The organism is Pseudodesulfovibrio pelocollis, from assembly GCF_030282845.1.
GTDB classification, from domain to species: domain Bacteria; phylum Desulfobacterota; class Desulfovibrionia; order Desulfovibrionales; family Desulfovibrionaceae; genus Pseudodesulfovibrio; species Pseudodesulfovibrio pelocollis.
On the sequence record NZ_JASTWE010000017.1, the window covers coordinates 1 to 57,671 of the forward strand.

Annotated in this window: 51 protein-coding genes; 37 read left to right on the forward strand and 14 right to left on the reverse strand. The window is 63.4% G+C overall.

Annotated features, from left to right (window positions below; translation table 11 throughout):
• Positions 1–146: 146 nt before the first annotated feature.
• The 4 genes from QQS14_RS07700 (at position 147) to QQS14_RS07715 (ending at position 3,325) form a co-directional block, all read left to right on the forward strand.
• Positions 147–545: a hypothetical protein gene (locus QQS14_RS07700; RefSeq protein ID WP_285906395.1), complete on the forward strand. Its 399-nt coding sequence runs from the start codon at positions 147–149 to the stop codon at positions 543–545.
• Between the two features lie 141 nt (positions 546–686).
• Positions 687–1,958, forward strand: a complete 1,272-nt coding sequence (locus QQS14_RS07705; protein WP_285906396.1) for an adenylosuccinate synthase — start codon at positions 687–689, stop codon at positions 1,956–1,958.
• Between the two features lie 14 nt (positions 1,959–1,972).
• Positions 1,973–2,812, forward strand: coding sequence for a DNA polymerase III subunit delta' (locus QQS14_RS07710; protein WP_285906397.1), 840 nt, complete (start codon positions 1,973–1,975; stop codon positions 2,810–2,812).
• Between the two features lie 156 nt (positions 2,813–2,968).
• Positions 2,969–3,325 carry an SH3 domain-containing protein gene (locus QQS14_RS07715; protein WP_285906398.1) on the forward strand — a complete coding sequence of 119 codons (357 nt, stop codon included), beginning with the start codon at positions 2,969–2,971 and terminating at the stop codon, positions 3,323–3,325.
• Positions 3,326–3,413: 88 nt separating this feature from the next.
• On the opposite strand, the gene QQS14_RS07720 is transcribed toward QQS14_RS07715, so the two are convergent.
• Both QQS14_RS07720 and QQS14_RS07725 read right to left on the reverse strand, forming a co-directional pair.
• Positions 3,414–3,794: a pancreas/duodenum homeobox protein 1 gene (locus QQS14_RS07720; RefSeq protein ID WP_285906399.1), complete on the reverse strand. Its 381-nt coding sequence runs from the start codon at positions 3,792–3,794 to the stop codon at positions 3,414–3,416.
• Positions 3,795–3,880: 86 nt separating this feature from the next.
• Positions 3,881–5,179 (reverse strand): DUF401 family protein, encoded by a 1,299-nt coding sequence (locus QQS14_RS07725; protein ID WP_285906400.1) that lies wholly within the window; start codon positions 5,177–5,179, stop codon positions 3,881–3,883.
• 212 nt (positions 5,180–5,391) lie between these two features.
• Between QQS14_RS07725 and QQS14_RS07730 the strand changes: the two genes are divergently transcribed.
• Positions 5,392–5,871 carry a hypothetical protein gene (locus QQS14_RS07730; protein WP_285906401.1) on the forward strand — a complete coding sequence of 160 codons (480 nt, stop codon included), beginning with the start codon at positions 5,392–5,394 and terminating at the stop codon, positions 5,869–5,871.
• A 91-nt stretch (positions 5,872–5,962) separates the two neighbouring features.
• Here the strand turns inward: QQS14_RS07730 and QQS14_RS07735 are convergent, their stop codons facing one another.
• Both QQS14_RS07735 and typA read right to left on the reverse strand, forming a co-directional pair.
• On the reverse strand, positions 5,963–6,925 hold the full coding sequence (locus QQS14_RS07735) for a 4Fe-4S binding protein (RefSeq protein WP_285906402.1): 963 nt from the start codon (positions 6,923–6,925) through the stop codon (positions 5,963–5,965).
• A 119-nt stretch (positions 6,926–7,044) separates the two neighbouring features.
• On the reverse strand, positions 7,045–8,886 hold the full coding sequence (gene typA / locus QQS14_RS07740; RefSeq protein WP_285906403.1) for a translational GTPase TypA: 1,842 nt from the start codon (positions 8,884–8,886) through the stop codon (positions 7,045–7,047).
• A gap of 177 nt (positions 8,887–9,063) precedes the next feature.
• Here typA and QQS14_RS07745 point away from each other — a divergent pair, with 177 nt between their 5' ends.
• From QQS14_RS07745 to QQS14_RS07755, 3 genes are all read left to right on the forward strand, one after another.
• Positions 9,064–10,293 carry an aromatic amino acid transport family protein gene (locus tag QQS14_RS07745; protein ID WP_285906404.1) on the forward strand — a complete coding sequence of 410 codons (1,230 nt, stop codon included), beginning with the start codon at positions 9,064–9,066 and terminating at the stop codon, positions 10,291–10,293.
• A 7-nt stretch (positions 10,294–10,300) separates the two neighbouring features.
• Positions 10,301–11,710 carry an aspartate ammonia-lyase gene (aspA, locus tag QQS14_RS07750; protein ID WP_285906405.1) on the forward strand — a complete coding sequence of 470 codons (1,410 nt, stop codon included), beginning with the start codon at positions 10,301–10,303 and terminating at the stop codon, positions 11,708–11,710.
• Between the two features lie 141 nt (positions 11,711–11,851).
• Positions 11,852–12,613: a septal ring lytic transglycosylase RlpA family protein gene (locus QQS14_RS07755; protein WP_285906406.1), complete on the forward strand. Its 762-nt coding sequence runs from the start codon at positions 11,852–11,854 to the stop codon at positions 12,611–12,613.
• A 109-nt stretch (positions 12,614–12,722) separates the two neighbouring features.
• Here QQS14_RS07755 and QQS14_RS07760 read toward each other — a convergent pair whose 3' ends face one another.
• Positions 12,723–13,160 (reverse strand): glycine zipper domain-containing protein, encoded by a 438-nt coding sequence (locus QQS14_RS07760; protein WP_285906407.1) that lies wholly within the window; start codon positions 13,158–13,160, stop codon positions 12,723–12,725.
• Positions 13,161–13,378: 218 nt separating this feature from the next.
• On the opposite strand from QQS14_RS07760, the gene QQS14_RS07765 reads away from it, so the two are divergent.
• From QQS14_RS07765 to QQS14_RS07775, 3 genes are all read left to right on the forward strand, one after another.
• Positions 13,379–16,027 carry a hybrid sensor histidine kinase/response regulator gene (locus tag QQS14_RS07765; protein WP_285906408.1) on the forward strand — a complete coding sequence of 883 codons (2,649 nt, stop codon included), beginning with the start codon at positions 13,379–13,381 and terminating at the stop codon, positions 16,025–16,027.
• Positions 16,028–16,049: 22 nt separating this feature from the next.
• Positions 16,050–17,495: a sigma-54-dependent transcriptional regulator gene (locus tag QQS14_RS07770; RefSeq protein WP_285906409.1), complete on the forward strand. Its 1,446-nt coding sequence runs from the start codon at positions 16,050–16,052 to the stop codon at positions 17,493–17,495.
• 191 nt (positions 17,496–17,686) lie between these two features.
• On the forward strand, positions 17,687–17,959 hold the full coding sequence (locus tag QQS14_RS07775) for an HU family DNA-binding protein (RefSeq protein ID WP_155934674.1): 273 nt from the start codon (positions 17,687–17,689) through the stop codon (positions 17,957–17,959).
• Positions 17,960–18,129: 170 nt separating this feature from the next.
• Here QQS14_RS07775 and QQS14_RS07780 read toward each other — a convergent pair whose 3' ends face one another.
• The 7 genes from QQS14_RS07780 to QQS14_RS07810 all read right to left on the reverse strand — a co-directional run bounded on the left by QQS14_RS07780 (position 18,130) and on the right by QQS14_RS07810 (position 23,712).
• Positions 18,130–18,501 (reverse strand): Mor transcription activator family protein, encoded by a 372-nt coding sequence (locus QQS14_RS07780; protein WP_285906410.1) that lies wholly within the window; start codon positions 18,499–18,501, stop codon positions 18,130–18,132.
• 301 nt (positions 18,502–18,802) lie between these two features.
• Positions 18,803–19,198 (reverse strand): hypothetical protein, encoded by a 396-nt coding sequence (locus QQS14_RS07785; RefSeq protein WP_285906411.1) that lies wholly within the window; start codon positions 19,196–19,198, stop codon positions 18,803–18,805.
• Positions 19,199–19,208: 10 nt separating this feature from the next.
• The gene (locus tag QQS14_RS07790; protein ID WP_285906412.1) at positions 19,209–20,156 is read right to left on the reverse strand and encodes an AAA family ATPase; all 948 of its coding nucleotides are present in this window, start codon (positions 20,154–20,156) and stop codon (positions 19,209–19,211) included.
• 20 nt (positions 20,157–20,176) lie between these two features.
• Entirely contained in the window at positions 20,177–22,144 is a 1,968-nt protein-coding gene (locus tag QQS14_RS07795) for a transposase domain-containing protein (protein WP_285906413.1), read from the reverse strand.
• A 7-nt stretch (positions 22,145–22,151) separates the two neighbouring features.
• Positions 22,152–22,784, reverse strand: a complete 633-nt coding sequence (locus QQS14_RS07800) for a hypothetical protein (RefSeq protein ID WP_285906414.1) — start codon at positions 22,782–22,784, stop codon at positions 22,152–22,154.
• Positions 22,785–22,786: 2 nt separating this feature from the next.
• On the reverse strand, positions 22,787–23,281 hold the full coding sequence (locus QQS14_RS07805; protein WP_285906415.1) for a hypothetical protein: 495 nt from the start codon (positions 23,279–23,281) through the stop codon (positions 22,787–22,789).
• A 182-nt stretch (positions 23,282–23,463) separates the two neighbouring features.
• Positions 23,464–23,712, reverse strand: a complete 249-nt coding sequence (locus QQS14_RS07810) for a hypothetical protein (protein ID WP_285906416.1) — start codon at positions 23,710–23,712, stop codon at positions 23,464–23,466.
• 201 nt (positions 23,713–23,913) lie between these two features.
• On the opposite strand from QQS14_RS07810, the gene QQS14_RS07815 reads away from it, so the two are divergent.
• The 25 genes from QQS14_RS07815 to QQS14_RS07935 all read left to right on the forward strand — a co-directional run bounded on the left by QQS14_RS07815 (position 23,914) and on the right by QQS14_RS07935 (position 52,580).
• Positions 23,914–24,390, forward strand: a complete 477-nt coding sequence (locus tag QQS14_RS07815) for a helix-turn-helix domain-containing protein (protein WP_285906417.1) — start codon at positions 23,914–23,916, stop codon at positions 24,388–24,390.
• A 975-nt stretch (positions 24,391–25,365) separates the two neighbouring features.
• Complete coding sequence (gene nifJ, locus QQS14_RS07820) at positions 25,366–28,965, forward strand: pyruvate:ferredoxin (flavodoxin) oxidoreductase (protein WP_285906418.1); 3,600 nt, start codon at positions 25,366–25,368, stop codon at positions 28,963–28,965.
• A 125-nt stretch (positions 28,966–29,090) separates the two neighbouring features.
• The gene (locus QQS14_RS07825; RefSeq protein WP_285906419.1) at positions 29,091–30,764 is read left to right on the forward strand and encodes an L-lactate permease; all 1,674 of its coding nucleotides are present in this window, start codon (positions 29,091–29,093) and stop codon (positions 30,762–30,764) included.
• Between the two features lie 89 nt (positions 30,765–30,853).
• Positions 30,854–32,248, forward strand: coding sequence for an FAD-binding oxidoreductase (locus QQS14_RS07830; protein ID WP_285906420.1), 1,395 nt, complete (start codon positions 30,854–30,856; stop codon positions 32,246–32,248).
• A gap of 8 nt (positions 32,249–32,256) precedes the next feature.
• Positions 32,257–33,537, forward strand: a complete 1,281-nt coding sequence (locus QQS14_RS07835) for a (Fe-S)-binding protein (protein WP_285906421.1) — start codon at positions 32,257–32,259, stop codon at positions 33,535–33,537.
• Positions 33,538–33,643: 106 nt separating this feature from the next.
• Complete coding sequence (gene pta, locus QQS14_RS07840; RefSeq protein WP_285906422.1) at positions 33,644–35,761, forward strand: phosphate acetyltransferase; 2,118 nt, start codon at positions 33,644–33,646, stop codon at positions 35,759–35,761.
• Between the two features lies 1 nt (position 35,762).
• The gene (locus QQS14_RS07845) at positions 35,763–36,968 is read left to right on the forward strand and encodes an acetate/propionate family kinase (RefSeq protein ID WP_285906423.1); all 1,206 of its coding nucleotides are present in this window, start codon (positions 35,763–35,765) and stop codon (positions 36,966–36,968) included.
• A 52-nt stretch (positions 36,969–37,020) separates the two neighbouring features.
• Positions 37,021–37,647 carry a LutC/YkgG family protein gene (locus tag QQS14_RS07850; protein ID WP_285906424.1) on the forward strand — a complete coding sequence of 209 codons (627 nt, stop codon included), beginning with the start codon at positions 37,021–37,023 and terminating at the stop codon, positions 37,645–37,647.
• A 2-nt stretch (positions 37,648–37,649) separates the two neighbouring features.
• Positions 37,650–39,803 (forward strand): L-lactate dehydrogenase (quinone) large subunit LdhH, encoded by a 2,154-nt coding sequence (gene ldhH / locus QQS14_RS07855; RefSeq protein WP_285906425.1) that lies wholly within the window; start codon positions 37,650–37,652, stop codon positions 39,801–39,803.
• Positions 39,804–40,155: 352 nt separating this feature from the next.
• Positions 40,156–41,736 carry a methyl-accepting chemotaxis protein gene (locus QQS14_RS07860; protein WP_285906426.1) on the forward strand — a complete coding sequence of 527 codons (1,581 nt, stop codon included), beginning with the start codon at positions 40,156–40,158 and terminating at the stop codon, positions 41,734–41,736.
• A gap of 139 nt (positions 41,737–41,875) precedes the next feature.
• Positions 41,876–42,178 carry a Dabb family protein gene (locus QQS14_RS07865; RefSeq protein ID WP_285906427.1) on the forward strand — a complete coding sequence of 101 codons (303 nt, stop codon included), beginning with the start codon at positions 41,876–41,878 and terminating at the stop codon, positions 42,176–42,178.
• A gap of 78 nt (positions 42,179–42,256) precedes the next feature.
• A complete protein-coding gene (locus QQS14_RS07870) occupies positions 42,257–42,622 on the forward strand; it encodes a hypothetical protein (protein ID WP_285906428.1) in 366 nt (121 codons plus the stop codon).
• Positions 42,623–42,752: 130 nt separating this feature from the next.
• On the forward strand, positions 42,753–43,505 hold the full coding sequence (locus tag QQS14_RS07875) for a substrate-binding periplasmic protein (RefSeq protein WP_285906429.1): 753 nt from the start codon (positions 42,753–42,755) through the stop codon (positions 43,503–43,505).
• 256 nt (positions 43,506–43,761) lie between these two features.
• A complete protein-coding gene (locus QQS14_RS07880; protein ID WP_285906430.1) occupies positions 43,762–44,316 on the forward strand; it encodes a Na+/H+ antiporter subunit E in 555 nt (184 codons plus the stop codon).
• Entirely contained in the window at positions 44,316–44,594 is a 279-nt protein-coding gene (locus tag QQS14_RS07885) for an MrpF/PhaF family protein (RefSeq protein WP_285906431.1), read from the forward strand. Before QQS14_RS07880 ends, QQS14_RS07885 begins: the two co-directional genes overlap by 1 nt.
• Before the next feature lie 20 nt (positions 44,595–44,614).
• Complete coding sequence (locus QQS14_RS07890; RefSeq protein ID WP_285906432.1) at positions 44,615–44,947, forward strand: cation:proton antiporter; 333 nt, start codon at positions 44,615–44,617, stop codon at positions 44,945–44,947.
• The gene (locus QQS14_RS07895; protein ID WP_285906433.1) at positions 44,944–45,189 is read left to right on the forward strand and encodes a Na(+)/H(+) antiporter subunit B; all 246 of its coding nucleotides are present in this window, start codon (positions 44,944–44,946) and stop codon (positions 45,187–45,189) included. The genes QQS14_RS07890 and QQS14_RS07895 overlap by 4 nt, the downstream gene beginning before the upstream one ends.
• Positions 45,186–46,019 carry a hydrogen gas-evolving membrane-bound hydrogenase subunit E gene (gene mbhE / locus QQS14_RS07900; protein ID WP_285906434.1) on the forward strand — a complete coding sequence of 278 codons (834 nt, stop codon included), beginning with the start codon at positions 45,186–45,188 and terminating at the stop codon, positions 46,017–46,019. The genes QQS14_RS07895 and mbhE overlap by 4 nt, the downstream gene beginning before the upstream one ends.
• 4 nt (positions 46,020–46,023) lie before the next feature.
• Complete coding sequence (locus tag QQS14_RS07905; protein WP_285906435.1) at positions 46,024–46,413, forward strand: cation:proton antiporter subunit C; 390 nt, start codon at positions 46,024–46,026, stop codon at positions 46,411–46,413.
• 2 nt (positions 46,414–46,415) lie between these two features.
• Positions 46,416–47,870, forward strand: coding sequence for a complex I subunit 5 family protein (locus tag QQS14_RS07910; protein ID WP_285906436.1), 1,455 nt, complete (start codon positions 46,416–46,418; stop codon positions 47,868–47,870).
• A 13-nt stretch (positions 47,871–47,883) separates the two neighbouring features.
• Entirely contained in the window at positions 47,884–49,347 is a 1,464-nt protein-coding gene (locus QQS14_RS07915; protein WP_285906437.1) for a monovalent cation/H+ antiporter subunit D family protein, read from the forward strand.
• An 8-nt stretch (positions 49,348–49,355) separates the two neighbouring features.
• A complete protein-coding gene (locus QQS14_RS07920) occupies positions 49,356–49,607 on the forward strand; it encodes a hypothetical protein (RefSeq protein WP_285906438.1) in 252 nt (83 codons plus the stop codon).
• Position 49,608: 1 nt separating this feature from the next.
• The gene (locus tag QQS14_RS07925; protein WP_285906439.1) at positions 49,609–51,360 is read left to right on the forward strand and encodes a Na(+)/H(+) antiporter subunit D; all 1,752 of its coding nucleotides are present in this window, start codon (positions 49,609–49,611) and stop codon (positions 51,358–51,360) included.
• 19 nt (positions 51,361–51,379) lie between these two features.
• Positions 51,380–51,856, forward strand: a complete 477-nt coding sequence (locus QQS14_RS07930; protein WP_285906440.1) for a Crp/Fnr family transcriptional regulator — start codon at positions 51,380–51,382, stop codon at positions 51,854–51,856.
• A gap of 46 nt (positions 51,857–51,902) precedes the next feature.
• Positions 51,903–52,580, forward strand: coding sequence for a response regulator transcription factor (locus tag QQS14_RS07935; protein ID WP_285906441.1), 678 nt, complete (start codon positions 51,903–51,905; stop codon positions 52,578–52,580).
• A gap of 6 nt (positions 52,581–52,586) precedes the next feature.
• On the opposite strand, the gene QQS14_RS07940 is transcribed toward QQS14_RS07935, so the two are convergent.
• Together QQS14_RS07940 and QQS14_RS07945 are read right to left on the reverse strand one after the other, a co-directional pair.
• Positions 52,587–54,008 (reverse strand): transferase, encoded by a 1,422-nt coding sequence (locus QQS14_RS07940; RefSeq protein ID WP_285906442.1) that lies wholly within the window; start codon positions 54,006–54,008, stop codon positions 52,587–52,589.
• Positions 54,009–54,193: 185 nt separating this feature from the next.
• On the reverse strand, positions 54,194–54,688 hold the full coding sequence (locus QQS14_RS07945) for a phosphate-starvation-inducible PsiE family protein (RefSeq protein WP_285906443.1): 495 nt from the start codon (positions 54,686–54,688) through the stop codon (positions 54,194–54,196).
• Between the two features lie 253 nt (positions 54,689–54,941).
• Between QQS14_RS07945 and QQS14_RS07950 the strand changes: the two genes are divergently transcribed.
• Positions 54,942–57,638 carry a cation-transporting P-type ATPase gene (locus QQS14_RS07950; RefSeq protein WP_285906444.1) on the forward strand — a complete coding sequence of 899 codons (2,697 nt, stop codon included), beginning with the start codon at positions 54,942–54,944 and terminating at the stop codon, positions 57,636–57,638.
• Positions 57,639–57,671: the final 33 nt, after the last annotated feature.

Consider the following 57,671-nt stretch of genomic DNA (forward strand, 5'->3'; position numbering starts at 1 on the left):
GCCTACCCCCTGTTGCCAAGGACCGGCTGCCGGACGCGCCGATTTTGCGTGGCGCGGCGTAGCGCATTCTGCTATGCAGACAGTCGCGATGTTCGCCGCGCCCCATCAGGTGCGCCCGGATCGAGACTCTGTTTCAAGGAAAAATGATGTCCGAGAGTTACATGGAAAAGGCGCTGGTCAAGCTCGCCAGACAGCTCAACGCCTACGACGAGGCATCCCTCATGAGCCTGTGGGAGAAATATGCCGAGAAGGTGCGTCACTTTGAACCCACCAAGCGGTGGGAGGAGGCGGTGCTCATCTTCAACCTGATCCAGTCCACGCGCCTGAAGAACCAGTTGTTCAATTTCAACTGGGCCCAGTCCCGCATGCCCGGCGACCCGCATCCCGAGGTGGATCTGGCCGCCCTGACCGCGCCCGGCCCCTCCGTGCGCGAGGTGAAGAAATCCCCCAGGAACGCGGCTCCCGAGCCGAACGACGCGGCCGCCGCAAACTGGGCCGACCGCAAGGGCAAGCTGCTCATCCTCCAGCCGAAAAAAAAGAAATAGTCGCCCGACCCGCACGGTGGCCCACCTCTGCGGTTGCCCGCCTGTGAGGTTGACATACGCGCGCGTTTATCCTTACGGAAGATAACCGTTTGTGCGCGCAATTCACGCCGGGGCGTGATCCCGGTTTTCAAGGAGCAACACATGGCCAATATAGTCGTTTTCGGCTCCCAGTGGGGGGACGAGGGCAAGGGTAAGATCGTTGATATTCTCGCCGAGCAGGCGAGCGCCATCGTCCGTTTCCAGGGCGGCAACAACGCGGGCCACACCCTGGTGGTGGACGGCGAGCAGTGCATCCTGCACCTCATTCCCTCGGGCGTGCTGCATCCGGGCAAGCTCTGTCTCATCGGCAACGGCGTGGTCCTCGACCCGGCCGTCTTCTGTCATGAGATCGACAAGCTGGCGGCCAAGGGGCTTGACGTTTCCCCCACCCGGATGATGATCAGCAAGAAGACCCACGTCATCATGCCCTATCACCGGCTCATGGACGGCGCGCGCGAGACGGTCAAGTCCGACGCCGGGAAGATCGGCACCACCGGGCGCGGCATCGGCCCCTGCTATGAGGACAAGATGCATCGCTGCGGCATCCGCGCCGGTGATTTCGCCGACCCGGAACTGCTGCGCGGGAAGATCGCCCTGGCCCTGGAGGAGAAGAACGTCCTCTTCAAGCATCACTACGGCCTTGAGCCCCTGGACGCCGAAGCGGTCTTTGCCGAGGTGCAGCCCTTTGCCGAGCGGCTGGTGCCCTATCTGGGCGACGTGTCCACGGCCATTCAGGAGGCCCAGGCAGACGGCATGGTCCTCTTCGAGGGCGCCCAGGGCACGCACCTGGACATCGACCACGGCACCTATCCATTTGTCACGTCGAGCAACACGGTCACGGCCAACGCCGCCTCGGGCTCTGGCTGCTCCCCGCGCGACCTGCACCGCATCGTGGCCATAGTCAAGGCGTACACCACCCGGGTGGGCGGCGGCCCCTTCCCCACAGAACTGCAGGACGCTGACGGCGAATATCTCCAGACCAAGGGCCACGAGTTCGGGGCCACCACCGGGCGCAGGCGCCGTTGCGGCTGGCTCGATCTGGTGGTGCTCAGGGAGTCCACGCGGCTCAACGGCCCCACCGAACTGGCCATCACCAAGCTCGACGTGCTCTCCGGCCTCAAGGAACTCAAGCTCTGCGTGGCCTACGAGTATCGCGGCCAGACCGTGGCCTATCCCCCGCAGGAACAGAACGGCATGGCTCACGTCACGCCGGTCTACGAGTCCATGCCCGGCTGGGACGAAGACATCTCGGCCGCGCGCTCCTGGGACGAGCTTCCGGCCAACGCGGTCAGCTACCTGCGGCGGATCGAGGTAATCACCGGCGTGCCCATCGGCATAGTCTCGGTGGGTCCTGACCGGGCGCAAACCTTCTGAGGGCGGAGAACGCGATGATTTCCAACGCCGACCCGCTGGCCGCCCTCGCCGGGCAGGAGCACGCAGTCCGGCGGCTGAACGCCATCGCGGCCGATCCCCCGCAATCCATCGTCATCGAGGGCGGCGACGCGGACAGCCGCGTCGCCCTCGCCCTGTACTGGGCCATGCGCCTCAACTGCGCGTCCGGCTCGGTGCCCTGCGGCCAGTGCCCGGCGTGTCGCCAGATCGCGGACCTCGCCTTCAACGACCTGCTCTTCTTCGACGGCCGCGAGGGGCTGATCAAGGTGGAGTCCGTGCGCGAGCGCCGCTCCACCTGGGGGCAGCCGCCCCATGGCGACGGCCGACGCGTGACCATCTTCGCCGAGGCCCAGATGTTCATGACCGAGGCGGCCAACGCGCTGCTCAAGTCGCTGGAGGAGCCGAGGCCGGGCAATGTCTTTGTCCTGGCCGCGCCCCAGCGCGAGCGGCTGCTCGAAACCCTGGTCTCGCGGTCGTGGGTGATCACCCTGTCCTGGCCCGACAAGCGCGAGAACGATCCCGAGATCGCGGAGTGGGTCGCCGCCATGGTGGGTTTCTGGCAATCGGGCCGGGGGTGGTTCGAGCGCACCTCGACCAAGGGCGTGGTGGACAGGCATCTGGCCATGCAGGTGGTGCTGGGCATGCAGCGCGAGCTGCGCGAAGCCCTCTCCGGCTCCTGCGCCACGCCGCTGTCCGCCAGCCTCGCCCGCACCCATGACTCACGCGGTCTGCGCCGCATCGGGCTGGCTCTTGATCAGGCCCAGGACGCCCTGAACACCCAGGTGCCGGTCAACCCGGCCATGGTCCTCGACTGGGTGGCCACGCGCATGGTGTAGGGGTATATCCCTCCATGCGGCATGGGCGTAAGAGGGCAATGGAACTGGTGGAGCCGACCTTGGCGGCCGGGCAAGCCCTGCGGCAAGGGCGGATTCCCAGGCTGTGCAGCCAGGCTTGGCGAGCGCGTTATTTGCTTGTCAGAAAAGGAGCATCCCTTGAATTATCTCGTCATTAAAGCCCATCGAAGCGAGTTTCCCAATCCCATCAGTTTCAAAAAGGGAGCCTTGATCATCGTCGGGGAAAAATATGACGGGCCAGAAGACTGGGAGGACTGGTATTATTGCACCATTCCCGGGCACGAAAGTGGCTGGGTGCCTCGGCAGATCATTGAACGCACCGAAGGCGATGCCGGTCAGGCCCTGGAAGACTATACCGCCATGGAACTGGACGTGGACGAGGGCGACGTGCTGACCGGGGCGCGAATACTGAACGGATGGGTTTGGTGTCGGCATGCTGCCGCAAGCATTGAAGGATGGGTGCCCTTGGAAAATTTGCAACCCGTCAGCGAATGACAGCTTTTCCAACGGGCCAGTTCGGGAGCAAAGAGAAAGGCGCTTCGTGGGAAGCGCCTTTGGTTTTTTTCGTATTGCGGACAGCCTGTCAGGCCACTTCGATGAGCAGGGGGATGACGTGCAGGGTGGCCGAGACCTCGCGGGTCGAGCCGAGCTTCCAGGAGGCGTTGCCCTTGCCCGTGGCCCGGGCCACGGCCTCGGCGATGCCGGGCACGTTGATCACCGGGTGGCGCGAAAAGACCTGGGGCAGGCCGTAGGTCAGGTTGCAGGCCAGACACTTGCCCGGGCGCTGGGTGAGCCGCAGTTCGAACTGCAACCGGGTGTCGCAGCCCCCGGAGTACCCGAGTTCGATGTTGTAGCTCCCTTCCTCGGCATCGCCGAACAGGGCCTCGAAGAACTGCTCGGTGCGGTCGGACGGAAAAAGCTCCGCGAGTCTGTCCCGGGTGAAGATGTCCTGATAGTGACCCATGGCCGATTCTCCAATGGCTTGTGTGAGCAGGTGTGCAGGAACGTGTTCACTACAAAAGAACAGCGTATCTTTCAAGAGATATCGCGCTAGCCGAGGGCCCAGAGCCAGAACCGGAACAGGCCGACCCCGGAGAGCAGGAAGATCAGCGACGGCCAGGCCACCTTGCGCCAGGTGCGGGCCAGTTCGCAGTTGAAATATTGGCAGGTGAGTACGAAGCAGATGTGGATGGGCGAGACCATGACCCCGGTGAAGCCGCAGAAGGTGGCCAGCACCAGATAGGGGATGGTCTGGTCCTGCATGCCCAGCGTGTTCAGCACGCCAAGCAGCAGGGGGAATGTCGCGCCCACGAAGGCCACGTTGATGCCCGCCACCATGCCCACAAGAAAGGGCAGGAAGGTGGCCGAGGCGATGAGGGCGGCCCCGCCGCCCGCCGCCCGCGACATATCCTCCACCACGCCGCTGGCCTGCATGATGTCCTTGAAGACGAAGATGGCCACGATGACGAAGAGCATGGACCACAGCGATTTCTTGGTCAGCACCTGGCGCAGGAAGGGCAGGCCCAGCTGGGTGTTCTGGATCATGACGCAGGCCACGGCCGCGGCCAGGGCGGCCAGCACCCCCCACTCGAAGGCGATGGACGGGGCCAGGGTGGCGATGGCGCTCTCCAGCCCGATGGCCCCGCAGATGGCGATGAGCAGGGGCAGTCCCTGGCGCAGGGCGGCCCGCTTGCCCGGCCCGACCGGCGGGGGAGCCACCGCGATGTCTCCGGCTCCGAGCACTCCGGGTCTCAGGAAGAAGAACCAGCCCGTCAGGAGCATGATGGGCGTGCCCGGCCAGGTCTTGGAGATCAGCTCGATGATGGTGATGTCGGCCAGGGCCACGGTCAGGATGATGCCGGGATACAGCGGCCAGCATAGCTCCCAGATGTGGCGGAACCAGTAGTTGAGCACGGCCCGGTCGCTGTTCTTGATGGTCATTTTTTCAGAAACGGTCTTGATCATGGGCGCGGAGAAGACCGCGCCGCCGGGCATGGGCAAAAGCCCGATCAGGGCGGGAAAGAAGATCAGCCTGAGCCGGGGGCTGGTCAGGTAGCCCGAGAGCGCCTCCATGAGCCGGACCGACTGGCCTGACCGCTCCATGGCGTCGGAGAGGATCAGGATCAGCCCGACGATGGCCGCGAGGAAGAGGAAGCTCTTCTGGCCCAGAGCGGCCACGCCTGTCAGGGCGATGGGCAGGGGGCCCATGCCGAAGAGTAGGCCGAGGATGACCCCGCCGGTCAGGATGGACAGGCCAAGGCCGACCTTGAAGCGCATGCCCGCAAGCATGAGGGTGAAGGCGAAGAGAATCTTGAGAAAGGGCGCGAGCTTGAAGAAAAGGGCTTCCATGCGGGGGCCTCCGAAGCGTTGAGCGTGTACCCAAGGCATGGTGGTACCCCCATTCGCTCGGAAAGAAAACGGACAATTATCGGCCCAGCCCGGAGCGGGCCGGTTCTAGGGGAAAAATGGTACCAGCCCTTGCCCGGAGGCGCGTGTTGGGCTAGAGTCGAGTGCGCCAGTCTGGCGCGATTGCACGGCAAACCCTCGGGAGACGACGTTTCATGGCCATGACCCCCAAGCAGCTTCGGACACACATTTTTTCGGTGATCATCAGCAAGGTCGAGGAACAGGACGAGACCCGGCGCGCCGAGGCCCTGGCCGAGTTCATGGCCGTCACCGGCACGGCGGGCAACGCGGCCGAGAGCGTGGCCGACCTGATCCCGCCCATTATGCACGACCTGTATGTGAAGTGGATCACCCTGTTCGTGGACCGGCTCCTCGAAACCGTGGACGCCCGCAACATCGAGCTGCTCTGCGACGGGAGCGCTGACAACAACGCGGCCCTGGTCCTGGCCTATGTCATGTTCCTTGAATCCGCGCGCATGGAGCGACAGATAGACGCCGATCTGCGCGAGCACGGGCTCAAGGCGTCCGGTTCGGACCTTGGCGATGTGGCCGCCAACTACATCCGCGCCCAGATGGCCCGGGTGGCCCGGGCCGCCAAGAGCGGGGACGACGAAACGCCCAAGGGCAACGCCTGACCGGGCATCCGGCGCAGCACCACAAGACAGCCGGGGCCGACGAGTTTCACGCTCGTCGGCCCCGGCTGTCTTGTGGTGCGTGGTCTGTCGGCTACAGGGCGTCCACCCGCAGGGGTTCGCCCTTTTCCGGGGCCAGCCGCAGGGTTATGGCGCTCTTGGCGCAGGCCTGCTCGCACACGCCGCAGCCCATGCACCGTTTGGCCCGGATGAAAGCCTTGCCGCCGCGAAACCCGACGGCCTTGAACTGACATTGCTTGGCGCAGGTGCCGCAGCCCGAGCACAGGTCGGCGTCCACCTCGGCCAGGTAGCCCGAGGAGCAGAGCATCTGCACCCCGGCGCGCTGGGCCTTCATGGCTCCGCAGCAGCAGGCGCAGCAGTTGCAGATGGCGTAGAATCGGCCGAGCATGACATCCTTGAAAAAGGCGTGGGCCACGTGGCCGCGCGCGTTTTCGGCCTTGAGGATGCGTACGGCCTCGTCGGCGTCGATCTCGCGGGTCCGGTCCGGGTGTTGTTCGAGCATGAAGGAGCAGAAGGGGTCGCCCACCAGCAGGCAGACGTCGATGGGTGTGCAGGGGTTCTTCATGCCCGAGCGGCAGGGACAGTCCAGGAGGACGATTTTTTCCGGGTTGTTCAGCACGATGTCGCGGGCGCGGGTGTATGGCAGCACCTGTTCGGACACGCTGGTGTTCACCGGCCGGTCGAGCCTGATCAGCTTGGTGGCCTCGGCCAGGGGCATGGCCTTGCCGTGGTAGGTGTCGGCAAAGGTGGGTTTTTCCTGGGCCGGGTCGCCGGTGCGGCTGCGCTCGGTGGGCATGAAGGGCGAGTGGCGGTCGAGCAGCATGACCAGCGGGGCCAGCAGGTATCGCCACCAGGGTTTTTTGTCCCCTGCCATGCCGATATAGTGGTAGGCAAAGCGGCCGTAGAGGTAGCCGTGGAGCCGGTCACTGAGCGGCAGGCCCTCGTGGCGGGCCATGCGGAAGTAGTTGCGGGTGGATGGCTTGATGAAGGGTATTCGCATGACTGCCAGTTGTGTTTTTGGGGTAAGAGGGTCCATGTGGAGTGTACCCGCGCTCCGGGCAAAGTCAACGACTCCGGCCAGGGTGATCCATGCAATGAAAAAAGGGGAAGCCCGTGGTTCGGGCTTCCCCTTGCGGGATTCGCGGCAAGGCCGGGTTAGTTGTCGGCCTTCTTCTTTTTGCCGTCCTCGCGGTGGCGGACCAGGGCCGAGAGTTGCAGCTTGCGCAGCCTGATGGATTTGGGCGTGACCTCCACCAGTTCGTCGTCCTTGATGAAGTTCAGGGCGAACTCCAGGGTCATGGGCTTGACCGGGGTGAGGATGACCGCTTCGTCCTTGCCCGAGGCGCGCATGTTGGTCAGCTTCTTTTCCTTGGCCGGGTTGACGTTGATGTCGTTGTCCCGGTTGTGCTCGCCGATGATCATGCCCTCGTAGATGGCGTCGCCGGGCACCACGAAGATGCGGCCGCGCGGCTCCAGGTTGAACAGGCCGTAGGCCACGGCCTTGCCCGCGCGGTCGGCCACCAGGGAGCCGGTGTAGCGCGAGGCGAATTCGCCTCTGTGCTCGCCGTAGCCTTCGAGGTAGGAGTTCATCAGGCCGGTGCCCTTGGTGTCGGTCAGGAATTCGTCGCGGTAGCCGATGAGGGAGCGCGAGGGCACCGAGAATTCGAGGCGCACGCGGCCTGTGCCGTTGTTGACCATGTTGGTCATGCGAGCCTTGCGGGACGAGAGCTTCTCGGTGACGATACCCATGAAGGCCTCGTCGCAGTCCACATAGAGGTGCTCGATGGGTTCGAGCCTGACGCCGTTCTCGTGCTTGTAGATGACCTCGGGGCGGCCCACGGAGAGCTCGAAACCCTCGCGGCGCATCTGCTCCACGAGGATGGCCATCTGGAATTCGCCGCGTCCCTTGACGATGAAGGATTCACGCGTCTCGCTCTCCTCCACCTGGATGGCCACGTTGAGCAGGGTCTCCTTGAACAGCCGGTCGCGGATCTTGCCCGCCTGGACCAGCTTGCCCTCGGTGCCCGCCAGGGGCGAGGTGTTGATGCCGAATTTCATGGACACTGTGGGCTCGTCCACTGTGATGCGCGGCAGGGCCTTGGGGCTTTCCTTGGTGCAGATGGTATCCCCGATGTGCACATCCTCGATGCCCGCGATGACCACGATGTCGCCGGGTTCGCAGGTCTCGGTGGGGGTCACCTTGAGGCCGTCGTAGGTCTGGATCTTGGTCAGCTTGAGGGGGATGGGCTTGCCGCTCGCGGGCAGGCAGACCAGGGCGTCGTTGGAGCGCACTTTGCCGTGGTGGACCCTGCCGATGGCCAGCCGGCCCAGGTAGTCGGAGTAGGAGAGGTCGGAGACAAGCATCTGGAAGGGCTCGCCCGGGTCGTGGACCGGGCCGGGAATCTTGTCGAGGATCATGTCCAGCAGGATGTGCAGGTTCTCCCCGCGCTCCTCGGCGGTCTTCATGGCGATGCCGTCGCGGCCCACTGCGTAGAGCAGGGGAAAGTCGAGCTGGTCCTCGCGGGCGTCGAGGTCGATGAACAGGTCGTAGACCTCGTCCAGCACCTCGGCGGGCCGGGCGTCCTGCCGGTCCACCTTGTTGACCACCACAATGATGGCCAGCCGCTGCTCCAGCGCCTTCTTGAGCACGAAGCGGGTCTGGGGCAGCGGGCCTTCGGAGGCGTCCACCAGCAGGATGGCGCCGTCGGCCATGGACAGGGAGCGCTCCACCTCGCCGCCGAAATCGGCGTGGCCCGGGGTGTCGATGATGTTGATCTTCACGCCCTTCCAGGCGACCGAGCAGTTCTTTGCGGCGATGGTGATGCCGCGTTCGCGCTCAAGATCCATGGAGTCCATGATGCGATCGTCCACGCTCTGGCCTTCCCGAAACAGGCCCGATTGCTTGAACATGGCGTCCACCAGGGTGGTCTTGCCGTGGTCAACGTGGGCGATGATGGCGATATTGCGAATTTTTCCGTTGTTGATCCTGGTGCTCATGGCGACTCCGGTATCCGGTATATAGTAATGGGCGCACGCGCGCAGGCAAGCGGTTAGCCGAAAGCGTGGGGGCTGGCAAGAGGAGAATGCGTGTCGCGCAAGAAATCCGTTTGAATCCGGCCTGAAATTCGATAGCGTGGGCGCGACCCGAATCCGCCACCTCTTCAGGAGCATCGCATGAGTAACGGCTCTCCCTCCACCGGCAAGGTCGTCACCACCTCGCTCATCGTCACGGGCAACATGCTCGGCGCGGGTATCCTGGCCCTGCCCATAGACCTCGGTCCGGCAGGGCTCCTGACGTCGGTGCTGGGCCTGCTCGGTGTGTGGGCGCTGATGACCTGCAACGCATTGATCATAGCCCGCCAGCCCTTCCTTGCGCAGAACAGGGATGCGGACCTGCCCACCTTCTTCGAGGTGGTCCTCGGCCCGGTAGGCAAGTGGGTCAGCGTGGCCGCCAACCTGGTCATCTTCTACGGGCTGCTCACCGCCTATCTGGCTGGCGCGGCCTCGGTGCTGGTGGGGTCGCTGGGGCTGGCCGTGCCCGGCTGGGCCGCCCTGGTCGGCTACTTCTGCATCGCCACGCTCTTCGCCTCCTTTGGCGATGTGGTGCTGCGCAAGGGGGCCACCGTGTTCATGACCGTCATGTGGCTGCTCTTCGCGGCCATGGTGGTCATGGTGGTGCCGCACTTCGAGGGCCACGGCGCGCGCGGGGTCGATCTCGTCTTCTTCACTTCGGCCCTGCCCATCCTGGTGGTGGCCTTCAACTTCCACAACGTCATCCCCACCGTGTGCCGGGTTCTCGATCACGACCGCCGGTCCATCACCAGGGCCATCTGGCTCGGCTCGAGCCTGGGCATGGTCATGACCTTCATCTGGACCCTGGCCGTGCTCATGACCCTGCCCATGGAGTCCGCCAATTCCGTGGACATCATCTCGGCCTTCAGCCACAACGAACCGGCCACCGTGCCCCTTGGCCGGTTGATCGCCACCAGGGTTTTTCTCGACGTGTCCGTGGCCTTTGCCGTGGTGGCCATGACCACGGCCTACATGGCCACCGGCGTGGCCATGCTCAGCTTCCTGCGCGACGTGGGCGGCCGACTGGGAAAGAACCGGCTGGTGGTCTGGCTCGTGGCCTTTGTGCCGCCCCTGGTCGTGGGCGCGCTCTACCCGGACATCTTCATCGACGCCCTCAACGTGGTCGGCGGCCTGGGCGTGGGCAGCCTCTTCGGCATCCTGCCGGGGTTGCTGCTCATCCGGCAGGGCGCGCCCGGGTCGCGCAGGCGGCTGGCCGGGTGGGGCATCGTCTGCTTCTTCTCCGTGGTCCTGCTGGTGGAGCTGGCGCAGATGACTGGCCTGGTCCACATCACCCCCGACATCGAATACTGGAACGCCCGACAGGGGCAATAGGAGAATCATGAGCGAGTACAGAATCGAGCGCGACAGCCTCGGCGAGATGCGGGTTCCGGCCGAGGCATATTACGGCATCCAGACCTTGCGGGCCATGGAGAACTTCCACATCACGGGCATCACCATGGCCCACTACCCCCGGTTCATCACAGCCCTGGCCCATGTCAAGCACGCCGCGGCCAAGGCCAACGCCTCCCTGGGGCTGCTTGACGAAACCAAGGCCAGGGCCATTGCCCGGGCCTGCGAGGAGGTGGCCTCGGGCCTGCTGCACGACCAGTTCATGGTGGACGTGGTGCAGGGCGGGGCAGGCACCTCGGCCAACATGAACGCCAACGAGGTCATCTGCAACCGCGCCCTGGAGATGCTGGGCCATCAGCGCGGCCAGTACGAGTTTCTCCACCCCCTCAACGACGTGAACATGTCCCAGTCCACCAACGACGTGTACCCGTCGGCCCTGAACATCGCCCTGATCCTCGACCTGCGCGAGCTGATCGACGCCATGGAGCATCTGCGCAAGGCCTTCTGGCGCAAGGGACAGGAATTCGCGGACGTGATCAAGATGGGGCGCACCCAGTTGCAGGACGCGGTGCCCATGACCCTTGGCCAGGAGTTCACGGCCTGGTCGGTGATGATCGGCGAGGACGTGCAGCGGGTGGACGAGGCCGAGGACCTGATCTTCGAGATCAACATGGGGGCCACGGCCATCGGCACGGGCCTCAACTCCCACCCGGACTACACGCGCACCGTGACCGAAAAGCTGGTGGAGATCACCACCCTCAAGCTCGTCTCCTCGCCCGATCTGGTGGAGGCCACCCAGGATACCGGAGCCTATGTCCAGCTCTCGGGCGTGCTCAAGCGGGTGGCGGTCAAGCTCTCCAAGATCTGCAACGACCTGCGTCTGCTCTCCAGCGGCCCCCGCTGCGGCCTGAACGAGATTAACCTGCCGCCCATGCAGCCCGGGTCGTCCATCATGCCGGGCAAGGTCAACCCGGTCATCCCCGAGGTGGTCAACCAGGTGGCCTTTGCGGTCATCGGCCTTGATGTGACGGTGTCCATGGCCAGCGAGGCCGGGCAGCTGGAGCTCAACGTCATGGAGCCGGTCATCGCGTTTTCGCTCTTTCAGACCGTCAACATGCTCCGACGCGCCAGCTTGACCCTGGCCGACAAGTGCGTCTCCGGCATCACGGCCAATCGCGAGCGCTGCCGGGAGCTGGTGGAGAATTCCATCGGTCTGGTCACGGCCCTCAATCCCCATATAGGCTACGAGAAATCGGCCGAGATCGCCAAGGAGGCGCTGCGCACCGGCGGCTCGGTCTACGACATCGTGCTGGAGAAGGGGGTCCTGAGCCGCGAGGAGCTTGAGGACATCCTCAAGCCCGAGAACATGGTCAGGCCGCGCTACGTCCTTGGGCGGTAGCCGCGTTAGCGGTATTCGTCGAGGATGGTGTCTCGCTTGCTTTCACCGGGGGTTTGCGCTATCTTTCTAGACATTGTCCAGAATGTTTCGGGTGCCCGGCGGGTCGGGCAGTGATCAAGGCCGACCGGGCAAGGAGGAATCATGCGTCGCATCATTGCACTGACCCTGGGGCTGGCACTGCTGGCCATGGCCGGGTGCGCCTCTTTGAGTCCTTTTCCAAAGAGTATCCATTCCACGCCGCCGAGCCAGCGCGACACGCCGGTGGTCCAGCCGACCACCGACCCCAAGACCAGACCCTACACTGTGCTGGGCCGCACCTATTATCCGCTCATCTCGGCCCACGGCTATGACGAGGTGGGGCATGCCTCCTGGTATGGCAAGGATTTTCACGGCAAGCCCACGGCCAACGGCCAGATCTACGACATGTACGGCATCTCGGCCGCCCACAAGCTGCTGCCGTTGGGTACCCGGGTGCGCGTGACCAACCTTGAGAACGGCCGCGTCCTGACCCTGATCATCAACGACCGGGGGCCCTTTGTGGACGGCCGGATCATCGACCTCTCCTATGGCGCGGCGCGGCATCTGGGCACAGTGGAGCGCGGGGTGGTCCGGGTGCGCGTGGAGGCCATCGACACCGTGCCGTCCACGGCAACGCAGTTGGCCGGGTCGGCCATCAAATACTATCATGTCCGGGTGGGTGCCTTTGCCGTGCGCGCCAATGCCGACCGTGTCCACCGCCAACTGGTGGAGAGCGGATATCCCGAGGCGCGGGTGAGCATGGAGGAGCGCAACGGCACGGTGCTGCATGTGGTCCAGGCAGGCAGCTTTGTCAGCCGCGACAAGGCCGAGGCAGTGCTGGCGCAGCTCAAGCGCTCCTTCCCCACCAGCTATATCGTCAGTTGAGCCGGGAGGCCGGATGGTCGCCGGACACGAAAGAACCCGCGCACGAAGATTCGCGCGCGGGTTCGTGTCCATGCCGGGTGATCACCGGCCCCGGGGGAGCCGGGAGCGGTTACTGCTTGAGGTGCCAGACGCCCTTGTCGTCGCGCCAGGCCTTGGCCATGATGGACTCGCCGGACTTTTCATCCTTGATGACCACATCGCGGTAGATGCGGTTCTCGGCCATGTAAGGCTCCTTGGGCGTGGCCGTGTAGGAGTTGCCCGTGTCCGGGTTGGTCCAGTTGGAGGCCTGGCCGCTGCGGTTGCTTTCCAGGGTGCGCTGGACCTGGGCCTCGTCATGTTTGTCCCACTCGTTGCCGACGATGTAGCCCATCAGGACGCCGACGCCAGCGCCAACGGCCGCGCCGAGCAGTTTGTCCTTGAAGGTCAGGGCGCCGATGGTGGCACCGGCCAGGCCGCCGACCGTGGCTCCCTGCTGGGCCTTGTTGGCGCAGCCGAATCCGGCGGTCAGGAAGCAGACGAGAAGGACGATGATTGCGGTATGTTTCATTGGGTACCTTCCTTTGTTTTCAGGTTGCCTTGATGATAGCCTCACTTTGCCATCCTTGTACAGGAGTGAACGACTCCTTTTTCCCGAGGCTATCACAGATTCGCGGAGGTTTCCATGTTCTGGCGAACTTTTCAGGCCCGCCTCTTGCAGTTGTTCACGGTCTGCCTTCAGGCCCGTGCCTGGGCATTCCTCCTGAACTTCGGACCCGAAGGTGAACGATGCGACGCGCTCCATTATTGATGTTCCTCCTTGTCCTCGTCCTGGCCGCCGCCTGCCTGGCCCCGTCGCCGGGGCTGGCCGAGATGGCCAAGAAGAACGTCCTCTATCTCAACTCCTACCATCGGGGCTACAAGTGGTCCGACGACATCTTCGACGGTATCCGCTCGGTGCTGGAGGCCGGGCCGTACAAGGTCGATCTCCAGATCGAGTACATGGACGCCAAGAAGTACAATTACGAGGACGTCACCGGCATGCTCCTGCGCCTCTACAAGGAGAAGTTCCGGGGCGAGCGGTTCGACGTGGTGCTGGTCTCGGACAACGACGCCTTCAATTTCGCCCGGCATTACCGCGAGCAGCTTTTTCCCGGGGTGCCGATCGTTTTTTGCGGAGTCAACGCCCTTGAACCCGAAGAACTGGCCGTGGGCAACATCACCGGCGTGGAGGAGAATTTCGACCTCTCGATGACTCTGGACGTGGCCCGCAGGCTCCACCCGGACAAGCGCCACATGGTGGTGGTGGGCGACGCCTCCACGGCCGGGCTGGCCATCAAGCGCCAGGTGGAGATGGCCGTGCCCGCCTACGGGCCGGATCTCACGGTGGATTACTGGACCAACCTTTCGCTGCCCGATGTCCTTGACCGGGTGACCATGCTCCCGCCGGACACCTTCCTCTTCTTCATTCCCTACTACCAGCCCATGGGCGACAACTTCTACACCGCCGAGGAGGTGGTTTCCTCCATCTATGCCCACTCAAGCGTGCCCATCTACACGGCCTGGGAGTTCCTCATCGGCCACGGCGCGGTGGGCGGCCATGTGCTCTCCGGCTTCCTTCACGGCCAGACCGCCGCGGCCATGGCCCTGGATATTCTGGCGGGCAGATCGGCTGACGACATCACGGTGCTCTACGACGCCGGGGGCGAGTTCGTCTTCGACCACATCGTCATGACCCGGCTGGGCCTGACCGACGAGATGCTGCCCCGGGGCAGCCGCATCATCAACGCGCCCAAGGCGTTCTACGAGATGCCCAAGGAATTGTTCTGGACCATCATGGTCAGCTTCGCCCTGCTGCTGCTGGTCACGGTGTTCCTGGTCTTCGCCATGATCGAGCGGCGCAAGGTGGAGCGCAAGATCAAGGACCAGCTCGCCTTTCAGGAAACGCTCATGGACACCGTGCCCCAGCTTCTCTCGTGGAAGGACATGAACGGACGCTATCTCGGTGCCAACCGCGCCTTTGCCGAGTTCTTCGGTCACGCGGACTCCTCGTCCATTGTCTCCAGGACCACCAGCGAGATCATCGGCGATGCCGAGTATGTGCGCTGGGCCATGAACGGGGACCAGCAGGCCATGCGCGACCCGGACGCGGTGCGCAAGGTGCGGCGCAAGCTGGTGGACGGCTCCGGGGCGCGGGCCTGGCTTGAGGTGAACAAGGTGCCCATCCGCGACCAGTCGGGCCGGGTGGTGGGCGTGCTGAGCACGGCCGAGAACATCACCAAGGAGCACAACCTCGAAAAGCAGCTTCTCCAGTCGCAGAAGATGGAGGCCATCGGCACATTGGCCGGTGGTATTGCCCATGATTTCAACAACATACTCACATCGATCATCAACTCCACAGAGCTGGCCCTGGGCGATGTGGAGCCCGATTCGGTGACGCGCCGCGATCTGGAGCGGGTGCTCAAGGCCGCCCGGCGCGGCGGGCGCGTGGTCAAGCAGATCCTCGCCTTTAGCCGACCGTCCACCGAGGGGTTCCGGCCCACGGACCCGGGCGCGGTGGTGGCCGAGGCCCTCGGCCTGCTGGAGGCGTCCATGCCGAGCAATATCGAGGTCCGCTCCCATGTGGACCCGACCCTGCCCTGCGTATTGGCCGACCCCACCCAGCTGCATCAGGTGGCCATGAACCTGTTTACCAACGCCTTTCACGCCTTGCGCGAGGCGGGCGGAGTGATCGAGGCGTGGGTGGAGCCGGTCTTTCTGGCCGAGGACGAGGCCACCGCCATGGGCCTTGAGCCGGGCGAGCACGTGCGCCTGCGCATCGAGGACAACGGCCCGGGCATCCCGCCCGAGATCGTGGACAAGATATTCGACCCGTTTTTTTCCACCAAGGACAAGACCGAGGGCACCGGGCTGGGGCTGGCCGTGGTCCACGGCATCGTTCGGAGCCATCGGGGCGGATTGCGCGTCCTTCCCAGGCCGGGCGGGGGCATTGTCTTCGACGTTTGCCTGCCCCGGGCCGAGGGCATTGATTCCGAGTGCCCGGCCCGGCCGACCGGTCCGGTCCTGCCCGGCGGGCGCATCCTCTTCGTTGAGGACGACCATGACCAACTGGAGGCCACCCCGCGCCTGCTTGAGGTCATGGGCTACCGGGTCACCCCGGCCCAGGCCCCGGAACAGGCGCTGGCCCTGGCTGGTGCCACGCCGTGTCCCTTTGACCTGCTCATCACCGACTACGACATGCCGGGCATGAGCGGCACCCAGCTGGCCCGGCGGGTGGGCGAGATCGCCCCGTCCCTGCCCGTGGTCCTGGTTTCCGGACGCGAGGACGCGGCCGCGGCCGCCGTCCACTTGCCCAATATCCGTCAGGTGGTTATCAAGCCTTACGACAAGGACGATCTCGCGGCCGCCATAGCGGGCGCGCTCAAGGCAACGCAGTGACCGGACAGACCGGGGAGGGGACGTGGCCGACATTCTGGTGATAGACGACGACATCGAGGTCTGCGAAACCATGGAGAGCCTCATAGGAAGGCTCTCGCACGACTGCGACACGGCCCAGACCCTGAGCCGCGGGCTGTCCATGGCCCAGGGCAAGCCCTATGACGTGGTCTTTCTCGACGTGCGGCTGCCCGACGGGAACGGGCTGGATATCCTGCCCAGGCTCATGGCGCTCCCCAATCCGCCGGAGGTGATCATCCTCACCGGCCGGGGAGATCCTGACGGTGCGGAAATGGCCATCGAGGGCGGCGTGTGGGACTACCTGCTCAAACCGTCGAGCGTGCGCGAGATATCGCTCACCCTGGGCCGCGCCCTGAAGTATCGCGAAGAGAAGGCGGGCAAGTCCGAGATCGAGTCCCTCGACCTCTCGGACGTGGTGGGCAAGAGCCCGCTGATCAGGGCGAACTTCGAGCTGCTGGCCCAGGCCGCCCGCTCGGACACCAACGTGCTCATCACAGGCGAGACCGGCACGGGCAAGGAGCTTTTCGCCTCCACCATCCATGAGAACTCGCGCCGCCGGGGCGGCAAGTTCGTGGTGGTGGACTGCGCCGGACTGACCGAGACCCTGGTGGAATCCACTCTGTTCGGCCACCGCAAGGGCGCCTTCACCGGTGCCCAGGCGGACCGCATCGGGCTGGTCAAGCTGGCCGACAAGGGCACGCTCTTCCTCGACGAGGTGGGCGAGATGCCCCTGTCCATCCAGAAGGCGTTTTTGCGCGTGCTCCAGGAGCGCACCTTCCGCCCGGTGGGCGACACCAGGGAGCAGACAAGCGACTTCCGGCTGGTGGCGGCCACCAACCGCGACCTCGACGTCATGGTGGAAAAGGACCAGTTCCGCCCCGACCTGCTCTTTCGCATCAAGACCATGCGCATCCACCTGCCGCCGCTCTTCCAGCGGCCCGAGGACATCCGCGCCCTGGCCCTGTTCCAGGTGGAGCGCCTGTGCCGCCAGTACGGCATGGAGCGCAAGAGCTTCGGCTCCAACTTCTTTACCGTGCTCGAAAGCTACAGTTGGCCGGGCAACGTGCGCGAACTCTTCAACATCCTGGAGCGGGCCGTGATCGCTGCGGGCAACGAGAAGACCATCTACGCCATGCATCTGCCGCGCGCCCTGCGCATCGAGGTGGCCAAGGCGCAGATCAAGCGCATGACCGGCTCGGAGGTGGTGGCAGAGAAAAGCACGGGGCTGGTGGACGGCATGGCTGTCCGAAAAATCGGACAGGAGATTTTCGAGGACATCTTCGATCAGGCGCTGCCCTCCCTGCGCGAGTTCAAGAGCGCGGCGGAAAAGGTCTACCTGGGCGAATTGATTCGCCAGTGCGGCGGCGATCTGGCACAGATTCTGGATGTGTCCGGGCTGTCGCGGTCCCATTTCTATTCCCTGCTCAAGAAATACGGGCTGTCCCTCTGATGGGCTGGGGAAAAAGCGGGCGAATTTTGCGTCATGTGCCGGAAGGAAGTCGGCTGAAGGCCGGTTGGCCCCAATTATTTTAGTGGGCGGGGCTATTTTGGGCTTCCTTTCATTTCGTCATGTGTGTATGGAGGGCTAATACTTTTGTGTTCCGTGCACGGAAACCATTTTCTTAAACATAGGAGAGACAGATGACCAAAGCAGAACTTGTTGCCAAAATCGCTGAGAAGAACGGCACCTCCAAGGCTCAGGCCGAGGCGTCCATGAATGCCATTCTCGAAGTCATCCAGGCTGAGCTTGCCGCAGGAAACAAGCTGACCCTGACCGGGTTCGGCACCTTCAGCGTCAGTGAGCGCAAGGCCCGCACCGGCCGCAACCCCCGCACCGGCGCGGACATCAAGATCCCCGCCTGCAAGGTTGCCCAGTTCAAGCCCGGCAAGGTTCTGAAGGAAGCTGTTAAGTAGTTCGCGTTCGCGCTGTTGTTGAGGGAGCCCCCCCGGTCGCCGGGGGGGCTCCCTTTTTTCCTGCCCGATCTGGACTGCTAGCGGACACTTGGTTTTCAAAAGCCGGGTCACTTGGTTTTCAAATCTGGTTAACAAAAACAAGGCCCCAACTCGTGAGGCCCATGTTGTGGCTACCTGCGGACGATCTCCTCGGCTTCTTGGCGCGGCGGGGGTGAAGCCGGTGGCTTGGCCAAGCTCCTCTCGGCCTTGATAATCCTATAAATTGTCTGCCTTGACAGGTTGTATTTGTGGGACAGTTCTTGGGTGTTTTCCCCATTGAACTCCATGGCGATCTGCCTGTTTCTGGCCTCAATACGACCAAGCTTGTTCATCGGTATGTAGAGAATCTGACCACCCCAGTCTTCGGCCAGATAGTTGGCGATAGTGGTACCCAGTTCTTCAGCCTCATCCTCATCCAGGCCAAAATTTTGAGCAGCGACATATGACACCTTGTCAGCGAGATCGTGGAGCAGTTCGGTAGCGATGTGCCTTTCATCTTTCATGGAGGTCTGTCCTTATAGTCGTAATTCTGTCCGCCTCCCTGAACCACCTTGGCTTACTGTCCAAACCTCTGATCACTCGCTGGCGTATTGCCCAGTCTTCCAAAGATTCGAGCTCCGGGTCATAGCTTTCGAAATCCAAGGCAAAATGGAACTCTCGATCGATGGCATCATTGATCATGGCTTGTGTGCACTCCTCCTTCGTTTCACAGAAATCCATGGGGCAACCTGTCTGTCCTTTTTGAGGCGTAAAGCCGGTTTAAAATCCGTTTAACAGACCCTTCAAAAGCCAAACACGGGCAGATTATTCCGCCTGCTGTGAGGCCTCTGTGATGTCCGTCTGCAAAAGGATCATGACCTTCTGGAGTTCAAAGACGGTCGCGCTTTCGAGTCTGTTGAGGCCAGTCAACCGCTCCAGCTTCATTGCCGCATAGTCCCATGACACAGGCTCTCCCCACGCCGCTCCCAGTTCCTTCAGGAGCAACTCCATGCGTTTCAGGACCGGAACGGCTGGGTGGTTCGCGTCCTTCAGAGTGGCAGGCCTGCCATGCCTGTCTTTCCGAGCAGGCTTCTGCGGAGCACGCTGGCCGGGAACCACTTGGCTCAAGCGAGGAAAAGGAATGACAAGGCAGTTGTGTCCCTGCCTTGTCGATTCGCCTTTGCGGCAATGTTCTATGGGAAAGCGCAGAACGGTTTCCATGGCGTGGCTCCTAGAGTGTGCCGCCCAGGTCGGCCCAAGCCGTCTGAATGTGATCGAAGGTCATGCTCTGGCCGTCCTCGGTCATCATGCTGCTCATTTTCAGAACCTTGGTCAGGCCGCGCAGGGCTCCGGCCTGCTGGGCGATGGCCTTGCACAGCTCGTGGCTTTTGCGGCCCTTGATCTGCCATGCGGCCAGAAGCGCATCCACGTCACCGGCTGTGGGGCTGCCGAGCTTGACCCGATACCCCACGCGGCTGAAAAGCTGCGCGAAGTGAGCCTGACGGCTGCCGCCGGTGATCCGGGTGTACACGCTCTCGTTCCCCATGAGCGCCACGCCAACGCCGGTGGCGTCATACACGCTGCGGATGGCCTCAAGGCTGCTCACAGGCAGGTGCTGCGCTTCGTCCACGATCAGGAGCCCGCTGGTCTGGGCGATGCGCCCGACAATGGCGTTCTCCGTCTTGATGGCGCTGGGCTGCGCCTCGGAAATTCCCACGGCAAAGGCGACACGTTCAAGGCATGCCGCCACGGTGTTCATGGCCGGACTCATCGTCGCCAGCCATACATTGGGATAGCTGTCCTGATAGTAGCGGGCCGTGCACGTCTTGCCGACACCTGCACCGCCGTAGACCAGGGCCATGTCGCCTGCCCGCTGGGCGTATTTGAGGACGTTGACAATGTTCTTGGCCGTGGGCGTCGGCTCCCAATCCGGGACCGCGCACAACGCCCGTGTGTCGTTGCTTTCTTCCTGCACCGACATCAGCCACCGTTGCAACTCATCGGCAACGGCCTGATTGTCACCGGAGTACCTGCCGGAAAACCAAAGCGACAGCCGAGTGCTGCCTACCCCGGATTCCTTGGAAAGCTTGCTCTGGCTCATGTTCCGCCGCTTCATTTCTTCGCGCAGGGCCTCTTTCAGGCTGACATCGTCGCGCTGCTGTCTTTCCGCATCATTCATAGTGTTCCTCCAAGCTATGATTACGCTTCCTGGGCAAAGGGAAAGAATTCCTCTTCACCCATTTCATCAATTCTCTTCTGCCAGTTGCTTCTGAAGGCGCTGGCCTTGGAGGGATCGACCTTGTGGGAAAGGCGTTCCTCCACTTCCACCTGGGAAAGCACCGTGGTGCTTGTATGCGCGGTCGGATGAGGGGCGGCGGCATGCGAAATGTTGAACTGCCTATATTCCAGGTCGGTCATGCGCGTGGCGACCTTGGAGGCCTGCTTGATCATCTTGTGGCGCTGACGCTTCAGGCGGCTATGCTCTCTCGCCTCGTCCTTGTCGTTGAACGCGACCACAGGCATCCAGTCGGCGGTGCCAAGGCGTTCGCCGTCGAGATTGTAAATCTCGACCTGCTCGGAAAGGTTCTTGGGATTGAAGACCACCGCGACCTTCTCCCCATGCTCAACGGTGTCGAAATTCAAGGAGTAGCGGTGCTTGGCATCGCCCTTGCCGGCATTGATACGAACCGAGCCCTTGGAGACCGTGGCCACTTCCTGATCGCACAGCAGCATGCGGAGCAGTTGCTTCGAAGGCTTGCGGGCAGGCGATTTCTCGAAGCTCTCTGCGTAGATTTCGTTGTAGCTTCTGCCTTCGCAGCCTCGGCCAGTGCGCCCCTTCATGCCGTTGAACTCGGCTACCACGTGCTCCAGAATCTCCTTGAATTCGTCGTAGGGAATAGCCGTGGCCTTGGAGTGACCGCGATTCTTCAAGGTCGGCCATGTGCGCATGAGGCCGTGCAGACCGCTCTTGCCCTGGAACGCCCGCTCAATGGGCTTGACGCCGGGATTGCTCATTTCCTGGTCGGGATTGGTGAAGTGGACCATGACACCGGCATGCTGCAAAAGCCCAACCGGGTCGAAGGGGCTGACCTTGAACCGGTGGCGATGACGTGCCTTGCCGGTCAGAGCCTTGTTCGCAGCCGCCATGGTGTTGTCAATCCACAGGTCTGTCGGCAGCGTGTGCTTCAGCAGGTTGTACATGGCAAGCCGGAACATGTCGGCGTTCTCGGTCTTGGCCACTTCCCAGCTCAAAATCTTGCTTGAATACAAGTCCTGCATGAACCAGACGCTTGTCTGGTTCGATATCTCGCCGTCCCCGTAGTCCACATAGATGGAGTCAAATTTCAGGGCGTCACCATTGACTTCCCGGCCCGCAACGAAATGTTCGCGCGAACGTTCCTGATCCGGGTGGAGGCCGCGCAGGTCGCCGGTGCGCAGATAATAGATCACGGCCCAGCCGACCTCGCGCTTCATGCGGCGGCTCAATGTCTTTTGAGACGGGATTTCCCAGGAAAATTCTTCCGCCAAGCGGCTTAACCTGCGGTAGGAAAGGGCGAAGGATGGCTGTTCCTTGCGAAGGTAGTCCTTCTTCAGCCACTCCCAGGCGGTTTCATCGCATGGGGCATACGTCACGCGGCCCCTGTAGTTGTCAACCAAGAAAGGCAGCCAGTCCTTGTTGTCTATGTCTTTCACTCCGCGCTTCCCGTCGCGCCCATAGTACCAATTGATCAAGTTGTGGATATTCTCGCCGCTTTCCTCGGCCACAACCTTGAACGCATTGGTTATGTTCATGCCAGCGCAATGCAGCTTCCAAACCTTCTGAAGCAGGTCGCACTTATAGCCAGCTTTTTCTTTTGCCTTGGTAGACTTGCGGGCAAATTCATCCCACGCGGCATCAATGAGGGCCTGCTCATGGACTGGCGTATTGCCGCCCGCAGGCCGGGGGGAGTGTCCAGCCTCCTCGCACAGAGCCACGGCGACTTCATTCCGGGAGCGTTCGTCCATGGAGGAATACCGCCACTCCTTGCCCCCGCCGCGACCTCCGGCGGCTTGGCCTGCCCAGGCCCCCTTGTCTGCACGCTTCAAGACCGCTGTGCGGGAAATGCCCAGCAGTCTCGCTATTTCAGCGGTCTTGAAGCTTTGGTTGTGCAGACGGGTCAGGTCCATGGATCACCTAATGCGAAACGGTGTCGGCAGGGTTGATGGCGTGGTCGGCTTCAGGAAGAAGCCGTTCGGGATAAACGCTGAAATGGTGCAGGAGGATGGCGAAACGGACATCCTGCCCCTGCCTGATGAACAGGTCCAGCCGGTCAGAGCAGACAACCGTGAGCAGGTCGAAAAGTTCCGCGACAGGAATCTGGTATGCGCTGGATATCGCGACAATCCCAGAGTTCAGATCAAGAGACAGGGACTGAACAACGTCCTCGACCATGGCAAACTGCCGGGTGCGGTACAACGCCTTGAAATGCTTTTCGTAATCTATGCCGAAGGCATGTCCGTTGATGGTGAGGATCGCGGCCCGGACCTCTTCGGCCAGCGGGTATTCTTCCTCTTCCTGCCGGTAGTGTTCGGCGGCGATCTCCATGAGCCTCTTGGCCGGGATGGTCATGCCGTCCCAAAACGGCTCCGGGAATACGTTGCCCTCGTGGTCCGCGTAGTCGCGCTCCACCTCTGTCCACCCTTCCAGCCTCGCCAGCTTGCGGATGCCCTTGACCGACACGCCAAGCGTTTCGGCAAGCCATTCCGTGGTGAAGTAGGGATACGGAACCCGCTCCTCATCCGATAACAAAGTCAAACGGCTGCTCATGATCAACGTCTCCTTTTATGAGTGTCCACAAGCTCGCTCTCCAGCTTCCGCAACTGGCGCGTGCGCTCTTTGCTCTCAAACTTGGCTTTGCCGTATTCATAAAGCAGGGCTTCTTCAGGAGTGAGCAGCTTGCAGCCGTGAAACTCGGCAAGCAGCCCCAGGGGCGCGAAGTTGCCAATGGCCAGCATGAAGACCTCGACCGCCATGAGCGGCGGGATATCGTCCGTGTCGTTGGGGGCAAGCCACTTGTCCAATATATTGGCGGTCAGAAGGCGGGTGCGGCCCGAGGTGATCTTGACGCCGCTTTGCCGGGCGATCTCGTTCATGCGGTCAACTAGCTGGGCGCGGGAAAGATGGGGGGCGGCGGAAGCCAATGCCGATTGCATGCAGGCCTTCAGCGCGGCGGTCAGGCCGCCAACATGCATCAGCGCAGAGGAACAGGTCTTTTGGCTTCCGCCGCCTGATTCGGAAAAAAGTGAGAGCTGGTAGCTGCTCATGCCCACGCCCCCGCGTTGAGAGCGTGCGCGGCCTGGGCAAAGGCATGGCGGTGGGAGCCGGAGAGGCCTGACGCGGACAACTTCGAGGCGGACGGAATCGAAGCTGTAAGGCTCGGCCTAGCGGCTCCCACCGCCAAATTCAATGAAATGTGTCCAGCGCTCTCGTGCATGGCCGTCCGCCCCTACAACTCCTGCTTCCCACGCGGGGCAAGCCGCTGCTCAAGCCAGAGGAGGAAGGACTCCTTCTCGTAGCCGACCTTGCGTCCCATCTTGAAGGACTGGGGGCCAAGGCCCTCCTTGTCCAACTTGATCAGGTTGCAGACGGTGAGCAGCCCGCCGGTAAGTTCCTCCACCCGCCTGCGGCAAAACAGCGGAGGCAGCTTTTCCTTGAGGGCAGCAAGCACACGGTCTTTGCAATAATCCTGGCTCATGAAGTCCGCCGTGGATCAGGTTTTGCCCAGTCAGCCTAGCCCGGATGCCCGTTGCGCCCGAACTAGGCCGTTGACTGGGCGGGGAGAGGCGGATAGGGTTTGTTCCAAGAATACAGTGGATCAGCCTCTTTTGGTTAGCTTTGAACCGATTTTGGGAAATTGTCAACCGATTATGATTATTTTCTCAAATATGGATATGTCATGTTCGAGACAATCGACTTGGTTTCTCTTGGAAAACGAATAAAGAAGCTCCGAGGCAAAGAGTCTCGAAGTAGCTTTGCCGAAAGTTTTTTTGTCGCGCCGAGTTCGTTAGCCCGCTGGGAGGCCGGAGAGAGCCAGCCTGATATTAGCTTCTTGATTCGTTTGGTGGGCTTTTACAACATTACGCTCGAATGGCTAATGACAGGAAAAGATGGGTTGCTAGAGGACGAGGCCAAGGGCAAGAGAGTTCCTGGCGAAGCACAATTTCGCTACTTAGATGACGAACAAAGAAAAACCAAAAACGAGAAACTTCCTAGCCAAGACAACTGTGTCTCTTTTGCTGCATATCGCGAGATAGAATGTGAATTGCGCGACCTCTACAAGGAAAACGCACGGCTTCTTAGGGAGAACTCTGACCTGAAGGTAGAAAACGAGCGACTATCTCATCAAGTTGCACAGGCATCAGATAAATCCTAGTAGATATGATTAGGTCTGTACATTAACTTTGACACTACAGTATGTTGCTGTACTATCTTTTGCTGGTTGCGACACGGTGATGAATCTCCCGGCCGTAACACGGCGCTTGCGCCGGAGTGCTATGCGGGGTTTCCGGACTCAGTCCGGGCAGGGAGGCCCCGTCAACCAACTCCTCATGAGCCCCGCTTCGGCGGGGCTCATCCCTTTCGGCCATGGCATAAGGTAATGGTTGCCAGCCCTGGTGGAGCCCTCCAAAACTGGTTAACAGTTCAAGGGCAGACATTCACCGGCCAGCCGCCCCGGCACCCACAACCCCCAAAGCCCGGCCCGACCAAAAGCCACGGCTAATCAACCTTTAAACGCCCCGTAACGGCTCCATCAATGATCATTCACAGGTTGACAAAGATTTGCAAACCAAGTGACCCAACGCCCAATTCCGATGTGGTTTACAAAACTTTTGAAGACTCATTGTCCTGCCCCTCAACCCAAAACGCCACCACCCCGAAAACCATGCGCCACAACGGTTCCCATCCCACTATGTCTCGGATAGATTCGCTTCATCCCGGTTCACAGTTCATTAGTAAACCTTGTGTCCCTTAGCATCTGGACGGCGTAGCGTTACGGAGGCATGGCCTCGGACCATTTCCCGCAAAACAGGGAAATCCGTTTTTTCGGATGGATGCTGTTGTTGTATTTTTTCCGCAAATGGCTATTGTATGAGAGTAGAGCCACCTTCAGGCGCGGCCATCTCCGGTTTCGACCCTGGCAGGAGAGTCCGTTTTTTCGGACCAGTTGGAGACCTCCCCGTGCACACCCGCCTTCCGCTCCGTGCTCAACATCCTGTCATGGCAAGACAAATGGTCAATCAGCTTTCTTGGCATGGAAGTTGATTAAGGTGATCCGGATTGTCCGGTCCCAATGAGACCGCACCCGCGGCATATTTCTGACAACAAAGCCTCAGAGGAGAACGACCCCATGTCCAAGATGAAAACCATGGACGGCAACACGGCTGCGGCCTGGGTTGCCTACGCCATGAGCGAGACGGCGGCCATTTATCCCATCACTCCCTCGTCCACCATGGGCGAGATCGCGGACGAGTGGGCCGCGCAGGGCCGCGAGAACATTTTCGGCCAGAAGGTGCGCATCCGCCAACTGCAATCCGAGGCGGGCGCGGCGGGCGCGGTGCACGGCGCACTGGCCGGCGGTGCCCTGACCTGCACCTTCACCGCGTCCCAGGGCCTCTTGCTCATGATCCCGAACATGTACAAGATTTCCGGCGAGCTGCTGCCCGGCGTCTTCCATGTTTCGGCCCGGGCCATCGCGGCCCACGCCCTGTCCATTTTCGGCGATCACCAGGATGTCATGGCCTGTCGCCAGACCGGGTTTGCCATGCTTGCCTCGGCCAGCGTCCAGGAGGTCATGGACCTCTCCCTGGTGGCCCATCTGGCCACGGTCGAAGCCAGCGTACCCTTCCTCAGCTTCTTTGACGGCTTCCGCACCTCCCACGAGGTCCAGAAGGTCGAGGTCATCGACTACGCGGACATGAGGCCGCTGCTGAACATGGACAAGGTGGCCGCCTTCCGCGCCCGGTCCATGAACCCCGAGCACCCGGACATCCGCGGCACGGCCCAGAACCCTGACATCTACTTCCAGGGCCGCGAGGCGGCCAATGCCTTCTACGACGCCATCCCGGGCATCGTGGAGGAGTACATGAACAAGGTCTCGGCCCTGACCGGCCGCAGCTACAAGCCCTTTGACTATGTGGGTGCGCCCGATGCCGAGCGCGTCATCATCGCCATGGGCTCCTCCTGCGAGGCCATCGAGGAAGTGGTCAACGCCCTGTGTGCGCGCGGCGAGAAGGTCGGCCTGATCAAGGTCCGGCTGTACCGCCCGTTCTCTGCCGAGCATTTCCTGTCCGTGCTGCCCGCCTCGGCCAAGACCGTGGCCGTGCTCGACCGCACCAAGGAGCCCGGTGCCCTGGGCGATCCGCTCTACCAGGACGTGCGCACCGTGTTCGGCGAGCAGGGCATGAACCTGACCGTGCTGGCCGGCCGCTACGGCCTCGGCTCCAAGGAATTCACCCCGGCCATGGTCCAGGCCGTGTACGCCAACATGGCCGCCGCCGAGCCCAGGCGCCACTTCATCGTGGGCATCGAGGACGACGTGACCAAGGCCTCCCTGGCCGTGCCCGCCGTGGCCGACACCACGCCCGAGGGCACCGTGCAGTGCAAGTTCTGGGGCCTTGGCGCGGACGGCACGGTTGGCGCCAACAAGCAGGCCATCAAGATCATCGGCGACAACACCGACCTCTACGCCCAGGGCTACTTTGCCTACGACTCCAAGAAGTCCGGCGGCATCACCATCTCCCACCTGCGCTTTGGCGAGAAGCCCATCCAGTCCACCTACCTGGTTTCGGCGGCCGACTACATCGCCTGCCACAACCCGAGCTACGTGCATCTGTACGACGTGCTCGACGGCATCAAGGACGGCGGCACCTTTGTCCTCAACTGCCCCTGGACCGCCGAGCAGATGGACGCCGAACTGCCTGCGGCCATGCGCCGGACCATCGCGCAGAAGGGGCTGAAGTTCTACACCGTGGACGCGGTGAAGATCGCGCAGCAGGTGGGCCTTGGCGGGCGCATCAACATGATCATGCAGACCGCCTTCTTCAAGCTGGCGGACGTCATTCCCTTTGAACAGGCCGTGGCCCTGCTGAAAGACGGCATCAAGAAGGCCTACGGCAAGAAGGGCGACAAGATCGTCAACATGAACAACGCCGCCGTGGACAGCGCTGTGGACGCCATCGTCGAGATCAGCGTGCCCGAGGCCTGGAAGACCCTGGCCGACGACGCCCAGGCCCCTCGCAACGAGCCGGAATACGTGAGCAAGGTCATGCGCCCGGTGCTGGCCCAGAAGGGCGACGGGCTGCCTGTCTCGGCCTTCAGCGTGGACGGCACCATGCCGGTGGCCACCTCGAAGTTCGAGAAGCGCGGCGTGGCCATCAACGTGCCTGAGTGGATCGCGGACAACTGCATCCAGTGCAACCAGTGCGCCTTTGTCTGTCCGCATTCGGCCCTGCGCTCGGTGCTGGCCACCGACGAGGAGCTTAAGGGCGCTCCGGCCACCTTCACCGTCCTCGAGGCCAAGGGCAAGGACGTCAAGGGGCTCCACTTCCGCCTTCAGGTCAGCACCCTCGACTGCCTGGGCTGCGGCAACTGCGTGGACATCTGCCCGTCCAAGGAAAAGGCCCTGGTCATGAAGCCCATCGCCACCCAGACGGGCGAGCAGGTGCCCAACTTCGACTTCTCCGAGACCATCACCTACAAGGACGCCTTCAAGCGCGACACGGTCAAGGGCAGCCAGTTCCGCCAGTCGCTCATGGAGTTCTCGGGCGCGTGCTCGGGCTGCGGCGAGACCCCTTACGTCAAGGTGCTGACCCAGCTCTTCGGCGAGCGCATGGTCATCGCCAACGCCACGGGCTGCACCTCCATCTGGGGTGCCAGCGCGCCCACCACGCCCTACTGCGTCAACGCCGACGGCCATGGCCCGGCCTGGGGTAACTCCCTGTTCGAGGACGCGGCCGAGTTCGGCTACGGCATCGACATGGCCGTGTCCCACCGCCGCGAGCATCTGGCCCGGCTGGCCGAAAAGGCCCTTGAGTCCGCTTCGGGCGAACTGAAGGAAGCGCTCTCCGGCTGGCTGGCCAACCGCGACGACGCCGAAGGTTCGAGCGAGTGGGGCGGCAGGCTCAAGGCCGCGCTCAAGAACGCGAGCGACCCGGTCCTGGCCGAAATCGCCTCCATGGCCGATCTGTTCACCAAGAAATCGGTCTGGATCTTCGGCGGCGACGGCTGGGCCTACGACATCGGCTACGGCGGCGTGGACCATGTCCTGGCGTCGGGCGAGGATGTCAACATCCTGGTCATGGACACCGAGGTGTACTCCAACACCGGCGGCCAGTCCTCCAAGGCCACGCCCCTTGGCTCCATCGCCAAGTTCGCGGCTGCGGGCAAGACCACGGGCAAGAAGGACCTGGGCCGCATGGCCATGACCTACGGCTACGTGTATGTGGCCCAGGTGGCCATGGGCGCGGACAAGCAGCAGATGCTCAAGGCCTTCCGCGAGGCCGAGGCCTACAAGGGCCCCTCGCTGATCATCGCCTACGCGCCGTGCATCAACCAGGGCATCAAGAAGGGCATGGGCAAGACCCAGTACGAGCAGAAGCTGGCCGTCGATTCCGGCTACTGGCCGCTCTACCGCTACAACCCCACCCTGGCGGACGAGGGCAAGAACCCGTTCGTCCTCGAATCCAAGGCCCCTGACGGAACGTTGCAGGAGTTCCTTTCCGGCGAAAACCGCTACGCCATGCTGGAGAAGTTCCATCCCGAGGTCTCCAAGGCGTTCCGGGCAAAAATAGAGAAGGACTACGCCACGCGTTACGCGATCCTGAGCCACATGGCCGAAGCCGACTTCAGCGCCGCCGCCGACGGGGCCCAGGCTGAGGTGAAGGCGTGCGACGCGGGTGTGTCGGCCGAAAGCCCCGGCTCCGGTGAGCCGTGCGACGACGGCAGATAGCGTTTGAGGTTTGCGCGGGGTGCGGGTTTTTGCGGAGGCTCTGCCTGATCCGCATCCCGCGCGCATTGAAAACACGGCAGCGTGGTTGCGCCGGTTTTTCACCACTTAATGAGGAGTAGGGTACGATGTACACGTTAATGGCACTGGCACCGATTCTTACGGTGTTCTTCTTCCTGGTAATTCTTCGCTGGCCTGCCAAAAAGGCCATGCCCCTGGCCCTGATCGTGGCCGCAGGCCTGGCCTACTTTGTCTGGCAGGTCTCCGGTGCGGTCATCGGCGCTTCCATCATCCAGGGTCTCGCGATCACTATCGCCATCCTCTGGATCGTCTTTGGCGCCCTCCTGATGCTCAACACCCTGACCAACAGCGGAGCCATTGCGGCCATCCGCGCCGGGTTCATGGACATCACCCCGGACCGTCGAATCCAGGCCATGATCATCGCCTGGTGCTTCGGCGCCTTCATCGAGGGCGCGGCCGGTTTCGGCACCCCGGCGGCGGTCTGCGCGCCGCTGCTCATGGCCCTGGGCTTCCCGGCCATGGCCTCGGTCACCGTGGCCCTGATCATCCAGTCCACCCCGGTCACCTTCGGCGCGGTGGGCACCCCGGTGCTGCTGGGCGTGCGCACCGGCCTGGACAACCCCATCGTCCACGACCTGCTGGGCAAAAACGGCATCGCCTTCATGGACTACATCTACGAGATCGGTGCCACCGCCGCCATCATGCACGGCATCATCGGCATCCTGATCCCGGTCTTCCTGTCGGTCATGCTGACCCGCTTCTTCTGCAAGGAGAAGTCCATCGCCCGGGGTCTTGAGGCCCTGCCGTTCGGCATCTTCGCCGGTCTGGCCTTCACCGTTCCCTACATGCTGGTGGCCTGGTTCCTCGGCCCCGAGTTCCCGTCCCTGATCGGCGGTCTCGTCGGTCTGGCCCTGGTTGTCACCGCTGCCAAGAACAACTTCCTGACCCCCAAGAACACCTGGGACTTCGACGATCGTTCCGAGTGGCCCTCCACCTGGATGGGCACCTGGGAGCCCAAGTTCGCCAAGGCCCCCGAGCACATGACCCTGGTCAAGGCCTGGGCTCCCTACGTCCTGGTCGGCCTGTTCCTGGTCATGTCCCGCAAGATCGACTGGATCAAGGGCGCCCTGACCTCGGTCAAGATTCCCATCAACAACATCTTCGACACCGGTATCGGCTACGTCATCGACCCCCTGTACATTCCCGGCTTCATCTTCGTCTGCGCCGTCATCTGCGCCTTCTTCATCCAGCAGATGAAGGTCAAGGACCTCACGGACGCGGCCAAGCAGTCCCTGAAGACCACGGTGCAGGCATCCTTCGCCCTTGGATTCGCCATCCCCATGGTGCGCGTGTTCATCAACTCCGGCGAGAAGTTCAACGCCTCGGGCCTGACCTCCATGCCCCTTGAGCTGGCCAACGGCGTGGCCGCACTGGCGGGCGGCGCCTGGACCAGCTTTGCCTCGGTCATCGGCGCGCTGGGCGCCTTCATCGCAGGGTCCAACACCGTGTCCAACATGATGTTCTCCCTGTTCCAGTTCGGCGTCGCCTCCCAGATCGACGTGCCCCAGTCCGTCATCGTGGCCCTGCAGGCCGTGGGCGGCGCTGCCGGCAACATGATCACCGTCCACAACGTCGTGGCCGCGGCCGCCGTGGTGGGTCTGATGGACCGCGAGGGCGAGATCATCCGCAAGACTCTCATCCCCCTGACCTACTATCTGGTCTTTGCCGCCATTATCGGCACGGTCATGATCGCCTCTGGTTGGGGCACGGTCCTCAAGTAACCGTGTCTCTTCGACGCACGACGACACACCGGGAGGGGAGGCCATCCTCCCCTCCCGCCACCACCAAGATTTTTCAAGGAGATACGGAAATGGGTACCGACAAGCTCATCAAGGATTTCGAGGCCGCCGTCGGCGCGGACAACGTCATGACCAGCGAGACCGACCGTCACGCCTATTCCTATGATGCGGCGGTGCTCGATTCCGTCATGCCCGCCCTGGTCGTCAGGCCCACCACCAGCGAGGCGCTGGGCAAGGCCACCAAATTGTGCAACGACAACGGCCTGCCGCTGACCGTGCGCGGTGCCGGAACCAATCTTTCGGGCGGCACCATCCCCCACCCGGGCGGGGTGGTGGTCCTGACCAACGGCCTGAGTCGAATCCTCGAAATCAACGAGGAGGACATGTACGCCGTGGTCGAGCCGGGCGTGATCACGGCCAAGTTCGCGGCCGAGGCGGCCAAGCGCGGCCTGTTCTATCCGCCGGACCCGGGCAGCCAGACCGTCTCCACCCTGGGCGGCAACGTGGCCGAGAACGCGGGCGGCCTGCGCGGCCTGAAGTACGGCGTGACCAAGGACTACGTCATGGGCGTGGACTTCTGGGACGTCAACGGCGAGCTGGTCAAGTCCGGCTCGCGCACGGTCAAGTGTGTCACCGGCTACAACCTGACCGGGCTCATGATCGCCTCCGAGGGCACGCTGGGCGTCTTTGACAGGATCATCCTCAAGCTCATTCCCCCGGCCCAGGCGGCCAAGTCCATGATGGCCATCTTCCCGTCCATGAAGGCCGCCTCCGAGACCGTGGCCGCCATCATCGCCAACAAGATCGTGCCCGCCACCCTTGAGATGATGGACAACTTCACCATCCGCACCGTGGAGAACTTCCGGGGCGCGGGCCTGCCCGTGGATGCGGCGGCCCTGCTGCTCATCGAGGTGGACGGCCATCCCGGACAGGTGGCCGACGAGGCCGCCAAGGTGGAGGAGATATGCAGGAAGAACGGCGCCACCGAACTGAAGGTGGCCAAGGACGCGGCCGAGCGCGACGCGGTCTGGCAGGCGAGGCGCGACGCGCTGCCCGCCCTGGCCAAGCTCAGGCCCACTTGCGTGCTTGAGGACGCCACGGTGCCGCGCTCCAAGATTCCGGCCATGATCGAGGCCCTGGGCGAGATCAGCAAAAAGTACGACCTGACCATCGGCACCTTCGGCCATGCGGGCGACGGCAACCTGCACCCGACCATCCTCACCGACAAGCGCGACAAGAAGGAGTGGGAGCGGGTGGAGCACGCCATCGACGAGATATTCGAGCGCGCCCTGGCCCTGGGCGGCACCCTGTCCGGCGAGCACGGCATCGGCATGGCCAAATCCAAGTACCTGGAGCAGGAGACATCTCGCGCCACCATCGAATATTCCCGCCGCATGAAGTCCGTGCTCGATCCCAAGGGCATCCTCAATCCCGGCAAGATCATCGGCCTGAAGTCCGAAGGGTAGGGGGAGTCATGGCAGACATTCACAAGCTTGCCAAAATGTTCAAGGAGCTGGACGACCAGCTGGTCAGCTGCATGCGTTGCGGCATGTGCCAGGCGGTCTGTCCCATCTTCGCCCAGACCGGGCGCGAGGCGGACGTCACCCGGGGCAAGCTCGCCCTGCTCGACGGCCTGGCCAACGAGATGCTCACCGATGCCGAGGGCGTCAACGAGAAGCTCAACCGCTGCCTGATGTGCGGCACCTGCCAGTCCAACTGTCCCAGCGGCGTGAAGGTCATGGACATCTTCCTCAAGGCCCGGGCCATCATGACCGGCTACTTCGGCCTCTCGGCCGCCAAGCGCGCCATCTTCCGGGGCATGCTCAAGAACCCGAGGCTGTTCAACGCGCTGACCGACATGGGCTCGAAGTTCCAGGGGCTGTTTACCAAGAAGGTGGACGACATGCTCGGCTCGTCCTGCGCCCGGTTCAACGCGCCCATCGTCGGCGACCGCCACTTCCGCACCCTGGCCGAGAAGCCGCTGCACAAGGTGGTGCCCGAGCTGAACACCCCGGCGGGCAAGAGCGGCATCCGGGTCGCCCTGTATGTGGGCTGCGTCATCGACAAGATGTTCCCCAGCGTGGGGCTGTCCATCCTCAAGGTGCTGGAGCGCCACGGCGTGGGCGTGTTCATGCCGAGCGGGCAGGCCTGCTGCGGCATCCCGGCCCTCTCCAGCGGCGACACCGATACCTTTGACTCCCTGGTGGGCATCAACATGGAGCGGTTCGGCGAGGGCGAGTTCGACTACCTCGTCACCGGCTGCGCCACCTGCACCTCCACCATCAAGGAGCTGTGGCCGCGCATGTACCAGGGGCCCTCGGCCCTCAAGTACGACATCGCCGCTCTGGAACGGAAAACCATGGACATCAGCCAGTTCCTGGTGGATATATTGAAACTTGAGCCCAAGGATTCGGCTGGCGGCCGTACCGTGACCTATCACGATCCCTGCCACCTCAAGAACTCCCTTGGCATCACCGCCCAGCCGCGCACCATGATCAAGGCCGCGGGCTGCTCCTTCAAGGAGATGAATGAGGCGGGCGTGTGCTGCGGCTGCGGCGGCAGCTTCAACATCGCCCACTACGAGATGTCCAGGCAGATCGGCGGACGCAAGGCGGAGAACATCGTCGCCTCGGGCGCGGACACGGTGGCCACCAGCTGCCCGGCCTGCATGCTCCAGATCACGGACATGCTCTCGCGCAAGAAGGCCGGAGTGAACGTCAAGCACGTCATCGAGCTTTATGCCGACGGCTGCTGATCAGTCGGTGGCGGAGGGCGGTGGCGCAGGCCGACGGGGCCTGCCGCCCGATCATCCATGAACCGTCCGCCGGGCGAGTAACCGGCGGAACGAAAAGGAATCAATCATGTCCAAGAACCTGTACGTGACCGCGACGGAATCACGAAGCGGCAAGTCCGCCATCGTCCTCGGCGTCATGCAGATGATCATGCGGGAGTTGCACAACGTCGCCATCTTCCGCCCCATCATCAATGACCCGGGGCCGGGACGAAAGGATCACGACATCGAATTGCTGGTGGAGCACTTCAAGCTTTCCATCGCCTACGAAGACACCTACGCCTATACTCTCAAGCAGGCGCGCGAGCTGATCAACTCCGGTCAGCATGCCTTGCTGCTGGAGAACATCCTGAAGAAATACAAAGACCTTGAGGCTCGGTACGACTTCGTTCTCTGCGAGGGGACCGACTTCAAGGGCAAGGACCCGGCCTTTGAGTTCGACATCAACGCGGACATCGCGGCCAACATCGGCGCGCCCGTGCTGGTGGTCTGCTCGGGCCTGGACAAGACGGCCGAGGAAGTCATCGCCGTCTCCCAGACCACCATCGACACGCTGGAGGAAAAGGGCGTTGACCTCGTGGGCTGCATCGTCAACCGCGCCCCCGAGGGCGTCACCCGCGAGATGGCCAGCCTCATCGAGTGCAAGGTGCGCTGCAAGGAGCCCATGCCGGTCTACGTCATCCCGGAGAACGAGGCCCTGGGCAAGCCCACCATCGGCGATGTCAAGCGCTGGCTCGATGCCGACGTGCTCTACGGCCACAGCGGCATGCACGCCCTGGTGGACAACTACGTGGTCGCGGCCATGCAGATAGGCAACTTCCTCGGCTACATCCGCAACGGCAGCCTGATCATCACCCCGGGCGACCGCTCGGACATCATCCTCTCAAGCCTCGCCTCGCGGCTTTCAAGCTCGTACCCGGACATCTCCGGCATCGTGCTCACCGGCGGGCTCAACGTGTCCACCAACGTGCACAAGCTCATCGAGGGCTGGACCGGCGTGCCCGTGCCCGTGCTCTCGGTCAAGGGCCACACCTACCAGACCGTGCAGGAGCTGACCCGCCTCTACGGCCGCATCGAGACCCACGACGACCAGCGCATCGCCACGGCCCTCGGCGGCTTTTCCCAGCATGTGGATGTGCAGGAGTTGCGCGAGCGGGTCATCGAGCAGCGCTCCACCCGGGTCACGCCCAAGATGTTCGAGTTCTCCCTGGTGGAGAAGGCCTCGGGCGACAGGCAGCGCATCGTCATGCCCGAGGGCTCGGGCGAGCGCATCCTGCGCGCCACCGACATCCTGCTGCGGCGCGGCGTGGCCGACATGATCCTGCTCGGCAATGCCGACGAGATCAGGAACAAGGCGTCCGCCCTGGGGGTGGATGTGTCCGGGGCGCGGATCATCGACCCCACCGAATCGGAATTGCTCGACGCCTTTGCCGAGGAATACCTCGAACTGCGCAAGCACAAGGGCGTCATTGCCGAGATGGCCTGGGACCGCATGAGCGACCCCACCTACTTTGCCACCATGATGGTCCACAAGGGCTTTGCCGACGGCATGGTCTCCGGCTCGGTGACCACCACGGCCCAGACCATCCGCCCGGCCTTCGAGTTCGTCAAGACCAAGCCGGGCTGCTCCATCGTCTCCTCGGTCTTCCTCATGTGCCTCAAGGACCGCGTGCTGGTCTACGGCGACTGCGCCGTGAACCCCAACCCCGACGCCCAGCAGCTGGCCGAGATCGCCATCGCCTCGGCCGAGACCGCGCGCATCTTCGGCATCGAACCCAAGGTGGCCATGCTCAGCTACTCCACCGGCGCGTCGGGCAAGGGCGAGGACGTGGAAAAGGTCATCGAGGCCGCCAAGATCGCCAAGGCGCTGGTCCAGGAGCGCGGCCTGGGCTTCCCCATCGAAGGGCCGCTCCAGTACGACGCCGCCGTGGACCCGGAGGTGGCCGCGGTCAAGATGCCCGACTCTGAGGTGGCGGGGCAGGCCACAGTCTTCATCTTCCCGGACCTGAACACCGGCAACAACACCTACAAGGCCGTGCAGCGCGCCGCCAACGCCGTGGCCATCGGCCCGGTCCTCCAGGGGCTGAACAAGCCCGTCAACGACCTCTCGCGCGGCTGCACCGTGCCGGACATCGTCAACACCGTGGCCATCACCGCCATCCAGGCGCAGGCTGAAAAGGGCAACTAGCATGAAAGTTCTCGTCATCAACTCGGGCAGTTCCTCCATTAAGTACCAGCTTCTCGACATGCAGACCGAGGCGGTGCTCGTCTCCGGTCTGGTGGAGCGCATCGGCGAGGCCAAGGGAGAACTGACCAACAAGGCCTTCCCCGGCACGGACCGGCAAGAGGTGACCAAGATCGAGCAGCCCATCCCGGACCACAACACCGGCATGCGGCTGGCCATCGACCTGATCACCGACCCGGAAAAGGGCGTCATCAGGGACCGCGCCGAGATCGACGCCGTGGGCCATCGCGTGGTGCATGGCGGCGAGGCGTTCCACCAGCCCACGGTGATCACCGATGCGGTCATCCGGGCCATCGAGGAGACCGTGCCCCTGGCCCCCCTGCACAATCCGGCCAACCTGGACGGCATCCGCGTGGCCGTGGAGCTGTTTCCGGGCGTGCCCCAGGTGGCCGTGTTCGACACCGCCTTTCACCAGACCATCCCGGCCCATGCCTACATGTACGCGCTGCCCTACGCCCTGTACGAGTCCGACCGTGTGCGCCGCTACGGCTTCCATGGCACCTCGCACAAGTTCGTGGCCGGGGAGTGCGCCAGGCTGCTGGGCAAGCCCCTTGAGCAGTGCAACCTGATCACCGTGCACCTTGGCAACGGCTGCTCCATGACCGCTGTGGAGCAGGGCAGGAGCGTGGACACCTCGCTGGGTCTGACCCCCCTCGAGGGACTGGTCATGGGCACCCGCTGCGGCGACGTGGACCCGGCCGTGCATGCCTTCCTGGCCCGCAACAAGGGCATGGACATCGAGGCCATCGACGCCATGCTCAACAAGGAGTCCGGCCTCAAGGGGCTGTGCGGCATGAACGACATGCGCGACATCCACGCCGCCATCGGCAAGGGTGACGCCAGGGCGAAGCTCGCCCTGGACGTGCAGACCTACCGCAACCGCAAATACATCGGCGCATACATGGCCGTGCTCGGCCGGGTGGACGCCATCGTCTTCACCGCAGGCATCGGCGAGAACGACGACGTGGTCCGGCGCGAGTCCCTCAGGGGCCTGGAGTGCTTCGGCGTGACGATCGACGCCAAGGCCAACGCGCAACGCGCCAAGGAGCCGCTCAAGATCAGCGCGGCCGACAGCACCATCGAGGTCTGGGTCATTCCCACCAACGAGGAACTGGCCATCGCCAGAGAGACGAAAAGCGTCCTGAACTAGCAATTCGACGTGGACCCGGCCGCCGGGCCGGACCACAGGGGAGGGAGAAAACATGACTACCGGCACTGATTACTGCCAGACGTTCGTGGACAAGGCCAAGGCCGTCTCCGCCATCGTCACCGAAGTGAAAAGCGATGACGAGGCGCTCAAGTACGTCATCGACCTGTGTGACAGGAAGGAAGTGTGCCAGCTGCTCGTTTCAGGCTGCGAGCGCGACCTGTCCGACAAGGCCGAAAAACTCTGCGACCTCAAGCAGAAGAAGGTCATCGCCGCACCGGGCCTCAAGAAACCGCTCTACGACAAGCTTGCGGAAATGAGCGCCAAGGCGGGCTTCGAGTGCATCGACTCCGGCATGCGCGACCATCTGGCCGGGGTGGACATCGGCTTCACCTATGCCGAATACGGTCTGGCCGAGACCGGCACATTGATGCTTGACTGTCCGGGCGAGGACATGCGTCTGGCCACCATGGTCAGCGAGTTCCACGTCTGCGTGCTGCCCAAGTCCAAGATCCGCAAGGACAGCTACGCGGTGGAGAAGATGATGCTCACCCGCATGGGCAAGACCCCGGACTATCTGGCCTTCATCACCGGGCCAAGCCGCACCGCCGACATCGAGCGCGTCCTCGCGCTGGGCGTGCACGGTCCCCTTGAACTGCACATCCTGCTCATGGAGGACTAGCCATGCAAAAAGCCGATAATCTCAAGGAATACCGCGACGAACTGCGCGAGTCGCTGGACAACGATTTCCTGCGCACCACCCTGGACAACTTTGCCGTGGCCTACCGCGCCGGTCGGGCCAATGCCTTCAAGGACATGGACGTGCGCGGGCTTATCGACGAGATCGCCTGCTCCAAGGACGAGGCCACCGCCAATCTGGACGCCCTGTACAGGGAATTCAAGGAAAAGGCCGAGGCCGCAGGCGTTCACGTTCATCTGGCCAAGGACGCCCAGGCGGCCAACGACATCATCGCCGCCATCGCCAGGAAGTCCAATTGCCAGAAGATCGTCAAATCCAAGTCCATGACCGCCGAGGAGACGCTCCTCAACCACGCCCTGGAGGACGAGGGGCTTGAAGTGACCGAGACCGACCTTGGCGAGTGGATCATCCAGCTTCGCCACGAGGGACCGTCGCACATGGTCATGCCCGCCATCCATCTGTCGCGTTATCAGGTGGGCGATCTCTTCACCGAGGTCACGGGCAAGAAGCAGGACAGCGAGATCGAGAAATTGGTCAAGGTGGCCCGCCGCGAGCTGCGCCAGAAGTATGTCGAGGCCGACATGGGCATCACCGGCGCCAACTTTGCCGTGGCCGAGACCGGCTCCATCGGGCTGGTCACCAACGAGGGCAACGCCCGGCTGGTGACCACGCTGCCCCGCGTCCACGTGGCGCTCATGGGGCTGGACAAGCTCCTGCCCACCCTGCACGACGCCCTACGCATCCTCAAGGCCCTGCCGCGCAACGCCACGGGACAGGCCATCACCTCCTACGTCACCTGGATCACAGGGGCCAACGAGTGTGCCTCCGCGCCCGACGGCAAGAAGGAAATCCACTTCGTCATGCTCGACAACGGGCGCAGCGAACTGGCCAAGGACCCGCTCTTCTCCCAGGTGCTGCGCTGCGTGCGCTGCGGCGCGTGCGCCAACGTCTGTCCGGTCTACCGGCTGGTGGGCGGCCACAAGATGGGCCATATCTACATCGGGGCCATCGGCCTGATCCTGACCTACTTCTTCCACGGCAAGCATGCGGCCAAGAACCTGATCCAGAACTGCATCAACTGCGAGGCGTGCAAGGACATCTGCGCGGGTGGTATCGACCTGCCGCGCCTGATCAAGGAGATCCACGCCCGCATCCAGGACGAGGACGGCCACCCGCTGCCGAGCATCCTGCTGGGCAAGGTGCTCAAGAACCGCAAGCTCTTCCACACCCTGCTGCGCACGGCCAAGTGGGCGCAAAAGCCCGTGGCCGAGAAGGACGGGTTCATTCGCCACCTGCCCATGGTTTTTGCCAAGGAGCACGGGTTCCGCGCCCTGCCGACCATTGCCGAAACCCCCTTCAGGGACAGGTGGGAAGAGATCCGGCCTGTTGTTGATAACCCGAAGTACCGCGTGGCCCTGTTCTCGGGCTGCGTGCAGGACTTCGTGTACCCGGAGCAGATGGAGGCTGCGGTGAAGCTGTTCGGGGCCGAGTCCGTGGAGATGAGCTATCCCATGAACCAGTCCTGCTGCGGCCTGCCCGTGCAGATGATGGGCGAGATGAAGGCCTCGCGCGAGGTCTGCGTGCAGAACCTGCGCGCCTTTGAGGCGGGCGGCTATGACTACGTCATCACCCTGTGCGCCTCCTGCGCCGCCCATCTCAAGCATAACTACCCCAAGCTGGTCATGGACACGCCGAGCCTGGCCCTCAAGGCCCAGGAGTTCGCGGACAAGATCATCGACTACAGCTCCTTTGTCCACGATGTGCTCAAGGTCAAGGCCGAGGACTTTGTCCAGACCGGCGGCAAGGCCACCTACCACGCGCCCTGCCACCTGTGTCGGGGGCTTGATGTCCACGCCGCGCCGCGCGAGTTGATTTCCACCGGCGGCCTTGAGTATGTGGAGTGCAACGAGGAGGAGGTCTGCTGCGGCTTCGGCGGAACCTTCTCCATGAAATTCCCCGAGTTGTCGGCCGAGCTGCTCAAGAAGAAGCTCGCCAATGTCGAGGCCACCGGGGCCGAGGTGCTCCTGACCGATTGCCCGGGCTGCATCATGCAGCTGCGCGGCGGGCTCAAGACCCGGGGGTCGTCGGTCAAGGTGCGCCACGTCTCCGAGGTGCTGGCCGACAACCGGAGGAAATGAGACGGCAGATGAACGCCACCGGGCGGGCCGTGATCACCGGAACCACCGGGATCACCGGCCCCACCGGCGGCGACCGGGCAGGGGAGATGCCCGCCGAGGCTCCCCGTCCGCGTCACATATCGCATGAGGCTCCCCAGGTTGGACCGCAATCCCTTGAAGCAATGCCACGCTTCCTCCTGAGAACCAGCCTTCATGCAGGTTCCCCGCCCCGGGCAGGGCGGGGAACCGATTTTTCCCGGTGATTCCGAATCCCGGGGAGCGCGCGACAGGCCAAAACCGCCACCCCGCGCACGCGCCCCATGGCTCGACAGGGCCGACCCGGAATCGCCGCCCGTCCCCCAAGAGGTGTCCGATGCTCCAGACTTCGCCTCCGTATCTGCGTCGCTTTGTCGCGCTCTATTTCGGCACATTCGTTCTGGTGTCGGCCGTGTCCATCTGGGTTTCCTCGGCCTACGCCGCCGAGCCGTGGGCAGCCTCGGCCGTGGTGCTCGGCGTATTGGCCGCCTTCGGCCTGCTCGGAATCATTCTGGTGATCCTGCTCGGCCGGATGCTTGTCGGCCCGGTGGGGCAGGTGGCCCGCTACACGGCCCACGTGCTCGACGGCAACTACGCCGAGGCCGACGACGCAGCCCTGGCCGAGGCCATGCCCGGCCTGGGCGAACTGGTGGGCGAGCTGGCCGGTCGCTTCAAGGAGCGTCTTGGGTTCTCCCAAAGCATCCTCGCCGGCCTGCCCGTGCCCTGCTGCCTTGTGGACACCGAGCAGAACATCACCTTTCTCAATCAGGAATGTCTGGACATGATCGGGTCCAAGGATTCGCCGGAGTCCTTTTATGGCCGCAAGATTTCCCAGATATTCTATCGCGACGACCGCAAGTCGGTCATCGGCACCTGCATGGACGAGAACACCCGGATGATGAACCGGGAAGCCGTGTTCAAGCATGTGAACGGCAGTGACATCAACGTGCTGGCCAACCTGTTTCCCCTGACCGACGTGACCGGCAAGGTCATCGGCGGCTGCTGCCTGTACCTGGACACCACGGAACTCAAGCGCCGCGAGGCCGAGATCGTCAGCCAGAACGAGCGCATCGCCAAGGCCGCCGACGAGGCCACCGCTGTTTCCGACGAACTGGCCGCCGCCGCCACCCAGCTTGACGGACTGGTGGAGAACGCCCGGGCCGGGGCCTGTGTGCAGACCGACCGCACCGGCGAGACCGCCTCGGCCATGGAGGAGATGAACGCCACGGTCCTCGAGGTGGCCCGCCATGCCCAGGACGCGGCCCTGGACGCCGACGAGGCGCGGGGCAAGGCCGAGGAGGGCGCGGCCGTGGTCGCCCAGGTGGTGGACGCCATTCACGAGGTGGCCGAGCGCGCCCGGGAGCTCAAGGCGTCCATGGAGGAGCTTGACACCCGGGCAGAGTCCATCGGCAAGGTGCTCGGCGTCATCGAGGACATTGCGGACCAGACCAATCTTCTGGCGCTCAACGCGGCCATCGAGGCGGCGCGGGCAGGGGAGGCTGGCCGGGGATTCGCCGTGGTGGCCGACGAGGTGCGCAAGCTGGCCGAGAAGACCATGCTCGCCACCAACGAGGTGCACCAGGCCGTCACCGGCATCCAGGACGGGGCCAGGCGGAATGTCCGGGCCACCGAGGCGGCCGTGGGCGCGGTGGAAAAGAGCACCGAGATGGCCAGCCGCTCGGGCGAGGCGCTCAAGACCATCGTGGTGGTGGCCGAGTCCACGGCAGACCGGGTGCGCTCCATTGCCACCGCCGCCGAGCAGCAGTCGGCCGCCAGCGACGAGATCAGCCGAGCCACCATGGACGTCAACCGCATCTGTGGGGAAACGGACCGGGCCATGGCCGAATCCGCCGAGGCCATCAAGCGGCTCGCCCGCTTGGCCGAATCGCTGGCGGGCATCATTCGTGAGATGCGTTAGCTGACGTTATAAATCGCGTCTACTCCGTGACAACGGGCGTTTTAGTGCTTAATTGTTGTAATGAAGGAAAGGATTCTGGTATCGGGGTCCACCGCAACATCTTTAAATTGTTGAACATAGTACCGCAAGGGGTTGAAGAGTGATCAGGCACATCGTCATGTGGACATTGAAGGAAGAGGCCGAGGGCAATCCGGCTGCGGCCAATGCGGCCGCCATGAAGAAAATGCTTGAAGGGCTGGCCGGACGCATCGAGGGATTGCGCCATATCGAGGTCAGCCACACGATCGTGGGTGCCGATCCCGAATGTCATGTCGTGCTGTGCTCCGAGCACGATGATGTGGACGCCCTGAATCACTATCAGGGCCACCCCGAGCACCAGGCCTGCGTTGCCTTTGTCAGAAAGGTCGCCGCCAGCCGCAGCGCCGTGGACTACGAGGTCTAGCCGGGCCGGGTCTTCCGGCCAGGGACGTCGTGGTCGCGGTTTTCGCGACAGACCAAACGTCGCGAAGAGGAGAACGCCATGTCACTGCGTTACGATCAGGACCGCAAGCGGATCATCTGCCGATGGGAGGAGCCCATCAAGGTGGTGATGAACAAGAAGGAAGGGGTCATCAGCCGGTCGCGCATGATCACCGTCAAGGTCAACGACAACGGGAAGCTCAACAGCAAGGATATCCGGCGTCACGCCGAGCATCCCATGTTTCCCTACATCAACCGTTTCAACCAGATGCTCAACACCATCGACCGTTTTCCCGAAGGCAACGGGCACAGGTGCGCTGTCTGCGGCCTGGAGCAGGGCGTGAGCCCGCATTTCGATGTGGAGCGGCAGTCCATCGTCTGGCTGTGCCGCGAACATCTGACCGAGTCGCCCAAGGTCGATGCCTGATGGCTGGACCGTCCAGGCGCAAGTCCCCCCCCGGAATCCCGGCGGGGGATTTTTGCTGGGGCAGGAGGAGGTTCCCGTGCCGGGACGAATCCGGTTGGTATTGTCCGGGTTTTTGGAGTAGGGTGGCGGCATGCTGGTGAAGTCCGTCGTGTTTGTCGCCCTGCTGGTCCTTTTTCCGGGATTCACCTGGCACGCCGTGGCGGCCGAGCGGGTCGTCCTGGCCACTCTGGAGTGGCCGCCCTACACGGGCGAATCCCTGCCGGATGGTGGGGCCGCCTCGGCAGTGGTCCGTGAGGCGTTCCGGGCCATGGGCTACGAGCTTGAGCTGCGTTTTTATCCCTGGAACCGCGTGCTTCACGAGGCCAGGGAGAACCCGGAGATCGCGGGCTATTTCCCCGAGTATCCCGAGAATTGGCGGCGCGAGGGGTTTCTCAAATCCCGCAGTATCGGCACCAGTCCGCTGGGGCTGGCCAGTCGGGCGGAGGTGGCGATCAACTGGCGCTCCCTTGACGACCTTGCCCGCTACACCTTGGGCACGGTGGCCGGGTATGCCAACACCCTGGAGTTCGACGCCATGGCGGCCAGGGGACGACTGACAACGGATGCGTCCAACTCCGACACGCTCAACCTGCGCAAGGTCCTGGCCGGACGGGTGGATGCCGCAGTGGTGGACGCCAATGTCTTCGACCACCTGCGCAAGGTCGACCCCGTGCTCCGGGCGGCCAGGGACGAGCTGGCGTTCAATGACCGCCTGCTTGGCATCAACGAACTGGTGGTCTGTTTCCCGGACACCGAGGTGGGCGCGAGGATGCTGCGCATTTTGGATCAGGGTTTGCCCGCAGTCGATCAGGCGGCGATCTACCGACGCCACTTCAGCCAGTGACACGGCGGGCATGCGGGGTTTTCTGAAGAGAAATTCAGAAAAATGCATTGGACACCCGGTGCCTGAAATGGCTAAAAATATCGGCGTCGCAAGCGCGAAGCCCGCTCGGCCGCAAGCGCGAAGCCCACTGGCCGCAAGAGTGGGTCGGAATTTTCAAGTGATTGGATGATGATGGCGGGGCGTTTGGACACGACGCCCCGGATTGGTTCCGTATCCATGTGTCGCCCTTGTTTGCCCGGAGAGTATTATGGAGCAAATGACCGATACCGTCCGCGTGGTCCGAACCGGCGAGCCCGTCAAGGTCAAGCCGCGCCGCTATGACGCGCTGATCAGCTTTGTGCTGCGTTTTCTGATGCTGTTTGTCACCTGGCTGATCCTCTCGGGCATGTTCGACGCCTTTCACGTGAGCCTTGGCGTGGCGTGCAGCGCCTTTGTCACCTGGCTGTCGGCCGACATCTTTCCGCCCGAGGTCCGCCGTTTTCGCAAGCTGCGCTCCCTGTGGCTGCTGACCCTCTATGTGCCCTGGCTGGTCTGGGAGATCGCCAAGTGCAACATTCGCATGCTCTTCCTTGCCTTTGACCCGAAGCTCAACGACAAGATCGCCCCTCGCATCGTCACCTTCAAGACCGGGCTGCGCAACGAGTTGGCCCTGACCTTCCTGGCCAACTCCATCACCATGACGCCGGGCACCATCACCGTATCCATTGACGAGCGGGGCTACGTCTCGGTCCATGCCTTTGACGAGGTGTCTGCGGCCGGTCTGCCGGGCGACATGGAGAAAAAGATCAAGGCCATCTTCGAGGAGGCGTAATGGAATCCTTCATCCTGTATCTCGGCATCGTCCTGATGGGCATCATGGTTTTGCCCCTGTACCGGGCCGTGGTAGGCCCCACCACCCTTGACCGGCTGATGGGCATGAACGCCATCGGCTCCAAGACCGTGGCGCTCATCGTCATCATCGGGCTGGTCTTCGATAGGGTGGACATGTTCGTGGACATCGCGCTGGCCTATGCCATGCTCAACTTCATCGCCGTGCTCGCGGCTTCCAGATACCTGCACAAACGGGGACGCCGGGACACGGCTTCCTAAACGTCGGAGGACACTACTCCATGATCGAGACTCTGGTCATCTTTCTGTGCTGCGCCGGGATGCTGCTGTTTCTTGGCGGCATGATCGGTATCCTGCGGCTGCCCGACGCCTACACCCGGCTGCACATGGCGGGCATGCTCGACACCCTGGGCCTGCTCATCCTGCTGCTCGGCCTGGTGCTCTACGGTTTTCTCCACGCACCCATGAGCCTCCTGGTGCAGTTCAAGATACTTCTGCTCTGGGGCTTCGTGCTGGTCACCAGCCCCACGGCCACCCACGCCATGGTGGATGCAGGCGTGCGCGCCGGACTCACCCCCTGGGTGCAGCCCGATGCCAAAAGGAGACGCAAATGATCTGGGAAATCAAACTGCTGGCGCTCATCCTCGTGATCGTCTGCGCCATCGCAGCCATCAACGCCAAGGATCTGCTCAGCGCGGCCGTCATCTTCGGCATCTACAGCTTCATGATGTGCGTGCAGTGGCTGGCCATGGGCGCGGTTGACGTGGCCTTCACCGAGGCGGCCATCGGGGCGGGCATCAGCACCGCGCTGATGCTGGCGGCCATCTTCCGGACCAGCAGGAGGACCAAGGATTGAAAAAGACAGCGCTTCTGGCCGTGATCCTCACCGGCGCACTGCTCATCCTCTCCATGGAGAACTTTCCCTCCTGGGGCGATGTCCAGTCTCCGGCGAGCCTGCACCTGTCGCGGCACTTCATCGAAAAGAGTTACGAGCAGACCCTGACCCCCAACCTGGTCACCGCCGTGCTGGGCGACTACCGGGGGTTTGACACCATGCTTGAGACCGTGGTGGTCTTCACTGCGGCCCTGGCCTGCTTCCTGGTCATCCGCCTGCCGCGCGACGTCTGCACGCCCGGGCTTTTCTACTACCGGCACACGCGCACCGGGCTTGTGGTGCGCAAGCACGATGCCTGCGAACTGCCGGGCGAGAACCCCACCTTCGAGCGGGTGGATTCCGACTGGCCGCCCCATGACGTGGTGGTGGTCTCCACCTGCCGCATGGTCATCCCCTTCATCCAGCTCTTCGGCCTCTATGTGGTGGCCCACGGCCACTACAGCCCGGGCGGCGGCTTTCAGGGCGGCGTTATCTTCGCGGCCAGTTATGTGCTGCTGGCCGTGTCCCACGACCTGCGCACCCTGGTCCATCGGCTCAACGAGCGGGTGACCCATCTGCTCTCGGCTGCGGGCGTCCTGCTCTTTTTCGGGGTCGGGCTCTTCGGGATGGCCATGGGGCTCAACTTCCTGGACTACGGCGCGCTTGAAGGCGTGCTGGGCATGTCCCTGGCCAGCGGGCACTCCCTTGGCATCCTGCTCGTGGAAATCGGCGTGGGCATGACCGTGACCGCCGCGCTGGTGATCATCTTCAAGCTCCTGTCCTCGCGCGGGACGGTCACGGAAGGATTGTAGGCCTATGGAAGACTTCCTGACGCAACTGACGTCCAAATACAACTTCTGGGCCTACATCGTGCTCATGATGGTCGGCCTGTACGCGATGATCGCCAAGGGCAACCTGATCAAGAAGCTGATCGGACTGAGCATATTCCAGACCGCCATCATGCTCTTCTATGTCGCCATCGGCTCCAAGGCAGGGGCCACCATCCCCATCCTGCGGGACCACACCCTCAAGGGAGTCATCGACTTCGTGGAGTACATCAATCCCCTGCCCCATGTGTTGATGCTCACCGCCATCGTCGTCTCGGTGGCGACCCTTGGCGTGGCTCTGGCCCTCGTCCTGCGCGTCTATGATGTGCACCAGACGCTCGAAGAAGACGAAATACTGGAAAAAATCAAGAATCCATAGCCATGCATGACGTAGTCCTGACCATACTCCCTCTGCTGTTCGGGTCGTTCCTCGCCATCCTCGCGGGCTGGACCCGCAGCGCCCTCGTCTACCCCCTGGGTGTCGTGGCGCTGGCCCTGTCCACCGGCTTCTGCGTCAAGCTGCTCCTTGGCGTGCTGTCAACCGGCACGGCCACCTATCTGCTTGGCGGCTGGTCTCCCCCGTGGGGCATAGTCTTTGTCATCGACACCTTCAGCGCCGGGATGATGCTGCTCATCTCGGGTTCGGCGCTCTTGACCTATCTCGCCTTCCGGGCCGAGATCATTGAAGGCTTTGCCGAAAAAACGGCCGCCTTCGTGGCCCTGCTGCTGCTCACGGTGGCCGGCCACATGGGCATCGTGGCCACGGGCGACCTCTTCAACCTCTATGTACTCATCGAGGTGGCGGCCTTAAGCGGCTACGCGCTGCTCGGCTACGGGTCGGGGCGCGCACCCCTGGCCAGCCTCAACTACCTGTGCGTGGGCTCGGTGGGTGCCTCCCTCTATCTGCTGGGTGTCGGCTACCTCTACATCCTGACCGGCACGCTGAACATGGCGGACCTGGCCCAGATCATGCTGGCCGCCCCGGTGACGGCCTCGCTGCACGGGGCCGTGGCCGTGATCCTGTTTGGCCTGTGGGTCAAGATGGCCCTGTTCCCGTTCCACGGATGGCTGCCCGGGGCCTATGCCATGTCCTCCCCGGTGGCGGCCGCGCTGCTGGCCCCGCTGACCACCAAGGTCATGGTCTACGTGGTCATCCGCCTGCTCATCGGCGTGATTCCGGGCGCGGCCATTCCCGAAGCCCTGCCGGACGTGGCCATGCTCCTGGGCACGGCGGCCATCTTCGCCGGGTCGCTGATGGCCTATCGCCAGATCGACCAGCGGCGCATGATTGCCTACATCCTGGTGGCCGAGGTGGGCTACATGGTGGGCGGCATGTTCATCGGCAACCGCACGGCCATGACCGGGGCCATGCTCCACATCTTTGCCGACGCGCTCATGACCCTGACCCTCTTCCTGGCCCTGGGCAGCATCGCCCGGCAGCGCGGGGAGATGGTGCTGGCGAACATGCGCGGCCTGTTCCGGACCATGCCCTTCACCATGGCCGCCTTTGTCCTCGGGGCCATGTCCATGATCGGGGTGCCGCCGCTGTTTGGCTTCTTCAGCAAGTGGTACCTGCTCTCCGGGGCGTTGGAATCGGGCCAGTACCTGTTCATGGTCGGTCTGCTGGTGTCGAGTCTGGTCAACGTCGTCCTCTTCTTCCGCATCTTCGAGACGGCCTTCTTCGACGAACCGGGCGAGTCGGTGCGCGACATCGAGCACTGGAGCCGGGTGACGCCGCTGGCCGTGGCGGCCGTGCTGCTCATCGTGGCCGGGCTTTCGAGCGGTCTGATCGTGGACCGGCTCATTGCCGGAATCATCCCAGCAAGCCTCATCTAGCCGGAGACGTCACATGTACTCGATATATTCGATCCAGCCCTTCCTGGCCGTGGCCGCTCCCCTGGCCGCGGTGCCCGGCATTCTCTCCTCGCGCTCGCCAAACATCCGCGAGGCGTGGTCCTTTGCGGCGGCGCTGCTGCTGCTCGGTCTGGTGGCCTGCATGGTTCCGGCCGTGGTGGCGGGCCACACCTATACCTGGGTGGTGGCCAACGTGCTGCCCGGCGCGCCCATCGCCTTCCGAGTCGATGCCTTCGGCATGCTCTTCGCCCTGGTGGCGTCGAGCCTGTGGGTGGTCACCACCCTGTATTCCATCGGCTACATGCGCTCCAAGAACGAGCACGCCCAGACGCGGTTCTTCGGCTATTTCGCGGTGTCCATCTTCTGCGCGGTGGGCGTGGCTTTTTCGGCCAACCTGCTGACCATGTACCTGTTCTACGAGCTGCTCTCCTTCTCCACCTATCCCCTGGTGGCCCATCACCAGAACGAGGAGAGCCGCAAGGCAGGCCGCAAGTATCTCGGCTTCATCGTGGGCACCTCCATAGGACTGGTGCTCCCGGCCATGGTGGCCGTGCACCACTTCATGGGCACTCTGGATTTCGCGGCGGGCGGCATTCCGCTTGGGGCCATCGACCCCACCACCATGACGGTCCTGCTCTGCCTGCTGCTCTTCGGCTTTGCCAAGGCAGCGCTCATGCCGGTCCACGTCTGGCTCCCGGCGGCCATGGTCGCGCCCACGCCGGTCAGTTCGCTGCTCCATGCCGTGGCCGTGGTCAAGGTCGGCGCCTTCTGCATCATGCGCGTGGTCACAGACGTGTTCGGGGTGGAGACGCTTTCGGCCCTGCACCTCAACGATGTGGTCACCGGCGCGGCCGCCGTGACCATGCTGGCGGCCTCGCTCATCGCCTTGTCCCAGGACGGTCTGAAGCGGCGGCTGGCCTTTTCCACCATCGGCCAGCTCTCGTACATCGTGCTGGGCGCGGGGCTGGTGACCGCCGCGGGCCTGACCGGCGGCATGCTGCACATCGCCATGCACGCCTTTGGCAAGATCACGCTCTTCTTCTGCGCCGGAGCCATCTACGTGGCCACTGGCGAGAAATACATCAGCCGCCTCAACGGCATCGGCTACCGCATGCCCTGGACCATGACCGCGTTCCTCATCGGCTCGCTGTCCATCATCGGCATCCCGCCCACGGGCGGGTTCCTGAGCAAGTGGTACCTGCTCAACGGGTGCATCGACACGGGCCAGTGGCTGCTGGCCCTGACCCTGCTGGCCAGCTCCCTGCTCAACGCGGCCTATTTCCTGCCCATCGTCTATCGGGCATGGTTCTGCACGCCGGATCAGGCGCAGCACGCCGGTCCCATGCGCGAGGCCCCGCTGGCCTGCATCGTGCCGCCGCTGATCACGGCGACCATCACCGTGATCCTCTTCTTCTACCCGTACCCGTTCCTGAATCTGGCCCGACTGGCCGCCAACTAGGAGACGCCATGAGCAAGAACAACAAACCCGACTTCTTCGACCGGCCGAAAACCCGGCGCATGCTCTGGACGCTGCTGTGGGCCGCCTGCGGGCTGACCCTGGTGGCGCAGTTCTTCGCTTCGCCCGAGCCGCACTTCGGCTTCGACGACTTCCCCGGCTTCAACGCCCTGTTCGGCTTTGCCTGCGTCGTGGCGCTGGTGCTGGTGGGCAAAGGCCTCGGCTTCATCCTGAAGAGGGACACGGACTACTATGATGACTAGCATGCACCCGTTATTTGCCTATCTGGGCGCGGCCGCGCTGATCCCGCTTTTCACCGGGGCCTGGCGCAACAGGATGGTGCTGGCCGCCGGGGTCTTCGGCCTCTTTCTCGTCCACAGTCTGCCCGAAGGGCTGGCGGCCACCGCCAGCTTCCTCGGCCATGAGCTGACGGTCTTTCGCGTGGACGCCCTCAGCCGGATGTTCGGCTACATCTTCTGCCTCAACTCTGTCTTCGCCTTCCTCTTCGCCTACAAGCTGGTGGACGTGCGCCAGCAGCTGGCCGCCCTGTGCTACATCGGCTCGGCCGTGGGCGCGGTCTTTGCGGGCGACCTGATCACCCTGTACGTGTTCTGGGAGGTGATGGCCGTGGCCTCCACCTTCCTCATCCTGGCGCGCAAGACCACGCTCTCGTCCGGGGCCGGATTCCGCTACGTGCTTGTCCACCTGTTCGGCGGGCTGTGCATGCTGGCGGGCATCATCGTCCATGTCCAGGCCACGGGCTCCATCGCCCTGACATCCCTTGCGCCGAACCTTGGCGGCTGGCTCATCCTGGCGGGCGTGCTCATCAACGTCTCGGCCTTCCCCTTTGCCCGCTGGCTCTCGGAGTCCTATCCCGAGGCCACGGTCACCGGCGGCGTGATCCTCTCGGCCTACACCACCAAGACGGCGGTGTACGTCCTGCTTCGTGCCTTCCCCGGCTGGGAGGTGCTCATCGTGGTGGGCTGCGTCATGGCCGTGTACGGCATCATCTACGCCGTGCTCGAAAACGACATGCGGCGCATCCTGGCCTTTTCCATCACCAATCAGGCCGGGTTCATGGTCGTGGGCGCGGGCATAGGCACGGCCCTGTCCGTCAACGGCGCGGCGGCACACGCCTTTTGCAGCATCCTCTATACCTCGCTGCTGTGGATGTCGGCGGGTGCCGTGCTGGCGGCCACGGGCAAGAGCAAGTGCACCGAGCTTGGCGGCCTGCACAAGGCCATGCCCCTGACATTGCTGCTGGGATTCATCGGCGCCCTGACCATTTCGTCGTTCCCGGGCACGGCTGGCTTCACCAGCAAGACCATGATCATCCAGGCCGCGGCAACCGAGCATCTGGTCTGGGTACTGCTGGTCCTTGAGGTGGCCTCGGCGGGCGTGTTCCTCCACGCGGGCCTCAAGTATCCGTTCTTCGTTTTCTTCAGCAAGGACAGCGGCCTGCGGCCGCCCGAGGCCCCGAGGCACATGCTGCTGGCCATGGGCGGGCTCGCCTTCCTGTGCATCCTGATCGGCGTGTACCCGCAGCCGCTGTATGCGCTGCTGCCCTTTGACGTGGCCGGATTCGACGCCTACAAGGCGGGCAAGCTGGTGGGGCACATGCAGTTGCTCCTGTTCTCGGCGGCTGCCTTCTTCGTCATGCTGCCCCTGCTCAGGAACACCGACACCATCGCCCTTGACACCGACTGGTTCTATCGGCGCGGTGGCAGCCTGTTCTACCGGGCCGTGTCCGCCACCTTCAACGGTCTCAACGACGTGTCGGCCAAGGCGGCCGGGCGCATGGTCCACGGCTTTTCCGAGTTCTGCCGCAAGGTGCCGGAGTGGGTGCTGCTGGCCGTCACCAGCCTCAGCCCGGACTCCTTTGGCACGGGCAAGGCAAACGCCGCCCTGCGGCTGAAGCAGATCAGGGACTCCCTTGACGCGGCGGCCCTGCCCGTGGGCGGGTCCCTTGTCGCCGTCACCCTCGGACTGGCTGTGCTGTTGGGTCTGGTCCTGTAATCATTCTGGAGGATTGATAATGAAAGCGTTGAATAGCAGCCAGTTCCATATTCTCGAAAACGTTCCCGACGAGGTGGTCGAGCGCCTGCGTCGGGAGGTGCAGCCCAGGGATCTCGCCAAGGGCGAGGTGGTCTACCAGAAGGGCGACCTCTCGGACGACTTCTATTTCCTGATCAGCGGCAAGGCGCAGCTCCAGGTGGAGAACGAGGAGGGCGTGACCGTGATCCTCGGCATCCTCAAGGTGGGCTACTGCTTCGGCATGACGGGCCTGTTCCCGGATACGCCGCGCCAGCACACCGTGGTCTGCGACGGGCCGTGCCGGGTGGCGGTCATCTCGGGCCACGACCTGCGGGCTATCCTGGAGTATGAGGGAGGCCTGGGCCTGCCGCTGCTGTGGAACCTGTTCAAGCTGGTCAAGGACAGGCTGGATCTGCGCACGGACCAGCTGGTGCGCGTGCTTGCCACGCACCCGGATTTGAGCAAGCTGCGCGTATAGGCTGCGGTCCCGGGCCCATCGGGCGCGCTTCCCTCGCTGAGACCCCATGAAAGCGCTGATCATAGAAAACGAACAGAGCCTGACCCGCACCCTTGGCCGTCTCCTTGAGGGCGAGGGGTACGAGGTCGTCATCGCGCATTCCGGGGAGGAGGGGTTCTTTCTCGCCAACGAGGCGGCGTTCGACGTGGTCCTGCTGGATGTCTCGCTGCCGGGGCGCGGCGGGCTGGCCGTGCTGCGCATGTTGCGTCGGCGGGGCATCGGCTCGCCGGTCATCCTCATGTCCGACAGCGACGCGGTGGAGGACAAGGTGGCCGGGCTGGACACCGGGGCTGACGACTATCTGGTCAAGCCCTTTGCCCCGGCAGAGCTGCTTGCCCGCATACGTGCGGTCACGCGGCGCGGCTGGTCGGACCAGGCGCTGCTGCTGACCTGCGGCAACCTGACCATGGACGTGATCACCCGCATCGTGACCCGGGGGGGGCGGACCATCAGCCTCACGGCCCGCGAGTTCGAGCTGCTCGAATACCTGATGCGGCACAAGGGGCGCGCCGTGTCGCGCGACATGCTGGTGCGCGACATCTGGCAGGAGGACGCCCGGGCCAACAACCTGGACAACGTCATCGACGTGCACGTGGCCCGCATCAGGAAGAAGATCGACCACGGACACACCATCAAGCTGCTCCACACCCTGCGCGGGGTGGGCTTTCAACTCAGGAATCCCTGATCGCGCCTATTCGCCGATGGTCATGGGGGGGTACATGCCCCGCTCCGGCCCGGACTGGAAGGGCTGGAGGATGTTGTAGCAGGCGTCCTGAATCTGCTGCGCGTGGCCGCGCGTTCCCTTTGTCCCGTCATAGTAGGCCCCGTTGGCTTCGAGGATGTGCTCGATGCGCACCTTGAAGGCGTCCACAAAGGCCTTGCCATTGCCCGTGAAGGTCATGTTGCCCATGGCCAGATTGTCGGCCCTGGCCATGTCGTCGAGGTCGATGCACTGGGTCGAAAGGTCCGCCTGCCGGGTGATCAGGCCCCAGACCAGGGAGTTGTCCGGGATGGCGATGGGCTCGTCGGAGTCGATGATGGTGTGGGGCATGACGATGGAGTTGCGGCCCACGGTGATGTGCTCGGGCTTTCTGCCGTGCAGGAAGGCGTTGAAGCCCACGAAGACGTTCTTGGCGAGGTGGGTGTTGATGACCTTGGCGCCGTGGGCGGTGATGTCGAAGCCATCGTAGATCGAGTTGGAGATGTGGCAGTTCTCCTGGGCGTTGGAGCCCTTGCCCATGACCGAGTTCTCGATGTGGACGCGCTGTGCCACCAGGGCGTTGTCGCCGATGACACAGTCGCCCTTGATGACGGAGTAGGGGCTGACGTAGGAGTCGCGCCCCTTGGCCTCGAAGGGCTCGGGCCACACGGCCGAGTAGAGGGGCACGAAGTCCTCCTCGCGCTTGGACGTGTGCTGGAAGAATTCGCCGGAGAGGGTGCCGTTTTCGTCCATGGACACATACTTGCGCAGCACCTCGCGGGGGAAGACGTAGTTGAACTCGAAGACACCCTTGTGGCGGACCCAGACGCGGCCCGGCTCGATGACCTGGCGCGAGACGCCGTCGGCCTGGACATAGGCGAACTCACCCACCACGCAGTTCTTGATGTAGGCGAAGTCCACGGTGGCGAAGGGACCGAGGAACACGCTCTCAGTGGTAGTGCCGTGGATGTTGGAGTAGTGCATGGCCACGGTGTTGAGAATCTTGAAGACCTCGGGGATTTCCGGGTTCTTGGAGTGGTTGTGGACCAGGGTCTTGACCAGGTAGCTGTTGAGGATGCGGATGACCTCGTCGCTGAAGAGCCGGGTCTTGATGCCGCCGAACTCCACCACATCGCCCTTGCGCTTGAGTTCGTCGCCCCGGATGTCGCTCTTGTAGAGCACCGAGTTCTCCACCAGGGTCCGGCCCAGGAAATAGGTTCCGCCCAGGCTTGAGTTGATGAAGCGGAAACTCACCGGGTGGTCGTTGGTCAGGGCGTAGAAGGCGTAGAAGAGCAGGTGCCTTTCGCGGGGGATGGCGTTTTTCAGGATGGGCACCACGTCGATGCCCATGTGCGCGAGGTTGACGTTGACCCGCGTGGCGATGTGTTCAAGCAACTCTTCGAGTCTTTCCATCCGTATCTTCCTTGTCTTTCACTCTTGTATTGATGGGGTGCGCGCTGACAGGTCGTCACCGGGCGAGGGGCCAGTCCGGGCGAGGGATCGTCGCTGGCGCGTCAGCACAGGCAGAAATGCCATATTTGACTCGCAGGGTCGAGATATTTCGATGCCCGGCGGTGGGCACCCCGGCGGCCTATCCGTCACATGTCGTCGCAGGCTTCCTCGCCCTTGGGCAGGGCGGCCATGCGCGCCTCGTGTGCGCCCACCAGCCAGTAGCTCGCGCCAAGAGCGAGGATGACCGCGCCAAGGGCGAAGATTTCGGTGTGCCCGTAGACGCTGAAGTCGAGGACGATGACCTTTCGGGCCGCGGCCATGAGGGCTGTGGAGATGACCAGCTTGAGGTGGATCATCCTGTATTCGAGGTAGATGACGATGTTGGCGAATATCTCGATGGCGATGAGCACGGCCATGAAGGCCCCGAAGGTGGCCAGGATGTCGTTGATGTTGAGCAGGAACACGGGCGGCGACATCAGCCGCTGGTAGAGCACCCAGATCACGTCGAGAATGCCCCAGAAGATGACCAGGGTCATGAGCACCGCAAGCACTCTGACCGACAGGCGGATGAGCTTCCACAGCCGGTTGACCATGGGATCGTTGAGGGAGTCCTTGCATTGCCTGCTGTCGAAGAAGAACATGCTGCACCTGCCTTGCTGTCCCGGGTTTGTGGATATTTGCGCGGGGTCTGTCATTGTGAAAGTTGCAGGTCGCCTGTGCTTTGTCAACAGCCGTTGCAAGCGCCGCGTGATCAGGCCGGGGCGTGACCGCACCGTCGCCAGGTCCCCATGCGCCGGTCACGGGTTTGTGACTTGACGGGGGCGGGGGTATCTGTACACTACAATGGTCCGAGCCCTGTGCATGGTGACAGGGCGCTACAGAGACGGAGGAAGCATGATACAATTCGACAAGCACTGGCATCATCTGGGAGGCGACGAGGTCGCCGGATTTCTGTCCGTAGACCCCAAGGCCGGGCTCGACCAGTTCGAGACCGAGCAGCGGGCCAAGCGGTATGGAGAGAACGTCATCACCGGCAAGCGGGTCAAGACACCGTTTGAGCGGTTCATGCTCCAATTCCATCAACCGCTGGTCTACATCCTGGTGGTGGCGGGAGTGGTCACGGCCATTCTTGGCGAATGGGTGGATTCTTCGGTGATCATGGCCGTGGTGCTGGTCAACGCCCTGGTGGGATATTTCCAGGAAGCCAAGGCCCTCAAGGCGTTGCAGGCGCTCTCGGCCAGCATGCGGGTCGAGGCGCTGGTTCTGCGCGCTGGCGAGCAGGTGCGCCTGCCCGCTTCCGCACTGGTGCCGGGCGACGTGGTCCTGCTGCGCTCCGGGGACAAGGTGCCCGCGGACATGCGCGTCATTTCCGAGCGGGAGCTGCGCATCGACGAATCCACCCTGACCGGCGAGTCCGTGCCCGTGGAAAAGAACATCGCACCGAGTGCCAAGGACGCGGTGCTGGGCGACCGCCATTGCATGGCCTACGCGGGCACCCTGGTCAGCTATGGCCAGGGGCGCGGCGTGGTGGTGGCCACCGGCAATTATACAGAGATCGGGCGCATCTCCGGCCTCATCGACTCGGCCGACGAGCTTGAGACGCCCTTGACCCGCAAGATTACCAAGTTCAGCCATGTGCTGCTCATCGCCATTCTGGCCCTGGCCGGGTTGACCATGGTCCTCGGCCTGATCCGCTCAGAGCCCCTGGACGAGATGTTCATGGCGGCCGTGGCCCTGGCCGTGGGCGCCATCCCCGAGGGACTGCCCGCGGCGGTGACCATCATCCTGGCCATGGGCGTGTCGCGCATGGCCCAGCGCAAGGCGGTCATCCGCAAGCTGCCCGCAGTGGAGACCCTGGGTGGGACCACGGTCATCTGCTCGGACAAGACCGGCACCCTCACCGAGAACCAGATGACCGTGCAGAGCGTCTACAGCGGCGGCGTGCTCTTCGACGTCTCGGGCATCGGCTACGGCAGCGAGGGCGAGGTGATCGACCTCGGCGACGGCGATGTCCGGGCGAACCAGGCGCTCGCGGAGTGCCTGCGCGCCGGGCTGCTGTGCAACGATGCACGCATACGCTCGCGAGACGGGCAGCTCTATGTGGAGGGCGACCCCACCGAGGGGGCGCTGGTGGTGGCGGCCGCCAAGCTCGGCATGACCCTGGAAACCGAGGCGCCGCAACGGCCCCGCATCGACGAGTTGGCCTTCGAGTCCGAGTGGCGGTACATGGCCACCATGCACGACACGGGCGACAGCGCGGTGGTCTACATGAAGGGGGCCGTGGAAAAGATTCTCGAATGCTGCTCCGGGGCCATGATGGCCGACGGCACCAACGGCCCCCTTGATGCGGACGGCATCATCGAGGTCCAGCGCACCCTGGCGTCCAAGGGGCTGCGGGTGCTGGCCCTGTCCCGCAACATCCTGCCCGGCAAGGAGGGGCTCAAGCGCGAGCAGGCCTGCATGGGCATGGAATTTCTCGGTCTTCAGGGGATGATCGACCCCCCGAGGGAAGAGGCGGTCGCGGCCGTGGCCGCCTGCCAGAAGGCCGGGGTGGCCGTGAAGATGATCACCGGCGACCACGCCCTCACGGCCGAGGCCATCGGCAAGATGCTCGGCCTGGGCGGCTCAAGCTGCACCCTGGGCCAGGACTGCCCTGTGCTCACCGGTAGCGACATCGCCCAGTTGAGCGACAAGCAGCTCATCGAGCGGGTGGGCGACGTGCCGGTCTTTGCCCGGGTGTCGCCCGAGCAGAAGCTGCGGCTGGTCATGGCCCTGCAGGCGCGCGGCGAAATCTGCGCCATGACCGGCGACGGGGTCAACGACGCCCCGGCGCTGAAGCAGGCGGACATCGGCATCGCCATGGGCATCAACGGCACCGAGGTGGCCAAGGAGGCGTCGGACATGATCCTCACCGACGACAATTTCGCCACCATCACCTCGGCCGTGGAGGAAGGGCGCGGCGTGTACGCGAACCTGATCAAGTTCATCGCCTGGACCTTGCCCACCAACGCGGGCGAGGGGCTGGTCATCCTCACGGCCATCCTCTTCCAGACCGCACTGCCCATCCTGCCGGTGCAGATATTGTGGATCAACATGACCACGGCGGGCTGCCTGGGCATGACCCTGGCCTTTGAGCCCAAGGAACCCGGGATCATGGAGCGGCCGCCCCACAGGCCGGACAGGCCCATACTCGACAAGGTGGTGCTGCGCCGCATCGGGCTGGTCAGCCTGATGCTGCTCCTCTTCGCCTTCGGGCTCTTCAAGTGGGAGATCCTGAGCGGGGCCAGCCCGGAAAAGGCTCGGACCATCGCGGTCAACGTCTTTGTGGTCATCGAGGGCTTCTACCTCTTCAACTCCCGCTCATTCAGGCGCTCGCCCTTTGAGCTGGGGCTTGGAACAAACCTCTGGGTGGTGGGCGGCTTCATCCTCATGCTGCTGCTGCAACTGCTCTTCACCTACGCCCCGTTCATGAACTCGCTGTTTTCGAGCACGCCCATCGGCCTGTTCGACTGGTTCAAGATCACCCTGTGTGGCGTGGTCGTCTTCCTGCTTGTGGAATACGACAAGCGCCGCGTCGGCTCCGACGTGTGATGCCAAGCGGCCGCCCTCCCTGGGGCGGCCGCT

Coding starts and splice junctions, on each gene's coding strand:
- QQS14_RS07700 (WP_285906395.1), top strand. CDS start 147: ATGTCCGAGAGTTACATGGAAAAGGCGCTGGTCAAGCTCGCCAGACAG.
- QQS14_RS07705 (WP_285906396.1), top strand. CDS start 687: ATGGCCAATATAGTCGTTTTCGGCTCCCAGTGGGGGGACGAGGGCAAG.
- QQS14_RS07710 (WP_285906397.1), top strand. CDS start 1,973: ATGATTTCCAACGCCGACCCGCTGGCCGCCCTCGCCGGGCAGGAGCAC.
- QQS14_RS07720 (WP_285906399.1), bottom strand. CDS start 3,794: ATGGGTCACTATCAGGACATCTTCACCCGGGACAGACTCGCGGAGCTT.
- QQS14_RS07725 (WP_285906400.1), bottom strand. CDS start 5,179: ATGGAAGCCCTTTTCTTCAAGCTCGCGCCCTTTCTCAAGATTCTCTTC.
- QQS14_RS07730 (WP_285906401.1), top strand. CDS start 5,392: ATGGCCATGACCCCCAAGCAGCTTCGGACACACATTTTTTCGGTGATC.
- QQS14_RS07735 (WP_285906402.1), bottom strand. CDS start 6,925: ATGGACCCTCTTACCCCAAAAACACAACTGGCAGTCATGCGAATACCC.
- typA (WP_285906403.1), bottom strand. CDS start 8,886: ATGAGCACCAGGATCAACAACGGAAAAATTCGCAATATCGCCATCATC.
- QQS14_RS07745 (WP_285906404.1), top strand. CDS start 9,064: ATGAGTAACGGCTCTCCCTCCACCGGCAAGGTCGTCACCACCTCGCTC.
- aspA (WP_285906405.1), top strand. CDS start 10,301: ATGAGCGAGTACAGAATCGAGCGCGACAGCCTCGGCGAGATGCGGGTT.
- QQS14_RS07755 (WP_285906406.1), top strand. CDS start 11,852: ATGCGTCGCATCATTGCACTGACCCTGGGGCTGGCACTGCTGGCCATG.
- QQS14_RS07760 (WP_285906407.1), bottom strand. CDS start 13,160: ATGAAACATACCGCAATCATCGTCCTTCTCGTCTGCTTCCTGACCGCC.
- QQS14_RS07765 (WP_285906408.1), top strand. CDS start 13,379: ATGCGACGCGCTCCATTATTGATGTTCCTCCTTGTCCTCGTCCTGGCC.
- QQS14_RS07775 (WP_155934674.1), top strand. CDS start 17,687: ATGACCAAAGCAGAACTTGTTGCCAAAATCGCTGAGAAGAACGGCACC.
- QQS14_RS07780 (WP_285906410.1), bottom strand. CDS start 18,501: ATGAAAGATGAAAGGCACATCGCTACCGAACTGCTCCACGATCTCGCT.
- QQS14_RS07785 (WP_285906411.1), bottom strand. CDS start 19,198: ATGGAAACCGTTCTGCGCTTTCCCATAGAACATTGCCGCAAAGGCGAA.
- QQS14_RS07790 (WP_285906412.1), bottom strand. CDS start 20,156: ATGAATGATGCGGAAAGACAGCAGCGCGACGATGTCAGCCTGAAAGAG.
- QQS14_RS07795 (WP_285906413.1), bottom strand. CDS start 22,144: ATGGACCTGACCCGTCTGCACAACCAAAGCTTCAAGACCGCTGAAATA.
- QQS14_RS07800 (WP_285906414.1), bottom strand. CDS start 22,784: ATGAGCAGCCGTTTGACTTTGTTATCGGATGAGGAGCGGGTTCCGTAT.
- QQS14_RS07805 (WP_285906415.1), bottom strand. CDS start 23,281: ATGAGCAGCTACCAGCTCTCACTTTTTTCCGAATCAGGCGGCGGAAGC.
- QQS14_RS07810 (WP_285906416.1), bottom strand. CDS start 23,712: ATGAGCCAGGATTATTGCAAAGACCGTGTGCTTGCTGCCCTCAAGGAA.
- QQS14_RS07815 (WP_285906417.1), top strand. CDS start 23,914: ATGTTCGAGACAATCGACTTGGTTTCTCTTGGAAAACGAATAAAGAAG.
- nifJ (WP_285906418.1), top strand. CDS start 25,366: ATGTCCAAGATGAAAACCATGGACGGCAACACGGCTGCGGCCTGGGTT.
- QQS14_RS07825 (WP_285906419.1), top strand. CDS start 29,091: ATGTACACGTTAATGGCACTGGCACCGATTCTTACGGTGTTCTTCTTC.
- QQS14_RS07830 (WP_285906420.1), top strand. CDS start 30,854: ATGGGTACCGACAAGCTCATCAAGGATTTCGAGGCCGCCGTCGGCGCG.
- QQS14_RS07835 (WP_285906421.1), top strand. CDS start 32,257: ATGGCAGACATTCACAAGCTTGCCAAAATGTTCAAGGAGCTGGACGAC.
- pta (WP_285906422.1), top strand. CDS start 33,644: ATGTCCAAGAACCTGTACGTGACCGCGACGGAATCACGAAGCGGCAAG.
- QQS14_RS07845 (WP_285906423.1), top strand. CDS start 35,763: ATGAAAGTTCTCGTCATCAACTCGGGCAGTTCCTCCATTAAGTACCAG.
- QQS14_RS07850 (WP_285906424.1), top strand. CDS start 37,021: ATGACTACCGGCACTGATTACTGCCAGACGTTCGTGGACAAGGCCAAG.
- ldhH (WP_285906425.1), top strand. CDS start 37,650: ATGCAAAAAGCCGATAATCTCAAGGAATACCGCGACGAACTGCGCGAG.
- QQS14_RS07860 (WP_285906426.1), top strand. CDS start 40,156: ATGCTCCAGACTTCGCCTCCGTATCTGCGTCGCTTTGTCGCGCTCTAT.
- QQS14_RS07870 (WP_285906428.1), top strand. CDS start 42,257: ATGTCACTGCGTTACGATCAGGACCGCAAGCGGATCATCTGCCGATGG.
- QQS14_RS07875 (WP_285906429.1), top strand. CDS start 42,753: ATGCTGGTGAAGTCCGTCGTGTTTGTCGCCCTGCTGGTCCTTTTTCCG.
- QQS14_RS07880 (WP_285906430.1), top strand. CDS start 43,762: ATGACCGATACCGTCCGCGTGGTCCGAACCGGCGAGCCCGTCAAGGTC.
- QQS14_RS07885 (WP_285906431.1), top strand. CDS start 44,316: ATGGAATCCTTCATCCTGTATCTCGGCATCGTCCTGATGGGCATCATG.
- QQS14_RS07890 (WP_285906432.1), top strand. CDS start 44,615: ATGATCGAGACTCTGGTCATCTTTCTGTGCTGCGCCGGGATGCTGCTG.
- QQS14_RS07895 (WP_285906433.1), top strand. CDS start 44,944: ATGATCTGGGAAATCAAACTGCTGGCGCTCATCCTCGTGATCGTCTGC.
- QQS14_RS07905 (WP_285906435.1), top strand. CDS start 46,024: ATGGAAGACTTCCTGACGCAACTGACGTCCAAATACAACTTCTGGGCC.
- QQS14_RS07910 (WP_285906436.1), top strand. CDS start 46,416: ATGCATGACGTAGTCCTGACCATACTCCCTCTGCTGTTCGGGTCGTTC.
- QQS14_RS07915 (WP_285906437.1), top strand. CDS start 47,884: ATGTACTCGATATATTCGATCCAGCCCTTCCTGGCCGTGGCCGCTCCC.
- QQS14_RS07920 (WP_285906438.1), top strand. CDS start 49,356: ATGAGCAAGAACAACAAACCCGACTTCTTCGACCGGCCGAAAACCCGG.
- QQS14_RS07925 (WP_285906439.1), top strand. CDS start 49,609: ATGCACCCGTTATTTGCCTATCTGGGCGCGGCCGCGCTGATCCCGCTT.
- QQS14_RS07930 (WP_285906440.1), top strand. CDS start 51,380: ATGAAAGCGTTGAATAGCAGCCAGTTCCATATTCTCGAAAACGTTCCC.
- QQS14_RS07935 (WP_285906441.1), top strand. CDS start 51,903: ATGAAAGCGCTGATCATAGAAAACGAACAGAGCCTGACCCGCACCCTT.
- QQS14_RS07940 (WP_285906442.1), bottom strand. CDS start 54,008: ATGGAAAGACTCGAAGAGTTGCTTGAACACATCGCCACGCGGGTCAAC.
- QQS14_RS07945 (WP_285906443.1), bottom strand. CDS start 54,688: ATGTTCTTCTTCGACAGCAGGCAATGCAAGGACTCCCTCAACGATCCC.
- QQS14_RS07950 (WP_285906444.1), top strand. CDS start 54,942: ATGATACAATTCGACAAGCACTGGCATCATCTGGGAGGCGACGAGGTC.